General features: G+C 74.2%; 34 protein-coding genes and 1 pseudogene (1 of these 35 running past the window's edge). 18 read left to right on the top strand and 17 right to left on the bottom strand.

Features of this window, described 5'->3' with window-relative positions:
- From ACIRQ9_RS35025 to ACIRQ9_RS35015, 3 genes are all read left to right on the top strand, one after another.
- Window positions 1-1,210: the 3' portion of an ABC transporter ATP-binding protein gene (locus ACIRQ9_RS35025; protein WP_404182968.1), read on the top strand. 491 nt of this gene lie to the left of the window's left edge; the window shows 1,210 of its 1,701 coding nt (coding positions 492-1,701); the start codon falls outside the window, past its left edge; the stop codon is at window positions 1,208-1,210.
- On the top strand, window positions 1,207-3,015 hold the full coding sequence (locus tag ACIRQ9_RS35020) for an ABC transporter ATP-binding protein (RefSeq protein ID WP_404182965.1): 1,809 nt from the start codon (window positions 1,207-1,209) through the stop codon (window positions 3,013-3,015). Before ACIRQ9_RS35025 ends, ACIRQ9_RS35020 begins: the two co-directional genes overlap by 4 nt.
- A 61-nt stretch (window positions 3,016-3,076) precedes the next feature.
- Window positions 3,077-4,147, top strand: coding sequence for an iron-siderophore ABC transporter substrate-binding protein (locus ACIRQ9_RS35015; RefSeq protein WP_404182962.1), 1,071 nt, complete (start codon window positions 3,077-3,079; stop codon window positions 4,145-4,147).
- 67 nt (window positions 4,148-4,214) lie between these two features.
- On the opposite strand, the gene ACIRQ9_RS35010 is transcribed toward ACIRQ9_RS35015, so the two are convergent.
- Window positions 4,215-4,418, bottom strand: a complete 204-nt coding sequence (locus ACIRQ9_RS35010) for an MbtH family protein (RefSeq protein WP_351326950.1) — start codon at window positions 4,416-4,418, stop codon at window positions 4,215-4,217.
- A gap of 41 nt (window positions 4,419-4,459) precedes the next feature.
- A complete protein-coding gene (locus ACIRQ9_RS35005; RefSeq protein ID WP_404182958.1) occupies window positions 4,460-26,437 on the bottom strand; it encodes a non-ribosomal peptide synthase/polyketide synthase in 21,978 nt (7,325 codons plus the stop codon).
- A gap of 296 nt (window positions 26,438-26,733) precedes the next feature.
- Between ACIRQ9_RS35005 and ACIRQ9_RS35000 the strand changes: the two genes are divergently transcribed.
- From ACIRQ9_RS35000 to ACIRQ9_RS34990, 3 genes are read left to right on the top strand one after another with little or no spacing between them, the layout of a single operon-like run.
- Window positions 26,734-27,729 (top strand): FecCD family ABC transporter permease, encoded by a 996-nt coding sequence (locus tag ACIRQ9_RS35000; RefSeq protein WP_404183022.1) that lies wholly within the window; start codon window positions 26,734-26,736, stop codon window positions 27,727-27,729.
- A gap of 2 nt (window positions 27,730-27,731) precedes the next feature.
- Window positions 27,732-28,820 carry a FecCD family ABC transporter permease gene (locus ACIRQ9_RS34995; RefSeq protein WP_404182955.1) on the top strand — a complete coding sequence of 363 codons (1,089 nt, stop codon included), beginning with the start codon at window positions 27,732-27,734 and terminating at the stop codon, window positions 28,818-28,820.
- A 4-nt stretch (window positions 28,821-28,824) separates the two neighbouring features.
- Entirely contained in the window at window positions 28,825-29,712 is an 888-nt protein-coding gene (locus tag ACIRQ9_RS34990) for an ABC transporter ATP-binding protein (RefSeq protein WP_404182952.1), read from the top strand.
- Between the two features lie 133 nt (window positions 29,713-29,845).
- On the opposite strand, the gene ACIRQ9_RS34985 is transcribed toward ACIRQ9_RS34990, so the two are convergent.
- Complete coding sequence (locus tag ACIRQ9_RS34985) at window positions 29,846-30,799, bottom strand: methionyl-tRNA formyltransferase (RefSeq protein ID WP_404182949.1); 954 nt, start codon at window positions 30,797-30,799, stop codon at window positions 29,846-29,848.
- Between the two features lie 54 nt (window positions 30,800-30,853).
- On the opposite strand from ACIRQ9_RS34985, the gene ACIRQ9_RS34980 reads away from it, so the two are divergent.
- Complete coding sequence (locus ACIRQ9_RS34980; protein ID WP_404182945.1) at window positions 30,854-32,209, top strand: lysine N(6)-hydroxylase/L-ornithine N(5)-oxygenase family protein; 1,356 nt, start codon at window positions 30,854-30,856, stop codon at window positions 32,207-32,209.
- Window positions 32,210-32,291: 82 nt separating this feature from the next.
- Here the strand turns inward: ACIRQ9_RS34980 and ACIRQ9_RS34975 are convergent, their stop codons facing one another.
- On the bottom strand, window positions 32,292-33,833 hold the full coding sequence (locus ACIRQ9_RS34975; RefSeq protein ID WP_404182942.1) for an amidohydrolase: 1,542 nt from the start codon (window positions 33,831-33,833) through the stop codon (window positions 32,292-32,294).
- Window positions 33,834-34,090: 257 nt separating this feature from the next.
- Between ACIRQ9_RS34975 and ACIRQ9_RS34970 the strand changes: the two genes are divergently transcribed.
- Window positions 34,091-34,582 carry a Rieske (2Fe-2S) protein gene (locus ACIRQ9_RS34970; protein WP_404182940.1) on the top strand — a complete coding sequence of 164 codons (492 nt, stop codon included), beginning with the start codon at window positions 34,091-34,093 and terminating at the stop codon, window positions 34,580-34,582.
- An 8-nt stretch (window positions 34,583-34,590) separates the two neighbouring features.
- Here ACIRQ9_RS34970 and ACIRQ9_RS34965 read toward each other — a convergent pair whose 3' ends face one another.
- Window positions 34,591-35,235: a cysteine hydrolase gene (locus tag ACIRQ9_RS34965; RefSeq protein WP_404182938.1), complete on the bottom strand. Its 645-nt coding sequence runs from the start codon at window positions 35,233-35,235 to the stop codon at window positions 34,591-34,593.
- Window positions 35,236-35,313: 78 nt separating this feature from the next.
- Here ACIRQ9_RS34965 and ACIRQ9_RS34960 point away from each other — a divergent pair, with 78 nt between their 5' ends.
- Complete coding sequence (locus ACIRQ9_RS34960; protein ID WP_404182935.1) at window positions 35,314-35,778, top strand: pyridoxamine 5'-phosphate oxidase family protein; 465 nt, start codon at window positions 35,314-35,316, stop codon at window positions 35,776-35,778.
- A 142-nt stretch (window positions 35,779-35,920) separates the two neighbouring features.
- Here the strand turns inward: ACIRQ9_RS34960 and ACIRQ9_RS34955 are convergent, their stop codons facing one another.
- Window positions 35,921-36,823, bottom strand: coding sequence for a LysR family transcriptional regulator (locus ACIRQ9_RS34955; protein ID WP_404182932.1), 903 nt, complete (start codon window positions 36,821-36,823; stop codon window positions 35,921-35,923).
- 74 nt (window positions 36,824-36,897) lie between these two features.
- On the opposite strand from ACIRQ9_RS34955, the pseudogene ACIRQ9_RS34950 reads away from it, so the two are divergent.
- Window positions 36,898-37,068, top strand: a pseudogene (locus tag ACIRQ9_RS34950) (EamA/RhaT family transporter); the annotation flags it as partial.
- A gap of 133 nt (window positions 37,069-37,201) precedes the next feature.
- On the opposite strand, the gene ACIRQ9_RS34945 reads toward ACIRQ9_RS34950, so the two are convergent.
- Window positions 37,202-38,536 (bottom strand): aminotransferase class I/II-fold pyridoxal phosphate-dependent enzyme, encoded by a 1,335-nt coding sequence (locus ACIRQ9_RS34945; protein WP_404182929.1) that lies wholly within the window; start codon window positions 38,534-38,536, stop codon window positions 37,202-37,204.
- Between the two features lie 36 nt (window positions 38,537-38,572).
- On the opposite strand from ACIRQ9_RS34945, the gene ACIRQ9_RS34940 reads away from it, so the two are divergent.
- On the top strand, window positions 38,573-39,271 hold the full coding sequence (locus ACIRQ9_RS34940; protein WP_404182926.1) for a pyridoxamine 5'-phosphate oxidase family protein: 699 nt from the start codon (window positions 38,573-38,575) through the stop codon (window positions 39,269-39,271).
- A gap of 100 nt (window positions 39,272-39,371) precedes the next feature.
- Here the strand turns inward: ACIRQ9_RS34940 and ACIRQ9_RS34935 are convergent, their stop codons facing one another.
- Window positions 39,372-40,358, bottom strand: coding sequence for an EamA family transporter (locus ACIRQ9_RS34935; RefSeq protein WP_404182923.1), 987 nt, complete (start codon window positions 40,356-40,358; stop codon window positions 39,372-39,374).
- A 46-nt stretch (window positions 40,359-40,404) separates the two neighbouring features.
- On the bottom strand, window positions 40,405-40,974 hold the full coding sequence (locus ACIRQ9_RS34930; protein ID WP_404182920.1) for a Clp protease N-terminal domain-containing protein: 570 nt from the start codon (window positions 40,972-40,974) through the stop codon (window positions 40,405-40,407).
- A 199-nt stretch (window positions 40,975-41,173) separates the two neighbouring features.
- Between ACIRQ9_RS34930 and ACIRQ9_RS34925 the strand changes: the two genes are divergently transcribed.
- Together ACIRQ9_RS34925 and ACIRQ9_RS34920 are read left to right on the top strand one after the other, a co-directional pair.
- Complete coding sequence (locus ACIRQ9_RS34925) at window positions 41,174-41,392, top strand: hypothetical protein (protein ID WP_404182917.1); 219 nt, start codon at window positions 41,174-41,176, stop codon at window positions 41,390-41,392.
- Window positions 41,393-41,470: 78 nt separating this feature from the next.
- Window positions 41,471-41,899: an SRPBCC family protein gene (locus ACIRQ9_RS34920; protein ID WP_404182913.1), complete on the top strand. Its 429-nt coding sequence runs from the start codon at window positions 41,471-41,473 to the stop codon at window positions 41,897-41,899.
- 76 nt (window positions 41,900-41,975) lie between these two features.
- Here the strand turns inward: ACIRQ9_RS34920 and ACIRQ9_RS34915 are convergent, their stop codons facing one another.
- The gene (locus ACIRQ9_RS34915; RefSeq protein WP_404182910.1) at window positions 41,976-42,572 is read right to left on the bottom strand and encodes a PadR family transcriptional regulator; all 597 of its coding nucleotides are present in this window, start codon (window positions 42,570-42,572) and stop codon (window positions 41,976-41,978) included.
- Window positions 42,573-42,734: 162 nt separating this feature from the next.
- Here ACIRQ9_RS34915 and argG point away from each other — a divergent pair, with 162 nt between their 5' ends.
- On the top strand, window positions 42,735-44,183 hold the full coding sequence (argG, locus tag ACIRQ9_RS34910) for an argininosuccinate synthase (RefSeq protein WP_404182907.1): 1,449 nt from the start codon (window positions 42,735-42,737) through the stop codon (window positions 44,181-44,183).
- A gap of 426 nt (window positions 44,184-44,609) precedes the next feature.
- On the top strand, window positions 44,610-45,422 hold the full coding sequence (locus ACIRQ9_RS34905) for a PhzF family phenazine biosynthesis protein (RefSeq protein WP_404182904.1): 813 nt from the start codon (window positions 44,610-44,612) through the stop codon (window positions 45,420-45,422).
- Here ACIRQ9_RS34905 and ACIRQ9_RS34900 read toward each other — a convergent pair.
- A complete protein-coding gene (locus ACIRQ9_RS34900; RefSeq protein ID WP_404183019.1) occupies window positions 45,412-46,152 on the bottom strand; it encodes a CPBP family intramembrane glutamic endopeptidase in 741 nt (246 codons plus the stop codon). The two genes, ACIRQ9_RS34905 and ACIRQ9_RS34900, sit on opposite strands and share 11 nt — an antisense overlap.
- Before the next feature lie 158 nt (window positions 46,153-46,310).
- Entirely contained in the window at window positions 46,311-47,831 is a 1,521-nt protein-coding gene (locus ACIRQ9_RS34895; protein WP_404182901.1) for a glutamate--cysteine ligase, read from the bottom strand.
- 557 nt (window positions 47,832-48,388) lie between these two features.
- On the opposite strand from ACIRQ9_RS34895, the gene ACIRQ9_RS34890 reads away from it, so the two are divergent.
- A complete protein-coding gene (locus ACIRQ9_RS34890; protein WP_404182898.1) occupies window positions 48,389-48,973 on the top strand; it encodes a hypothetical protein in 585 nt (194 codons plus the stop codon).
- A 351-nt stretch (window positions 48,974-49,324) separates the two neighbouring features.
- On the top strand, window positions 49,325-49,531 hold the full coding sequence (locus ACIRQ9_RS34885) for a DUF5999 family protein (protein ID WP_363014973.1): 207 nt from the start codon (window positions 49,325-49,327) through the stop codon (window positions 49,529-49,531).
- Between the two features lie 165 nt (window positions 49,532-49,696).
- Here the strand turns inward: ACIRQ9_RS34885 and ACIRQ9_RS34880 are convergent, their stop codons facing one another.
- From ACIRQ9_RS34880 to ACIRQ9_RS34865, 4 genes are all read right to left on the bottom strand, one after another.
- Window positions 49,697-51,253, bottom strand: a complete 1,557-nt coding sequence (locus ACIRQ9_RS34880) for a glycoside hydrolase family 43 protein (protein ID WP_404182895.1) — start codon at window positions 51,251-51,253, stop codon at window positions 49,697-49,699.
- Window positions 51,254-51,302: 49 nt separating this feature from the next.
- Window positions 51,303-53,120 carry an APC family permease gene (locus ACIRQ9_RS34875; RefSeq protein WP_404182892.1) on the bottom strand — a complete coding sequence of 606 codons (1,818 nt, stop codon included), beginning with the start codon at window positions 53,118-53,120 and terminating at the stop codon, window positions 51,303-51,305.
- Between the two features lie 204 nt (window positions 53,121-53,324).
- Window positions 53,325-54,659, bottom strand: coding sequence for a diaminopimelate decarboxylase (lysA, locus tag ACIRQ9_RS34870; protein WP_404182889.1), 1,335 nt, complete (start codon window positions 54,657-54,659; stop codon window positions 53,325-53,327).
- Window positions 54,660-54,682: 23 nt separating this feature from the next.
- Window positions 54,683-55,030, bottom strand: a complete 348-nt coding sequence (locus ACIRQ9_RS34865; protein ID WP_404182886.1) for an SAV_915 family protein — start codon at window positions 55,028-55,030, stop codon at window positions 54,683-54,685.
- Window positions 55,031-55,328: 298 nt separating this feature from the next.
- Between ACIRQ9_RS34865 and ACIRQ9_RS34860 the strand changes: the two genes are divergently transcribed.
- On the top strand, window positions 55,329-55,868 hold the full coding sequence (locus tag ACIRQ9_RS34860) for a universal stress protein (protein ID WP_404182883.1): 540 nt from the start codon (window positions 55,329-55,331) through the stop codon (window positions 55,866-55,868).
- Window positions 55,869-56,000: 132 nt separating this feature from the next.
- Here ACIRQ9_RS34860 and ACIRQ9_RS34855 read toward each other — a convergent pair.
- The coding region (locus tag ACIRQ9_RS34855; protein WP_404182880.1) for an ATP-binding protein at window positions 56,001-57,671 on the bottom strand (1,671 nt) is incomplete at its 5' end.

The raw sequence follows: 57,671 nt of genomic DNA, 5'->3' as shown, positions 1-57,671 counted from the left end.
GATCGTGCTGCTGGGCACGCCCGTGCTGCTGTGGCTCGGCCATCTGCTCGGCAAGCCGCTGGAGCGGCGCAGCGAGGCCGAGCAGGACAAGGCGGCGGCCGCCGCCGGGGTCGCGGCCGACCTGGTGGCCGGGCTGCGGGTGCTCAAGGGGCTGGGCGCGCAGCGGGCGGCCGTCGAGCGCTACCGCCGCACCAGCAGGATCTCCCTCGCGGCCACCCTGCGCGCGGCCCGGGCCGAGGCGTGGCAGACCGGCCTGGTGCTGGCCCTCACCGGCGGGTTCATCGCGCTGATCGCCTGGGTGGGCGGCCGGCTGGCGCTCGACGGGTCCCTGACGCTCGGGCAGTTGGTGTCGGCGGTCGGTCTCGCGCTGTTCCTGCTGGGGCCGTTGGAGACGTTCGCCTGGGTCAACACCGAACTGGCGCAGGGCCGCGCCTCCGCCGCCCGGATCGCCGAGGTGCTGGCCGCGGGCCCCGCCGTCGTCGGCGGCGAGGAACCGGTACCGGACGTGGTGCACGGCCGGATACGGCTGCGCGGAGTCCGGTTCGGCGGCCTGGACGGCGTGGACCTCGACCTGCCCGCGGGACGGCTGACCGGGATCGCGGTGACCGACCCGGCCTGCGCCGAGGCCCTGTTGAGCTGTCTGGGCCGGGAGGCGGACCCGGAGTCCGGCTCGGTCGAATTGGACGGGGTGCCGCTGACCCGGCTGGATCCGGCGGGCCTGCGGGCCGCGGTGCTGGTCGCCGCGCACGACGCCGCGCTGTTCGAGGGGTCCCTGGCCGCGAACGTGACCCCGGACGGCGGCGACGGCACCGACCCGCGCACGGACCGGGCGATGGCCGCCGCCGACGCCGACGAGGTCGCCCGTTCGCTGCCGGACGGCGCGCGCACCGGCGTCGGGGAGGGCGGCCGGTCGCTCTCCGGCGGACAGCGGCAACGCGTCCTCCTCGCACGGGCCTTGCGCGCCGAACCGCCCGTCCTGGTGGTGCACGACCCGACGACCGCGGTGGACGCGGTCACCGAGGCCCGCATCGCCGAGGGCCTGCGGGAGATCAGACGGGGCCGGACGACCGTCGTGGTCACCAACAGCCCGGCGCTGCTCGCGGTCACCGACCGGGTGGTGTTCCTGGACGGCGGCCGGGTCGGCGCCGAGGGCACGCACGCGGAACTCGCCCTGACCCACGCGACCTACCGGACGGCGGTGCTCGCATGACCCGGCCCGACCAGGCAGCCGGTCCCGGGCGGACCCTGCTGCCCACCGCCACGGCCGCCCGCACCCGCGCGGCCGTGCGCGACCTGCTGCGCCCCAGCCGGGGCCTGGCGGTCGCCGGCCTCGGCGTGATGGTGCTCGCCACGGCCGTCGGACTGCTCACCCAGCCGCTGCTCGGCCACATCGTCGACCTGGTCACCCGGCACCGCTCCGCCGACGCCCTGACCCTTCCGGTGCTCGCGCTGGCGGGAGTGGCCGTGGTGCAGGGCGTGACGACCTCGCTGGGCATGTCGCTGGTGTCCCGGCTCGGTGAGACCGCGCTCGCCCGGCTGCGCGAACGGTTCGTGGAACGCGCCCTGGCGCTGCCGCTGGAGCGGCTGGAGCGGGCCGGATCCGGCGACCTGAACGCGCGGGTCACCCGGGACGTCTCGCGGGTGGCCGACGCGGTGCGCACGGCGCTGCCCGAACTCGCCCGGTCCGCGCTGTCGATCGTCCTGACACTCGGCGCCCTCGCCGTGCTGGACTGGCGGTTCCTGCCGGCCGCGCTGCTCGCCGTGCCGGTGCAGGCGCACACCGCCCGCTGGTACGTCCGCAACGCGGTCCCGCTGTACGCGCGGGAGCGGATCGCCACCGGGGAACAGCAGCAGCAGTTGCTGGACACCATCGGCGGGGCGCGCACGGTACGGGCCTACCGGCTGCAGGACGGGCACGGACGCCGGGTCGCCGAGCGCTCGCGGGCCGCGGTGGAACTGACCATGCGCGGGGTGCGGCTGGTGCTGCGCTTCTACAGCAGGCTGCACATCGCCGAGTACGTGGGCCTCGCCGCCGTCCTGGTGACCGGGTTCCTGCTGGTGCGGTCCGGGTCCGCCTCGGTCGGCACGGCCACGGCCGCCGCCCTCTACTTCCACAGCCTCTTCGGGCCGGTCAACACCGCGCTGGTGCTGCTCGACGACGCCCAGTCGGCGACGGCGGGCCTGGCGCGGCTGGTCGGTGTGATCGACGAGCCGGTGCCCGCGCCCGCCGACCGGCCCGGCTCCCCCGCGTCCGGCGGCCCGTCGGTGACCCTGGCCGGTGTCTCGCACGCCTACGTGCCCGGCCGTCCGGTGCTGCGCGGTGTCGACCTCCGGGTGCGGGCCGGGGAACGGATCGCGCTGGTCGGCACCACCGGCGCGGGCAAGACGACGCTGGCCAAGCTGGTGTCCGGGCTGCACCGCCCGGCGGCCGGCCGGGTCGACATCGGCGGCGCCGAACCCGACGAGTCCGGCCGGCTGGTGGGGCTCGTCACCCAGGAGGTGCACGTGTTCGCCGGGCCGCTCGCCGACGACCTGCGCCTGGCCCGCCCGGACGCGAGCGACGAGGAGTTGTGGGACGCGCTGGCCCGGGTCGGTGCCGTCGGCTGGGCCGAGGCCCTGCCGGAGGGTCTGGGCACGGTCGTCGGCGACGGCGGCCACCGGCTCACCGCCGACCGCGCCCAGCAACTCGCCCTGGCCCGCCTGCTGCTGGCCGATCCGCCGGTCGTCGTGCTCGACGAGGCGACCGCCGAGGCCGGCAGTTCGGGTGCCCGGGTGCTCGACGAGGCCGCCGAGGAGGCGCTGCGGGGCCGTACCGCGCTGGTGGTGGCCCACCGGCTGAGCCAGGCCGCCGCGGCCGACCGGGTCGTCGTGCTGGACGCCGGCCGGATCGTCGAGGAGGGCACCCACGACGAACTCCTCACCGCCCGGGGCCGGTACGCGGCCCTGTGGCGGGCCTGGACCGGCAGCCGCGCCGCCGAAGGACACCCCGCCGGCACCTCCCGAGCCCCCCACTGACCCAAGCCGCCACCCGCCGTCCCCCGCCGGACCCCGTCGCCCAGATCAGAAGGATCATCCGATGCCCCGCGCCACCAGAGTCTCCAGGCTCACCGGCCTGCTCGCCTCCGTACTCCTGCTCACGGCGACGGCGGTCGCCTGCGGCTCCTCCGACTCCGACTCCGGTTCGTCCTCGTCCGGTTCCACGGGGTCGTCCGCGCCCGCGGGCGCCTTTCCGGTGACGATCGCCCACAAGTTCGGCAGTACGACCGTCACGTCCGAGCCCGAGCGGATCGTCACGGTCGGCCTCACCGACCAGGACGCCGTCCTCGCCCTCGGCAAGGTCCCGGTCGGCACCACCGAGTGGGTGGGCGGCTACAAGGGCGCGATCGGCCCGTGGGCCCAGGACGAGCTGGGCGGCGCCGCCGCACCGACCGTGCTCAAGGACACCGGCACCGGCCCCCAGGTGGAGAAGATCGCCGCGCTCAGGCCGGACCTGATCCTCGCCGTGTACTCGGGGCTGACCAAGGCGCAGTACGAGAGCCTGTCGAAGTTCGCCCCGGTGGTGGCCCAGCCGAAGCAGTACAACGACTACGGCGTGCCGTGGCAGCAGCAGACCGAGGAGATCGGCCAGGCGCTCGGCAAGGCCGCCGAGGCCAGGACGCTGGTCTCGGGCGTCGAGGCCAGGTTCGCCGCCGCCAAGAAGGCCCACCCCGCGTTCGCCGAGGCCACGGCGGTCATGGCGACCCCCTACGAGGGCGTGTTCGTCTACGGCAGCGAGGACCCGCGCTCCCGGCTCCTGTCCGACCTCGGCTTCTCGCTGCCGAAGGACCTCGACCAGGCGATCGGCGACCAGTTCGGCGCCAACATCAGCAAGGAGCGCTACGACCTGCTCGACCAGGACGTGGCCGTGTGGATCGTGCCGGACACCACGGCGGCGGTCGCCAAGCTGCACGGTGACCCGATCTACGGCGATCTGAACGTGGTGAGGCAGGGCCGTGAGGTCTTCGTCAAGGAGTCCGGGGACTACGGCAACGCGGTGTCCCTGTCGACCGTGCTGAGCATCCCCTACGTCCTGGACCGGCTGGTGCCGCAGCTGGCGGCGGCGGTGGACGGCGAGCCCGCCACGAAGGTCGGGCAGCCCACGTCGTGACGGCGGACGGACGGGAAGGGGGGTGGGTCCGGGACCGGACCCACCCCCCTTCCCTTTCCCTCGCGGGTCAGGAGCCCTCGACGAGGCTCCTGGGGCGCAGGTCCGTCCAGTGGGTCTCGATGTGGTCCAGGCACTCCTGCCGGGCGGCGGGGCCGTGGACGACGGTCCAGCCCGCGGGGACGGCCACGAAGTCGGGCCACAGGCTGTGCTGGCCCTCGTCGTTGACGAGCACGGAGTAGACGCCGTCGGGGTTCTCGAACGGGTTGGTCATGTCAGCGGTTCCTTGTCTCTCGGTCTGTCCGGTGGGTGTGGTCAGGTCAGTTCGTCCGCGCGCGCGACCAAGGCCTCCAGCACGCGGAACCAGGTCTCGCCCAGCTCCCGTACCGCCTCCTCGGTGAGGAGTCCGGCCGCGTACGCCCAGTGCGCGCCGAGTTCGGGGCCTTCGGGGCGGTCCTCGGTGAGGGCGTTGAGGGTGAGGGCGTGCGACATCGGCATGCCCGGGTCGGCGTCGAGGTCGGCGGCGGACTCCTCGGCGGCGTAGGACCAGTCGGCGGCCGCGGGCCGGTCGAAGCGGCCCATGTAGTTGAACTCGATCTGTGGGTCGCCGAGTTCGGCGAGGAGGGGGCCGGTCACGGGGTTGAGGTGCCGCAGCAGGCCGTGCCCGATCCCGGCCGCCGGGAGGCCGGTGAGGTGCTCCCGGATCCGGGCCACCGCCGCGTCCAGCGCGGCCCCGCCCGCGAGGGCGTCCGGGCCGGCCGGGCCCGGGTCGAGCCGTACCGGGACCACGCTGGTGAACCAGCCGACCGTACGGGACAGGTCGGCGTCGCCTGCGACCTCCTCCTCGCGGCCGTGGCCCTCCAGGTCGACCAGGACCGGTCCGCCCGCGCTCGGCGCGCCCAGGGTCCGTGCCCGCCAGTCGCCGACGGCCAGGGCGAACGCGGTGAGCAGGACGTCGTTGACGCTCGCCCCGAAGGCGGCCGGGACCCGGCCGAGCAGCGGCCCGGTGACGGCGGCCGGCAGGGTCAGGGAGAGGTAGCGGGTGCTCGCGACGGTGTCCCGCTCGGGGTCGAGCGGGCGGGCCAGGGGCAGTCGGGCGCCGTCGGCGAGGGCGGACGTCCACCAGGGCATCTCGTCCTCGGCCGCCGGGTCGACGGCACGGGCGCCGAGCAGGCGCGACCAGCGGCCGAACGACAGCTCCACCGGGGCCGGTTCGGGGGTACGGCCGGAGCGGACGGCCGCCCAGGCGGCGGCCAGGTCGGGCAGCAGCACCCGCCAGGAGACACCGTCGACCACCAGGTGGTGGACGAGCAGGAGCAGCCGGCCGGGCCGGCCGGGGCCGGCGTCGAACCAGACCGCCCGCACCATCGCCCCGGCGTCGGGGTCCAGGCCCGCCAGGGCGGTGCGCGCGTGGCGGGCGATGGCCACCCGCAGCGCGGACTCGTCGGCCGCGGTGTCGTGCACGTCGGCCCGGGTGAGCCAGGTCCGCACGTCGGTGTCCTGCGCGGCGGGCACCCGCAGGGTCGGCTCCGGTGCGCGGACGAGCCGGGCGCGGAGCATGTCGTGCCGGGCGGCGAGCGCTCCGAGCACGGTGAGCAGGCCGGGTTCGGTGAGGTCGGCGGGGGTGCGGATCAGGGCCGCCTGGTGGTAGGCGGCCAGCGGGCCGCCGCGGTCGAGCAGGGCCCGCATGATCGGGGTGAGCGGGACGGCGCCGGTGCCGTCGTCGTGGACGGCGTTCCGCCCGGCGGGGTCCAGCGGGACGGCGACGGCGGCCAGGGCCGCGACCGTGCGGTGCCGGAAGACCTGGCGGGGCGTGATCCTGAGGCCGCCGGAGCGGGCCCGGGCGACGAGTTGCATGGCGACGATGCTGTCGCCGCCGAAGGCGAAGAAGTCGTCGTCGGCGCCGACGGCCTCGGCGGGCAGGCCGAGGGCGTCCGCGAACAGGTCACGCAGGGCGTGCTCGGTGTCGTTGGCCGGGGCCCGGCCGCTGCCCGCCGCCGCGAAGTCGGGGGCGGGCAGCGCGGCCCGGTCGAGCTTGCCGTTGGACAGCAGCGGCAGCCGCTCCAGCACGACCACGGCGGCCGGGACCATGTAGTCGGGCAGCCGGGCGGCGGCGTACGCGCGCAGTGCGGCGCCGTCCACGTCGCCGGACACCGCGTAGGCGATCAACTGACGTACGCCCGGCCGGTGTTCGCGGGTCACCACGACGCTGCGCGCGACCGCCGGGTGGGTGTCGAGCGCGGCTTCGATCTCGGCCAGTTCGACCCGGTGGCCGCGGATCTTCACCTGGTCGTCGGTGCGGCCCGCGAACTCCAGCAGCCCGTCCTCGGTCCAGCGGGCCAGGTCGCCGGTGCGGTACATCCGCTCCCCCGGCATGCCGAACAGGTCGGCGACGAAGCGTTCGGCGGTGAGTGCCGGCCGGCCGAGGTAGCCGCGGGCCAGGCCCGGCCCCGACAGGTACAGCTCGCCGGTGACGCCCGGCGGGACCGGGCGCAGGGCGGTGTCCAGGACGTAGGCGCGGGAGTGGTGGACCGGGCGGCCGACGACCGGGCGGGCGCTGTCGCGGACCCGGCCGACGAGGGCGTCCACGGTGGCCTCGGTGGGACCGTAGAGGTTGACGGCGTCGGTGTCCGAAAGCGCGGCCAGCCGCTTCCACAGCGCCTCGGACACGGCCTCGCCGCCGAATCCGGCCAGCGCGAGCGGGCAGTCGCCGTCCGGGCCGATCAGGCCGCTGTCCGCCATCCGGGCGAGCAGGGACGGGGTGACCTCGATGAAGTCGATGCCGTGATCGCGGACGAAGGTGGCGAGGAGTTCGGGGTCGCGGCGGGTCTCGTCGTCGGCGATGTGCAGGGCGTGCCCGTCGAGCAGCCACAGCTGCGGCTGCCAGGAGGCGTCGAAGGAGAACGACCAGGCGTGTCCGACCCTCAGGTGGCGGCGTCCGGTCCGCTCCTTGGCCGGGTCGTGCAGGTCGTGGCGGTGGCTGTGGAAGAGGTTGGCGATGCCGCGCTGGGTGACGACGACGCCCTTGGGGCGGCCGGTGGAGCCGGAGGTGTAGATGACGTAGGCGGGGTGGTCGGGGCCGGGCGGGATGGGCTCGGCCTGCGGCAGGCCGGCCGCCGGGGCGTCCAGGAGCAGGACGGGGGTCTCGGTGCCGGGCAGTTCCTCGACGGTCCGGGAGGTGGCGAGGAGCAGCGCCGGCCGGGCGTCGGCGAGCATCGCGGTCAGGCGTGCCGCGGGCAGGTCGGGGTCGAGGGGCAGGTAGGCGGCGCCCGCCTTCATCACCGCGAGGACGGCGGCGATGTGGCCGGCGGTGCGGGGCAGGGCGAGCGCCACGAGCCGCTCGGGTCCGGCGCCGTGCCCGGCGAGGATCCGTGCCAGCTCGGTGCTGCGGGCGTCGAGTTCGGCGAAGGTCCAGGTGGTGCGGCCGTCGGTGACGGCGACCGCGTCGGGGGTGGCGGCGGCCTGCGCGGCGAACAGCTCCGGTACGGTGCCGAGCCGTTCGGTGGCCGGGAGCGCGGTGGCGTTCCAGGTCTCCAGGACGGTGTACCGGTCGGTGGAGCCGAGCAGTTCGAGGCGTCCGACGGGGTCGTCCGGGTCGGCGGCCATGCCGGTGAGGAGTCCGGTCAGGGCGTCCGTGATCCGCCGTACGGTGGCCGCCTCGAACAGGTCGGGGCGGAACTCGGCGGTCAGCCGCAGCCGTTCGGCGGGCTCGACGGCCCAGGCCAGTGGATAGTGGGTGGAGTCCGCGTGGTCGTGGACGGTGACCCGTGGGGCGTCCCCGGTCCGTTCGCCGTTCTCCGCGACCGGGTAGGACTCGAACACCACCAGGGTGTCGAAGAGTTCACCGAGTCCGGCGGCGCGCTGGATGTCGGGCAGGCCCAGGTGCTGGTGGGCGATGAGCCGGGACTGCTCGTCCTGGAGCCGTTCCAGCAGGGCGGCCGTGCTCTCCTCGGGGCGGACGTGGACGCGTACCGGGACGGTGTTGATGAACAGGCCGATCATCGCCTCGGATCCGGCGAGTTCGGGCGAGCGGCCGGCGACGGTGGCGCCGAAGACGACGTCCTCGCGGCCGGTGAGCCGGCCGAGGAGCACGCCCCAGGCGGCCTGTACCAGGGTGTTGACGGTGATGCCGCGGTGCCTGGCGAACGCCTCCAGGTCGGCGGTGCGTGCGGCGTCCAGCTCCACCGTGTGGGTGTGCGGGAGGGCGGCGGCCCGGTCGGGGTCGGCGGGCGCGAGCCGGGTGGGCTCGGCCAGACCGGCGAGCGCCTCGGCCCAGGCGGCGGCACTGACGGCCGGGTCCTGGGCGGCCAGCCGCCGCAGGTGGGCGCGGTAGGGAGCGGCCGGTGCCGGGGTGCGGCCCTCGTAGCGCGCCCACAGTTCGCCGGCCAGCAGCGCCAGCGACCAGCCGTCGAGGAGCAGGTGCTGGTGCGAGAGGACGAGCCGGTGCCGGTCCGGCCCGACCCGGGCCAGCAGCATCCGCAGCAGCGGCGGGCGTCCGGGGTCGAAGCGGCGCCGTTCCTCTTCGAGCAGCCGGGTCCAGGGGCGCGGTTCCGCGGTGAGGTCGAGCTGCCGCCACGGCAGCACGGCGGTACGCGGGACGACGGCGACGGGGCGTCCGGAGGACAGGTGCCGGAAGCCGCTGCGCAGGTTCTCGTGCGCGTCGAGGACGCCCTGCGCGGCGGCCCGCAGCCGCTCCGCGTCGACGGGGCCTTCGAGGTCGTAGGAGACCTGGACGGTGTAGACGTCGGGTCCTTCGTCGCCGGAGTCCAGGGCGGTGTGGAAGAGCAGCCCGGCCTGGAGCGGAGAGACGGGCAGGACGTCGGATCCGGCGGGCAGGGCGGCGAGTTCGGCGCGCTCGCTCTCGTCGAGGTCGAGCAGGACGGTCTCGTCCCGGCGTTCGGCGGCGGCCGTGGTGGTCACGGTGGCGAGCCCGGCGGCCGACTTGTGCCGGAACACGTCCCGCGGGCTGAACGCCAGTCCGGCGGCGCGGGCGCGCGCGACCAGTTGCATCGCGACGATGCTGTCGCCGCCGAGGGAGAAGAAGTCGTCGTCGGCGCCGACCCGTTCGAGGCCGAGGACGTCGGCGACGAGCGCGCACAGGGTCTCCTCCAGCGGGGTGCGCGGCCGGGCGTCGCCGACCTCGGCGGCGAAGTCCGGCGCGGGCAGCGCCCGGCGGTCCAGCTTGCCGTTCGGGGTGAGCGGCAGGGCGTCGAGGGTGACGACGGCGGCGGGCACCATGTGGCCGGGCAGCGACCGGGCGGCGTGGGCGCGAAGTGCGGCGGGGCCGACGCCGGGCCGGGCGGGCACCACGTAGGCGACGAGCCGGTCGTCGCGGAGCACGACGGTGGCGTGCGCGACGTCGGGGTGGGCGGCGAGCACGGCCTCGATCTCGCCGGGTTCGATCCGGAAGCCGCGCAGCTTGACCTGGTCGTCGACGCGGCCGAGGTACTCCAGTGCGCCGTCGGTGTTCCAGCGGGCCAGGTCACCGGTGCGGTACATGCGCGCGCCGGGCTCGGTCGCGTACGGGTCGGCGACGAACCGTTCGGCGGTCAGGGCGGGACGCCCGAGGTAGCCGCGGGCCAGTTGGACGCCCGCCAGGTACAGCTCGCCGATGACGCCGGGCGGCACCGGGTTCAGGGCGGCGTCCAGGACGTGGGCGCGGGTGTTCCACACCGGGCGGCCGATGGGCACGGTGACCGGGTCGGCGGGCACCTCGTGGGCGGTGACGTCGACGGACGCCTCCGTGGGGCCGTACAGGTTGTGCAGGCGGGTGCCGGGCAGGACCTGGTGGAAGCGGGTGGCGAGCGGGACGGGAAGGGTCTCGCCGCTGCACATCACCTGGCGCAGCGCGGTGTGGCCGGCGGCGGCCGGTTCGTCCAGGAAGGCGCGCAGCATCGACGGCACGAAGTGGGCCGTCGTGATCCGCTCGCGCCGGATCAGGCCGGCCAGGTAGGCCGGGTCCTGGTGGCCCCCGGGCCGGGCCACGACCAGGGTGGCGCCGGTGATCAGGGGCCAGAAGAACTCCCAGACGGACACGTCGAAGCCGGCGGGGGTCTTCTGCAGCACCCGGTCGTCCGCGTCCAGCCGGTAGGTGTCCTGCATCCACAGCAGCCGGTTGGCGATGCCCCGGTGCGGCACGGTGACGCCCTTGGGGCGGCCGGTGGAGCCGGAGGTGTAGATGACGTAGGCGGGGTGGCGCGGGTCGTGGGCGGTGGGCAGCGGGGCGTCGGCCGGGTCGGCGGGGCGGCCGTCGGCGTCGACCTCGACGCGGGGCACGCCGGTGTCGGGGAGGGCGACGCCTTCGGTGGTGACCAGGCAGACCGGGCGGGCGTCGGCGAGGGTGTACGCCAGCCGCTCGGCCGGGTTGCCGGTGTCCAGGGGCAGGTAGGCGGCGCCCGCGCGGTGCGCGGCGAGCAGGGTCACCACGAGGGCGAGGGAGCGCGGCAGGGCGACGGCGACCGTGGCCTCGGCGGCGGCGCCGCGCGCGGCGAGGGTGCGGGCCAGCCGATCGACGCGCGCGTCGAGTTCGGCGTAGGTGAGCGCGGTGTCCTCGAAGACGACCGCGGTGGCCGCGGGGGTGCGTGCGGCCTGGGCGCGGAACAGGTCGGGGAGGGTGCCCTCGGGGACGCCGTGGCCGGTGTCGTTGAACTCGTTGAGGACCAGGGCGCGTTCGGTGGCGTTCAGTATGTCGAGGGTGCCGACGCGACGGCCGGGGTCGGCGGCGACCTGTTCGAGCAGCGACTCCAGCCGGGCGGCGAGGGCTTCGGCGGTGGCGAAGTCGAACAGGTCGGCGCTGTACTCGATCCAGCCCTGGATGCCGTTGCCGTCCCCCTGCTCGACGAAGTCGAAGCTGAGGTCGAACCTGGCGCTGTCCTGGCCGACGGTCTCACGGCGGGCCGTGAGGCCGGCCAGGTCGGGTGATCCGCCCCGGCCCGCGAGGTGGACGACCATCACCTGGAACAGCGGGTGCCGGGCCAGGGAGCGTTCCGGGTTGAGGGCCTCCACCAGCCGCTCGAAGGGCAGGTCCTGGTGCTCGTAGGCGGCCAGGTCGGTCTCGCGGACGCGGGCGAGCAGCTGGGCGAAGGTGGGGTCGCCGGACAGGTCGGTGCGCAGGACCAGGGAGTTGACGAAGAATCCGACGAGGTCTTCCAGCGTCTCGTCGCCGCGCCCGGAGACGGGGGCGCCGAGGGGGATGTCGTCGCCCGCGCCGAGCCGGTGCAGCAGCGCCGCCACGGCCGCCTGGGCGACCATGAACATGGTGACGCCGTGGTCGCGGGCGAGGGTGCGCAGCGCGCCTTCCAGGCGGGGCGGGACGGTGAAGCCGACGGTGCCGCCACGGCCGCTGGACTCGGCGGGACGCGGCCGGTCCGCGGGCAGGTTCAGCTCCGCGGGAAGGCCGGCGAGCGTGTCCGTCCAGTGGGCCAGCAGGTCGGCGCCGGTCGCCTCCAGCAGGTCGCGCTGCCACAGCGTGTAGTCGGCGTAGTCGGTCGGCAGCGGGGCCCAGTCGGGTGCGCGGCCCGCGGTGCGGGCGGCGTAGGCGGTGGCGAGGTCGGCGAGCAGCGGCCGGTCGGACCACTCGTCGGTGGCGATGTGGTGCAGCACCAGCATCAGCACCCGCTCGTGCGGTGTTCCCGTCTCGGACAGCACGGCCCGCAGGGGCAGTTCGCGGGCGAGGTCGAAGGGGCGGGCGGCTTCGGCGGCCAGTTCGCGGAGGGGTACGGAGCCGAGCCGGACGCGGGCCCGGGCCGGGTCCAGCACCTGCTGGTACGGCACGCCGTCCACGGCCGGGAAGACGGTCCGCAGCGGCGCGTGCCGGGCGACGACGTCGTTCAGGGCGGCTTCGAGGGCGACCCGGTCCAACGCACCGGTCAGGCGCCAGGCGGCGGGGAGGTTGTACGCCGGGTTGGGGCCCTCCACCTGGTCGAGCAGCCACAGCCGGTGCTGGGCGAAGGACAGCGGCAGCCGCTCGGGGCGCGGTCGCGCGGGGTCCGGCACGGGCCGGGCAGCGGCGCGGCCGGTGTCGAGGCGGGCGGCGAGCCGGGCGGGGGTGGGCGCGTCGAAGACCGTGCGCAGCGACACCTCTCCCCCGAGCACCGTACGGACGCGGCCGACCAGCCGCATCGCGATCAGCGAATGGCCGCCGAGGGCGAAGAAGTCGTCGTCGGGTCCGACCTGTGCGACGCCGAGGACGGCGGCGAACTCCGCGCACAGCAGTTCCTCGCGCGGGGTGCGCGGCGGCCGTCCGGCGGCGGTCGCGGCGGCCGTCGGGTCGGGTGCGGGCAGGGCGGCGGTGTCCAGCTTGCCGTTGACCGTGCGGGGCAGTCCGTCGAGGACGACGAAGGCGGCGGGCACCATCGGCGCCGGCAGCGCGGCCACGGCGTGGGCGCGCAGCCGTACCGGGTCGGGTGCCCGGCCGCTGGTCCGGTCCGGGACGACGTAGGCGACCAGGCGGGGTGAGCCGGGCCGGTCCTCGCGGACGACGACGGCCGCGGCGGCGACGTCGGGGTGGCCGGCCACGACGGCCTCGATCTCGCCGGGTTCGATCCGGAAGCCGCGCAGCTTGACCTGGTCGTCGACCCGGCCGAGGAAGACGAGGGTGCCGTCGGGACGGCGGCGCACCAGGTCGCCGGTGCGGTACATGCGCGCGCCGGGCTCGGTCGCGTACGGGTCGGCGACGAAGCGTTCGGCGGTGAGGGCGGGGTGGCCCAGGTAGCCGCGGGCCAGGCCCTCGCCCGCCAGATACAGCTCACCCGACACGCCGACGGGGCTCGGCCGCAGCCTCTCGTCCAGGACGTGGGCGCGGATGTTGTCGAGCGGGGCCGCCAGGTCGCCGGTGCGGTCCGTGCCGGGGGCGTGGTGCCAGCCGTAGGCGTCGACCGCGCACTCGGTGGGTCCGTACAGGTCGTGCACGGCGGTGTCCGGCAGGGCGGTCAGCCGCTCCCAGAGGGCGGCCGGGGTGGCCTCGCCGCCGACGGCGAGGACGGCCGGGACCGGGCCGGTGCCGTCGGCCGCGAGGAAGCCGTGGTGGAGCAGTTCACGCAGGTAGGTCGGGGTGAGGTCGACGAAGTCGATGCGCGCGTCGGCGAGCCGGCGCAGCAGGGCCGCGGGGTCGAGCACGGTCGGCTCGTCGACGACGTGCAGTTCGTGCCCGGCGAGCAGCCACAGCAGCGGTTCCCAGGAGCCGTCGAAGCTGAAGGAGGCCGCGTGGACCGCGCGCAGCACGTCCCGTCCGGTGGCGCGGACGGCGGGTTCGATCAGGTCGCGGAGGTGGGCGGCGTAGAGGTTGGCCAGGCCGCGGTGGGTTCCGACGACGCCCTTGGGCCGGCCGGTGGAGCCGGAGGTGTAGATGGTGTACGCGGCCTGGAGCGGGTGCGGTGCGGGGGCGGCGGGAGCGGGCGCGGCCACCGGCCACGGCTCGTCGAGCAGCAGCCGCGGTACGGCCGGGCTGTCCGGGAGCCGTGCGCCGAGCGCGGCGGTGCCGAGCACGCAGACCGGTGCCGCGTCGGCGAGCATGAACTCCAGGCGTTCCCGCGGGTGTTCTGGGTCGAGCGGGAGGTAGGCGGCGCCGGCGGCGAGGACGCCGAGGAGCGCGGGCACCATCTCCTGGCGGGGCAGGGCGAGTCCGACGACGGTGCCGGGGCCGGCGCCGTGGGCGCGCAGCCGGGCCGCCAGTGCCTGGACGTCGCCGTGGAGCGCGGCGAACGTGGTGCGGCGCGGGGCGTCGTGGGGGCCGGTGACCAGGGCCGTGCGGCCGGGGTGGCGGCGGGCGGTGTCGGCGAGGATCTCGGGGACGGAGCGGGTCTCCACCGGGCGGGCGGTGTCGTTCCAGGCGCCGGTGGCGCCGGCCAGTTCGCCCGGCGTCAGGATGTCGAGGTCCGCGAGCGGGGCGTCCGGGGTGCGGGCGGCCCGGCCGAGGAGCAGGACGAGCCGTTCGGCGAGCAGCGCGGCCGTCTCCGCGTCGGCGAGGTCGGTGGCGTACTCCAGCAGGAGGGTGATGCGGCCGGAGACGTCGGACTCGTCGACGAAGGTGAAGTCGAGGTCGAACTTGGCGGTGCCGGTGTCCATGTCGTACCACTCGGCGGGCAGTCCGAGCAGGGTGTCCGGGTCGCCGTCGGGGCGGTGGTGGTAGCCGAGCATGACCTGGAAGAGGGGGTTGCGTCCGGCGGCGCGGGGCGGGTTGACGGCCTCCACGACGCGGTCGAAGGGCACGTCCTGGTGCTCGAAGGCGGCCAGGGACGACTCCCTGACCCGTCGCAGCAGTTGACGGAAGGTCAGTGGTCCGTCGCCTGTGCCGGAGAGGTCGGTGCGCAGGACGAGGGTGTTGACGAAGAAGCCGACCAGGTCGTCCAGTGCGCTGTCGGTGCGGCCCGCGACGGGTGCGCCGAGCGGGATGTCGTCGCCCGCGCCGAGCCGGTGCAGCAGGGCCGCGGTGGCGGCCTGGAGCAGCATGAACATGCTGGTGCCGGTGGCGGTGGCGAGGCCGCGCAGGGCGCGGCCGGTGTCCGCGGGCACGGCACGGCGCACCGTGGCGCCGCGGCCGGAGGGCTCGGCAGGGCGGGGCCGGTCCAGGGGCAGGGCCAGTTCGGCGGGCGCTCCGCGCAGCGCTTCGGTCCAGTAGGCCAGTTGGCGCTCGCCGAGCCGGTCGAGGAGGCGGTCCTGCCACAGGGTGTAGTCGGCGTACTGCACGGGCAGTGGCGCCCGGTCCGCGGCCGTGCCGGTCCGGCGGGCCGCGTAGGCGGTGTCGAGGTCGGCGAGGAACGGCCGGTCGGACCACTCGTCGGTGGTGATGTGGTGCAGGACGACGGCCACCACGTGGTCGTCCGCAGCGAGCCGGAACACCTCGCAGCGCAGCGGGAGTTCGGTGCTGAGGTCGAAGGGGCGGCGCTGGGCGCCCTCGATCAGCGCGGGCAGCATCTCCTCGCAGGTGTCGGTGACGGTGAGGGGCGGGTGCGCCTCGTCGGCCGGCACGATCCGCTGGTACGGCTCGCCCTCGTGCACCGGGAACACCGTGCGCAGGGCCTCGTGGCGGCCCGCGACGTCCCCGAGCGCGGCGCGCAGGGCCTCGGTGTCGAGACCGCCGCGCACCCTGGCGACGAGCGGGAAGTTGTAGGCGACCGTGGCGCCGGTGATCTGCTCGACGAGCAGCAGGCGGCGCTGGGCCGGGGAGAGCGGGATCCGGCCGGGCCGGTCGGTGACCGGGGTGACGGGCGGCCGGGCCGGGCGCGCGGCGTCGACGCGGGATGCGAGCCGGGCCGGGGTCGGGGCCTCGAACAGGTCGCGGATGGCGAGTTCGGCGCCCAGTTCGGTGCGGGCGCGGCTGACCAGGCGGGTGGCGAGCAGGGAATGGCCGCCCAGCTCGAAGAAGTCGTCCTCGGCGCCGGCCTCGGGCAGTCCCAGCACCTCCGCGAACAGGCGGCACAGCGCCTCCTCCCGCGGGGTGCGCGGGCCGCGGCCGCCGCCGAGGGCGACGGCGGGTTCGGCCTCGGGCAGGGCCCGGACGTCGAGCTTGCCGTTGGCGTTCATGGGCAGGCCGTCGACGGTGACGAAGGCGGCCGGGACCATGTAGTCGGGCAGTTCGCGGCCGAGGTCCTCGCGCAGCCTGCGGATCAGCGCGCTGGTCTCGCGGGCCGAGGTGGGGTCGTTGGTGTGCGGGCCGGTGCCGCCGCCGGGCCGGAACAGGCCTTCGGTGAGGCGGTGTTCGCCCGCGTCGGCCGCGACGAAGACGGCGTCGTAGGTGCCGGTCCGTGCCGACCAGGTGGTCAGGACCCGGTGTCCGGCCTCCGCGCCGAGCGCGTGCAGCGTCTCCGGGTCGATGCCGTCCTCGCGGGTGCGGCCGTCGGGGATGCCGGTCACGCGCAGCGCGGTGGGCCGGCCGTCGCGCGAGCGGCTCCCGAGGTGGCCGGAGAGCCGCCCGGCGGCGCCGAGGAGCCGTCCGACGGCGTCGGAGGTCCAGCCGCCGCGCGCGAGTTCGCCCACGGTGTGGGCGGTGGCCCAGGCGACCGTCGGGGCGTCGGTCAGGCGCAGGTCCGGTTCGCCGGCGTACAGGACGACGTCGTAGCGGTGCCGGGTCAGTTCGTTGTGGTGCCGGCCGCGCTTGGTGCGCAGGTCGACGCCGTGGCCGAGGGCGGTGAAGAAGTCGGGGTCGACGAGGAGTTCCTTCTCCAGGCGCAGGCCGCGCTCCACGGCCCGCTCGCGTTCGGCCTCGGCCGTGCCCCGGGCCTGCTGGATCTCGGTGTGGAAGGTGCGGGCGAGCCGCAGGTTGCGGACGTCGCCGATGAAGAGGGCGCCGCCGGGTGCGAGCAGCGCCATGGCGCCGTCGATGACGGTGGTGAGGTAGTCGGCGCTCGGGAAGTACTGGATGACGGAGTTGATGACGATGGTGTCGAAGTAGCCGGTGGGCAGTCCGCCGAGGTCGTCGGCGGGACGGCAGCGCAGTTCGACCCTGGCCGCCAGTTCGGGGTCCCCGGCGCGCAGTTCGGCGCCGATCTTCCGGATGACGGGGGCGGCGAAGTCGGTCGCCCAGTAGGCCTCGGTCTGCGGGGCGAGCCGGGACAGCAGGAGGCCGGAGCCGACGCCGATCTCCAGGACGCGGCGCGGGTTCAGGGCGCGGATGCGGGCGAGGGTGGCCTCGCGCCACTCGTGCATCTCCTCGAAGGGGATGGGCCGTCCGTCGTAGGAGCTGTCCCAGCCGTCGTACCGCTCGGTGAAGACGGCGGTGCCGATCTCCTCGTACTCGTCGGAGTAGATCTCCTGCCATGCGCCGACCTGGGCGGCCTCGGCGGCGGTGCGTTCGGCGGTGCCCGCGCCGGAGGGCACGACGTAGCCGACGAGGCGTTCGTCGCGAACCACGACGGCGGCCTGGGAGACCAGCGGGTGGCGGCTGAGGGCGGCCTCGATCTCGCCGGGTTCGACGCGGTAGCCGCGGATCTTCACCTGGTCGTCGGTGCGGCCGAGGAAGTCGAGGTTGCCGTCGGGCCTGCGGCGCACCAGGTCGCCGGTGCGGTACATGCGCTCGCCGGGCGTGCCGAACGGGTCGGCGACGAACCGTTCGGCGGTCAGGCCGGGGCGGTCGAGGTAGCCGCGGGCGAGGCCGATGCCGGCGATGTAGAGCTCGCCCGGGACGCCGTCGGGCACCGGGCGCAGCCAGGGGTCGAGGAGGTGGGCCCGGGTGCCGCGGATGGGCTTGCCGACGGTGGGTGTGGCGCTGTCCGGGGTGCCGCCGCCGAGGGTGTTGATGGTGTACTCGGTGGGTCCGTACAGGTTGTAGCCGTAGGTGCCCTCGGTGTCGCGCAGGGCCGTCCAGACCGTCTCCGGGACCGCCTCGCCGCCGAGCAGCACGAGCGGCGGCACGTGGCCGGTCAGCAGGCCCTGTTCGATGAGGAGCCGGGCGTAGGTGGGGGTCACGTTGACGACGTCGATGCGGTGCCGGTCGCAGTAGGCGACCAGCGCTTCGGCGTCCCGGCGCAACTCCTCGTCGCACACGTGCACTTCGTGGCCCGCGACCAGCCAGAGCAGTTCCTCCCAGGACATGTCGAAGGCGAAGGACACGGTGTGCGCGATCCGCAGCCGTCGTCCGCCGGCCGCCGCGACGGCCGGTTCGAAGATCTCCTTCTGGTGGTTGAGCTGCATGTTCGTCAGGCCCCGGTAGGGGGTGACGACGCCCTTGGGCCGGCCGGTGGAACCGGAGGTGTAGATGACGTACGCGGGGTGTTCGAGGCTGAAGCGGCGGCGCACGGGCGTGTCCGGCAGGCCCGCCAGCTCCTCCCGTACGGCCGGGTCGTCGAGCAGGAGCCGGGTCGTCCCGCCGTCCAGGGTGGCCGATACGGCCGTGGTGGAGAGCAGCAGCAGCGGGCGGGCGTCGGCGAGGGTCAGGGAGAGCCGGTCGGCCGGGTGGTCGAGTTCCAGCGGCAGGTAGGCGGCGCCCGTGCGCAGGACGGCGAACAGGGCGACGACCATGTCCAGGGAGCGGGGCAGGGCGAGGGCGACGACGCGCTCGGGGCCCGCGCCGCGGGCGATCAGCAGCCGTGCCGTACGGTTCACGGCGGCGTCGAGTTCGGCGTAGGTGAGGGTGTGTTCGCCGAAGACCAGGGCGCGGGCGTCCGGGGTGCGGGCGGCTTGGGCGGCGAGCAGGTCGGCGACGGTGTCCTCGGGGTCCGCGACCCGGCCGGCGGCCCCCTCCTCGCGCAGCGCGGCGTGTTCGGCGGGCAGCAGCGGGTCCAGGGAACCCACGGGGGCGGTCAGGTCGGCGGTGAGGCGGTCCAGGAGCAGGGCGAAGCGGTCCAGGAGGGCCCGCGCGCGGTCCGCGGGGACGAGGTCGGGCCGGTGGGTGAGGGTGACGGCGATCCGGTGGCCGGGGGTGACGACGAGGTTGGCGGGGTAGTGGGTGGCGTCGACGTTGGCGACGGCGGTGGCGCCGTGCCGGGTGCGCAGCCGGGCCAGCCGGTCCTCGGTGTCGTTGTTGCGGAGCACGAAGAGGGTGTCGAAGAGCTTGCGGTGCCCGGTCTCGGCCTGGAGCACGCCGAGGCCGAGGTGTTCGTACGGCATCAGGTCGAGCCGCTCGCCCTGGATGCGGCGCAGGAGGCCGAGGACCGGTTCGGCGGGGTCGAACACGATCCGGGCCGGGACCGTGTTGAGGAAGAGCCCGATGATGTTCTCGACGTCGTGGACCTCGCTGGGCCGGCCGGCGACGGTCGTGCCGAACACCACGTCGGGGCGGCCGGTGGCGGAGGCGAGGGTGAGGCCCCAGGCCGCGTTGAGCATGGTGTTCAGGGTGAGGCCGTGGACGCGTCCGGTCTCCCGCAGCCGGTCGCCGAGTTCGGCGGGCAGGCGCAGGTCGAGCTGGTCGGGAACGACCGGTTCGAGACCGTCGGCGGCGGTCGGGGCCAGCAGGGTGGGCTCGTCGAGGCCGGCCAGCGCGGTGCGCCAGGCGGCGGTGGCGGTGGCGTCGTCCTGCTGGTCCAGCCAGGTCAGGTAGTCCCGGTACCTGCCGGGCGCGGCCAGGTCGGAGGCGTCGCCGCCGGTCTCGTACAGCGCGAACAGCTCGTCGAGGAAGAGCCAGGCCGACCAGCCGTCCCACAGGATCAGGTGCCGGCCGACGACGAGCCGGTCGCCGCGTTCGGCGCCGAGGCGGAGCAGGAGCAGCCGGAACAGCGGCGGGGCGGACAGGTCGAACCTGCGGTGGCGCTCCGCGCCGGTCAACTCCGCGACCCGGGCGTCCTGTTCGGCGGACGGCAGGTGTGCGAGGTCGACCTCCTCCAGCGGGATCCGCGGGTCCTCGACGATGAACTGCACCGGCTGGTCGAGGCCTTCGCTGGTGAATCCCGCGCGCAGGCCGGGGTTGCGGTCGAGGAGGGTGCGGACGGCGGCGCGCAGCCGGTCCGGGTCCAGGCGGGCGGCGAAGTCGAAGGTCTCGTGGACGGTGTAGACGTCGAGCGCGTGCCGGTCGTAGGCCGCGTGGAAGAACAGGCCTTCCTGGAGGGGGGCCAGCGGCCAGACGTCGGCGACGGCGGCCGGGGCGGCGAGGGCGCGGATCCGGGCGTGCTCGGCCTCGGTGAGGTCGAGGGCGGTCGCGGGGGCGGGGGCGGGGGCCGGCGCGGTGCCCGCGGCGGTGGCGAGGGCGGCGGGCGTGCGGTGGGTGAAGACGTCCCGCGGGCTGAGGTCCAGGCCGGCGGCGCGGGCGCGGCCGGCGACGCCGATGGAGCTGATGCTGTCGCCGCCGAGCCGGAAGAAGTCGTCGTCCGGGCCGACGTCGGCGATGCCGAGCACGCCCGCGAAGATCTCGGTGAGGCGCCGCTCCAGCGGGCCGGCGGGCTCCCGGCGGACGGCACGTTCGGCTTCGGGGGCGGGCAGCGCGGCCTGGTCGAGCTTGCCGCTGGGGGTCAGCGGCAGGTCGTCCAGGACGACGTACGCCTCCGGGACCAGCGGCGCGGGCAGGGCGGCGGCGAGCGCGGCACGCACGTCAGCGGGATCGGCGACGGCACCGGCGGCCGGCACCAGGTAGGCGACCAGCCGCTGGTCGCGGACGACGACGGCGCCCCGCGCCACCGCCGGGTGCCGGGTCAGGGCGGCCTCGATCTCGCCGGGTTCGATCCGGTTGCCGCGCAGCTTGACCTGCCGGTCGGTGCGGCCGAGGTAGTCGAGGGTTCCGTCGGGTCGGCGGCGCACCAGGTCGCCGGTGCGGTACATGCGCGCTCCGGGCACGTCCGCGTACGGGTCGGCGACGAAGCGGTCGGCGGTGAGCGCGGGCCGGCGGTGGTAGCCGCGCGCCAGTTGGACGCCGGTCAGGTACAGCTCGCCCGGCACCCCGTCGGGCACCGGGCGCAGGCAGGTGTCGAGGACGCGCAGGCCGGTGTTCCACACGGGCGTGCCGATGGGCACGGTGGTGCCGGGTGCGCCGTCGAAGGTGTGGTGGGTGACGTCGACGGCGGCCTCGGTGGGGCCGTACAGGTTGTGCAGCGGTACGCCGGTCAGCTCCCGCCAGCGGGCCGCGGTGCGCCCCGGCAGTGCCTCGCCGCTGCTGAGGACCCGGCGCAGGCTGTCCGCCCACGCGGGATCGGCGGTGACCTCCTCGGCGGCGAGGAAGGCCGCCAGCATCGACGGCACGAAGTGCGCCGTCGTCACGTTCTCGGCCCGGATCAGCCGGGCGAGGTAGGCCGGGTCGCGGTGGCCCTCGGGGGCGGCGAGGACGACGGCGGCGCCCTCGTGCAGTGCCCAGAAGAACTCCCAGACGCTGACGTCGAAACCGGCCGGTGTCTTCTGCAGCACCCGGTCGTCGGCGGTGAGCGGGTACGCGCCCTGCATCCAGGCGAGCCGGTTGCCGATGGCGCGGTGGGTGACGACGACGCCCTTGGGGCGGCCGGTGGAGCCGGAGGTGTAGATGAGGTAGGCGGGGTGGTCGGGGGTGAGCGGTTCGGCCAAGGGCGCGTCCGGGAGGTCGTCGGCGTCCTCGACGTGCAGGACGCGCAGGCCGCCGGTGTCCGGCAGCCGTTCGGCGTCCCGTGCGGTGGTCACCACGGTGCGGGTGCCGGAGTCGGCGAGCACGTACGCGACGCGGTCCGCCGGGTAGTCGAGGTCGACCGGCAGGTAGGCGGCGCCCGACTTGAGCACGCCGAGCAGGGCCACCATCAGCTCGGCCGAGCGCGGCACGGCGACGGCGACGAACTGCTCGGGTCCGGCTCCCGCCGCCCGCAGCCGCCGGGCCAGGGCCTCGGCGCGGGCGTCGAGTTCGGCGTAGGTGAGGGTGGTGTCCGCGAAGACGACGGCGGTGGCGTCGGGGGTGCGGGCGGTCTGTTCGGCGATGGCCGCGGGCAGGGTGCGGGCGGCGACGGCGTGCCGCTCGCCCTCGGGATGGATCCGCTCGGCGGGGGTCAGCAGGTCGAGGGCGGCTACCGGGCGGCCGGTGTCCTCGGCGAGCGCGTCCAGGACCAGGGTGAGCCGGTCGGCGAGGCTCTGCACGGCGTCGGCGGGCAGCCGGTCGGCGTGGTGCTTGAGGCGCAGGTCGAGCCGGCGGCCGGGCTTGACGACGAGGGCCAGCGGATAGTGCACGGCGTCGTGGAAGGCGTGCCCGGTCAGGCGGACGGTGCCGGTGGGATCGGACAGGTTCGCGTCGGCGGGGTAGTTCTCGAACACCACGAGGGTGTCGAAGAGTTCGCCGCCGCCCGCGTGTCCCGCCGCCCGCTGGATCTCGGCGAGTCCGAGGTGCTGGTGGTCCAGGAGCGCGCTCTGCTCGCGCTGGAGCCGTTCCAGGACGGCGCCGAGGGTGTCGGCGGGGGTCCAGCTCAGCCGGGTGGGAAGGGTGTTGATGAAGAGGCCGACCATCGACTCGATGCCGGGCACGGCGGCGTCCCGGCCGGAGACGGTGGTGCCGAACAGCACGTCCTGCCGGCCGGTGAGGCCGGTCAGCAACAGGCCCCAGGCGGCCTGTACGACGGTGCCGAGGGTGACGCCGTGCTCGCGGGCGCGGGCGGTGAGGCGGGCGGTGGTGCGCTCCGGCAGCTCGACTCGGATCTGGGCGGGTTCGATCGGGCCGGTCGCCGGGGTCTCGACCAGGCGGGTGGGCTCGTCGATCCCGGCCAGCGCGGCGCGCCAGGCGTCCCGTGCGGCCCGACGGTCGGCGCGTGCGACGCGGGCCAGGTGGGTGCGGTGCGGGGCGACGGCGGGGAGCGGGGCGGGCTCGGCGCCGTAGAGCGCGAGGAGTTCGCGGTGCAGGACGGGCAGGGACCAGCCGTCTGCGACGATGTGATGGAAGGTCAGGACGAGTCTGCTGCGGTCCGGGCCGAGGCGGACCAGGGCGCAGCGCAGCAGCGGCGGGCGGGCGAGGTCGAAGCGGCGGGCGCGTTCGTCGGCGGCGACGGCCTCGGCGAGGCCGGTGCGGACGGCGGTGTCCTGGGCGGCGAGGTCGACCTCGCGCCACGGCACGTCGAGGCCGATGGCGACGATCTGGGCGGGGCGGCCGTCCGGGAGGCGGCGGAAGCAGGCCCGCAGCGGGGCGTGCCGGTCCAGCAGCCGCTGGGCGGCCTGCCGGAGCAGACCGCCGTCGACGGGTCCGGCGAGTTCGATGACCTGCTGGACCACATAGGCGTCGTGTTCGGCGCCGTCCACCAGGGCGTGGAAGAAGAAGCCCTCCTGGAGGGGGCCGAGCGGCAGGACCTCGGCGACCGTGAGCGGGTCCCGGCCCTGGAGCGCGGTGAGTTCGTCGTCGGTCGGCTCGGCCCAGGGCAGCTCGGCGGTCGCGTCGGCGTCGGCGTCGGCGGTGCGGGCGACGGTGGCGAGCTGGGCGACCGTGCGGTGCCGGAACACGTCGCGGGGGGTCAGTTCCAGACCGCATCCGCGTGCCAGGACGAGCAGTTGGATGGCGACGACGCTGTCACCGCCGAACGCGAAGAAGTCGTCGTCGACGGTGACCGAGGGCACCCGCAGGACGCGCGCGTACAGGTCGCACAGCAGGCGCTCGCGCTCGGTGCGCGGTGCGCGTCCCGAGCTGAGCAGGCCGTAGTCCGGTTCGGGCAGGGCGGCCGAGTCGAGCTTGCCGCTGGGGGTGACGGGCAGCCGCTCCAGCGGGACAAGGGCGGCCGGGACCATGTACTCGGGCAGGAACGCGGCGGCGTGCGCGCGCAGTTGCGCCATCAGGGCGGTGACGTTGCGGAACGGCGCCGGGCGGTTGGCGTGCGGGTGGTGCTGGGCGGGGCGGTAGAGCGGGCCGGCCGGGGTGTCGTCGCCGCGCGCGAACACCGCGTCGAGGCTGCCGTCCTCCGCGTCCGCGGTCCAGGTCAGGGCCGCGCGGTAGCCGTGCCGGGCCGCGGTGTCGTGGAGGGCTTCGGGGTCGACGCCCGCCCCGCCGGTACGGCTGCTGTCGTCGAGGGTGCCGAGCGCGGCGAGGTCCGGGGCGAGGCGGGCGTTGGGGATGCCGGTGACCCGCAGCAGGGGCGGGCGGTCGGCGGCGGTGAACCGGGCGGCGAGGGCTTCCTGGGTGCCGAGGGCGGACCAGGGGACCTCGGTCGCGGGGGCGGCGGGGTCCTGGGCCGTCGCGGGGCGCAGGACGACGTCGTAGCGGTAGCGGGTCAGCTCGTTGTGGTGGCTGCCGCGCTTGATCCGCACCTCGGCGGTGAAGCCGTCCAGGGCGGCGAAGTAGTCGGGATCGAGGAGGAGTTCGCCCTCCCAGGCCACGGCCCGGTCGACGGCGGCGCGCAGCGCGTCCTTGTCGTCGGTGCGGGCCCGGCCGGTCTCGACGGCGGCGCTCAGGGTCCGCAGCAGCCGCAGGTTCCGTACGTCGCCGACGAACAGCGCGCCGCCGGGTGCGAGGAGGCGCGCCGCCGAGCGCAGCACGCCGGTGAGGTAGTCGGCGCCCGGGAAGTACTGGACGACGGAGTTGACGACGACCGTGTCGAAGGAGCCCTCCGGCAGGCCGGTCAGCTCGTGTGCGGGCCGGGCCAGCAGGGTGACCTTGCCGGCCAGCTCCGGTACGGCGTCGACCTGGGCGCGCAGGGCGCGTACGGCCTCCTCGGAGAGGTCGGTGCCGACGTACTCCTCGCAGTCCGGGGCGAGCCGGGACAGGAGCAGGCCGCTGCCGACGCCGATCTCCAGGACGCGGCGGGGCCGCAGTTCACGGATCCCGCGGACGGTCGCGTCCCGCCACTCGCGCAGGTCGGCGAGCGGGATGGGCAGCCCGTCGTACATGCTGTTCCAGCCCGCGAAGTTCTCCTCGAAGCCGTCCGAACCGGCGGCGGAGTAGAGGAGGTCGTGCAGGTCCTTCCAGTCGGACACGGCCGCGTCGGGCTCGGCGGCGGCGTCCAGGGACGGCACGACGTAGGCGGCGAGGCGGCGGTCGCCCGGGCGGTCCTCGCGGACCACCACGGCGGCCTGGTCGACGGCCGGGTGGGCGCGCAGCACCGATTCGATCTCGCCGGGCTCGATGCGGAAGCCGCGGATCTTGACCTGGCTGTCGGCGCGGCCGTGGAACTCCAGCCGCCCGTCGGCCTTCCAGCGGACCAGGTCGCCGGTGCGGTAGAGGCGTTCGCCGGGTGCGCCGAACGGGTCGGCGACGAACCGCTCGGCGGTCAGCGCGGGCCGGCCGAGGTAGCCGCGGGCGAGTCCGGCCCCGCCGAGGTACAACTCCCCCACCACTCCGGCCGGTACCGGCCGCAGCCGGTCGTCGAGCACGTAGGCGCGGGTGCCGGGGTCGGGGACGCCGATGGGCACGATGGTGCCGGCCGGCGTGTCCGGGTCGCACAGGCCGAGCGTGGAGTTGGTGGTGGCCTCGGTGGGCCCGTAGGCGTTGAACATCATCCGGCCGCGGGCGAACCGCCCGACCAGTTCCGGCGAGACCCGCTCGGTGCCCGCCAGCAGGGTCGCGGCGGGCGGCAGGCGGACGTCGTCCGGCAGGGCGGCGAGCAGCGCGGGCGGCAGGATCATGAAGGTGATGCCGTGGTCGTTCGCGTAGTCGGCGAGCGGCGCGCCGGGCACCCGGCGGTCCGCGGGCACGACGACCAGCCGACCGCCGGAGAGCAGGCCGAGGCACAGGTCCCAGAAGGCCACGTCGAAGCTGGGCGAGGCGAACTGCAGGACCCGGCTGTGCGGGCCGATCCCGAACCGTTCGCGCTGGGTGGCGACCAGCTTGGCGACGCCGCCGTGGGAGAGCACCACGCCCTTGGGCCGGCCGGTGGAACCGGAGGTGTAGATGACGTACGCCGCGTGCGCCACGGTCAACTCGGCGGCGGCCGGGGGGTCGTGGGCGGGGTGGCCGGCGAGTTCGGCGCGGGTCTCCGGGGCGTCGAGGACCAGCGGGTCCTGGCCCGGCGGCAGGTCGGGGAGCATCTCGGCGGTGGTGACGAGGCACACCGGCCGGGCGTCCTCCAGCATGTAGGCGATGCGGTCGGCCGGGTAGTCGGTGTCGACGGGCAGATAGGCGGCGCCCGCCTTCAGCACGGCGACCTCGGCGACGATCATGTCGGCGGAGCGCGGGACGGCGAGGGCCACCACCTGCTCGGGACCGGCGCCGCGGACCACCAGGGCGTGCGCCAGCCGGGCGGCGCGCGCGTCGAGTTCGGCGTAGGTGAGGCGGACGTCCTCGTGGATCAGGGCGATCTCGTCGGGACGGGCGGCGACCTGGTCGGCGAACATGCGCGGCCAGGTGAGCGCGGGCACGTCGTGCGCGGTGTCGTTCCAGTCGACGAGGATCCGGTGCCGTTCGTCCGCGCCGAGGAGTTCCAGGGCGCCGACCGGGGCCGCGGACCAGTCGAGGGCGGCGGTGAGCAGGGTCGCGTAGTGACCGAGGATCCGGTCGACGGTGGCGGCCTCGAAGAGGGAGGGGTCGTAGTCGGCGTGCACGTGCCCGTCGGACACGGACAGGGCCAGGTCCAGCGGGCCGCCCTCGTCCCAGGGCGCGGTGCCGAAGCCGGTGGCGCACAACAGGGCGCCGCCGCGGCCGGGTTCGGGGGCCAGCAGGCGCAGCAGGTCGGCGGTCGGCAGCCGGTGGGCGGCGGCCTCCGCGCGGACGGCCGTGACGCGTGCGCGCAGCTGGGCGAAGGAGAGTCCGCCGGTGACCGTCAGGCGCAGCGGGAGCCCGTCGTGGGCGACCGTCAGCTCGGTCGCCTCGGTGTCGCCGTAGCGGTGCAGGAGCGCGACGAAGGCGGCGAGCCGGGTCGCCTCGTCGGCGCCGGTGGCCGGTGCGGCCGTGCGCCGGACCGGCCGGGGCCGCTCCTGGGTACGGGGCCGGTGCGGGAAGTCGTACGGCAGCGCGGTCTCCGGTGCCGGTGCGGCGAACCTCTGCCGCCAGTAGTCCTCGGTGCTGGTCACGCTCGTCGCCGAGTCCGCCGAAGCCGGAATCGCCGAAGAGGGTCCGGAAGAACGCTTGGTGCCCGACACAGCTGCCCGTGCCTCCCCATAGGTGTGGAACGGCTCAGCGGAGCCGCGACCGCTCGCATAGTAAGGTAAGGATTGCCTAACTCAACAGGGTCGGCGTGATGTCAGCGGTCCACATCACACCGACTGAGGTTATGCTCACCTAACTCGCCCTCAGAAGTCCTCGGGGGCCCGCCGGAAGACGGTATGGAGACCGGAAAGTGGCTTCAGACAGCAGGCTTCGCACGACGGTGCTGGTGTCACTGATCGTCGCCCTCCTGGTCCTCCTGTCCCTTCTCTCCGTGGCGCTGGGCGCGTTGAACGTCCCGCTCGGCCAGGTGGTGCGCTCGGTCCTCGGGCATCCGCCCAGCCGGCTCGTGGACAACGTGATCTGGTCGGTGCGCGTCCCGCGCACCCTGCTGGGACTCGCGACCGGCGCGGCGCTCGGCATGTCCGGCGCGCTGATGCAGGCCCTGACCCGCAACCCGCTGGCCGACCCGGGGATCCTCGGGGTCAGCGCCGGCGCCTCCTTCGCGATCGTCGTCTCGGTCGCGGTGTTCGGGGTCGGATCGCTGTACGGCTACGTGTGGTTCGCGTTCGCCGGGGCGCTCGCCGCCAGCGTCCTGGTCTTCCTGCTCGGACGGCTCGGCCGGTCCGGCGCGACGCCGGTGAAGCTCGCGCTCGCCGGAGTCGCCGTCACCTCGCTGCTGTCCTCGCTCACCAGCGCCGTGGTCCTCACCGACCAGGACGCGCTGGACCGCTACCGCTTCTGGTCCGCGGGCACCCTGGCCGACCAGGACTCCGGCGACCTGCTGCGCATCCTGCCGTTCCTCGCGGTGGGCGCCGTCCTCGCGCTGTCCTGCGCCCCCGCCCTCAACAGCATGGCCCTCGGCGACGACGTGGCCGCCTCGCTGGGGCGACGGCTCGGCCTGGTACGGCTCCAGGGCGTGACCGCGGTGGTGCTGCTGACCGGCGCCTCGGTCTCCGTGATCGGCCCGGTGGTCTTCCTCGGCCTGGTCGTCCCGCACATCGCCCGGGTGCTCGCCCAGGCGGCCGGCATCGGCCCCGACCACCGCTGGCTGCTGCCGCTCTCGGCGGCGCTGGCTCCCGTACTGCTGCTGACCGCCGACATCGCCGGCCGGCTCGTGGCCAGGCCCACCGAGATCCAGGCCGGCGTGCTGGTCGCGTTCCTCGGCGGCCCGTTCTTCATCGCCCTGGTCCGCCGCCGCAAGCTCGCGGAGGTGTGACCATGGCCGCTCCCCCGACCGTCCGTCCCGGTGACCGGACCCGGACCGCGTTGCGCGACCGGACCTTCCGGCTGGCCGCGCCGCCCGTCTCCGGGACGTTCCGGCCGCGCCTGGTGCTGACCGGCGTGCTCCTCGCCCTCGGCGCGTTCGCGCTGTTCTGCTGGGGACTGGCCCTCGGCGACTACCCGGTGAGCCTGCCCGACGTCGTCAAGGCCCTGTACGGCGTGGGCGATGCCGGCACCCTCACCGTCGTACGGGACCTGCGGCTGCCGCGCGCCCTCACCGGGCTTCTCGTCGGCGTCGCCTTCGGGGTCTCGGGGGCCGTGTTCCAGACGATGACCCGCAACGCGCTGGCCAGCCCCGACATGATCGGGCTGACCGAGGGCGCCGGGACCGCCGTGGTGGCGGCCGTGGTCCTCGGCTGGACCGGCGGCCTCGGACTGTCCACGCTGGGACTGCTCGGCGCCCTCGCGACCGCGCTGCTCGTGTACGCGCTGGCCTGGAAGGGCGGCACCACCGGCTACCGCATCATCCTCGTCGGCATCGGCGTCTCCTGGATCTGCACCAGCGCCACCGACTTCCTGGTGGCGCGCGGCAACCGGTTCCAGGCCGAGGAGGCCCTCGGCTGGCTGGTGGGCAACCTCAACGGCCGCACCTGGGACCAGGTGGACGCGCTGGCCGCCGCCCTGGCCGTGCTGCTGCCGGTGACCCTGGGCATGGGCCGCTGGATGCGCACGCTCCAGCTCGGCGACGACGTGGCGGCGGGACTCGGCACGCCCGTCCAGCCGGTCCGGCTGGCGCTGCTGCTCACCGGGGTCGGCCTGATCGCCTTCGGCACGGCCGCGGCCGGCCCGGTGGCGTTCGTGGCCCTGGCCAGTCCGCAGATCGCGCTGCGGCTCGCCGGCACCGCGTCGCCGCCCCCGCTCGTCTCCGGCCTCACCGGCGCGTTCGTCGTCCTCGGCTCCGACCTCCTCGCACGCGAGGCGATTCCCGGGACGGAACTGCCGGTCGGGGTCGTCACCGGCGCCCTGGGCGCGCCGGTCCTGCTGTGGCTGCTCATCCGCGCCGACCGCGCGGGCTCTGGAGGCTGATCCCATGTCGACCACCGACTCGCGCACCCCCCGCTCACCCGAAGCGCCCGCATCCGGACCCGAGTTGCGTGCCGCGGGCCTTCATCTGGCCTACGACGGACGCACCGTCGTCGAGAACCTGGACCTCACCGTCCCCACCGGCCGGATCACGGCCATCGTCGGCGCCAACGCCTGCGGCAAGTCGACCCTGCTGCGGGCCCTGGCCCGGCTGCTCGCCCCGCGCCAGGGGGTGGTCGAGCTGGACGGCGCCGCGCTGCGCTCGATACCGACCCGCGAACTCGCCCGCACCCTCGGCATCCTGCCGCAGACGCCGGTGGCGCCGGAGGGGCTGACCGTCACCGACCTGGTGGGGCGCGGCCGTTCACCGCACCAGACCTGGTGGCGGCAGTGGTCGGCGGCGGACGAGGAGGCCGTGCGGGCGGCGCTGGCCGCGACCGAACTCACCGACCTCGCCGACCGGCCGGTGGACGAGCTGTCCGGGGGCCAGCGGCAGCGCGCGTGGATCGCGATGGCGGTCGCCCAGGGCACCCCGGTCCTGCTGCTGGACGAACCGACGACCTATCTCGACCTCGCGCACCAGATCGACGTGCTGGACCTGATCACCGACCTCAACCGGCGCGAGGGCCGCACGGTGGTGATGGTCCTGCATGACCTCAACCAGGCCTGCCGGTACGCCGATCACGTCATCGCCATGAAGGCCGGCCGGATCGTCGCCGTGGGTCCGCCGGCCGAGGTGGTCACCGAGGCCGTCGTCGAGGACGTCTTCGCGCTGCGCTGCCGGATCACACCCGACCCGGTCAGCGGGACGCCGATGGTCATCCCGCTCGGCCGCCACCACCACGACGACGACACCCGCGCCCCGCGGAAGGCGGTCCCGGCCACGGTCGACTGAGCCGGACGCGAGCGCGCCGGGGACACCCGGACCTTCGGGCGGCCGCCGGAGCCGACTCCGCCGCCGGTCGCGGTGGCCTCGGGCGGGCCCGGCCCCGGAGCCCGTCCGAGGACCGCCGGGCCCGGTTCCACCGTCAGGGACGGGACGTCAGATAGCCGCCCATGGTGCGGAAGTGGTCCGCCGCCGCGTGCTCGGTGCCGTCGTCGGTCCGTACCCGGCGGATCAGCAGGCCCCGGCCGCGGCCCGTGTGGGCCTCGGGACCCGCCACCACGACCACGCCGTCGCCCTCGCGGATGAAGATCCGGCCGGGAGTGCCGCCGTACCGCCCCTCGGAGACGGCCGCGGAGACGATCCTCAGCCGCTCGCCGCGGTGGAAGGCGTACGCGTTGGGGTACGGGTCCGACTGGGCCCGCACGAGGCGCTCCAGGCGCTCCGCGGGCCACGTCCAGTCGATCCGGCTGTCCTCCGGGGACCGCTTGTGGAAGAAGCTGGCACGGCCGCGGTCCTGCGGGATCCACTGGCCGGCGTCCCGCCCGGAGGCGATCAGGTCGAGCGACTCGCGGACGATGGGCGCGATGAGACCGACCGTGCGGTGGAACAGGTCGGTGGCCGTGTCGGCGGGCCCGACCGGCACCGAACGCTGCACGAGGACGTCCCCGGCGTCGAGTTCGGCGTTCATGCGGTGCGCGGTGACGCCGACCCGCTCCTCCCCGTTGAGCAGCGCCCAGATGATCGGCGAGAACCCGGCGTAGGCGGGCAGCAGCGAGTCGTGGACGTTCAGGGTGCCGTGCGGGGGGAGGTCGAAGAGCTCGGGCGGCAGCCAGGTGCGCCAGTTGTTGGCGACGATGATGTCGGGGCGCGAGTCCCGTACGGCGGTGAGGAGTTCGGCGTCGTCGGGCCGGTTGCGCAGCAGCACCGGCACGCCGTGCTTCTCGGCCAGTTCGGCGACGTTGTCGTCCCAGATCTTCTCGTAGGCGTGCTCGCTCTTCGGGTGGGTGACCACAAGGACGACCTCGTGGTCGGAGTCCAGCAACGCCTGCAGCGTCCGGTGACCCCACGTCTGGTAGCCGAGCATGACGACCCGCATGACGGTCCTTCCCTTCCAAGACTCCATTGCTAGGTAAGCCTTACCTTATCTAGCATGGACAGGCCTGAGGGAGGCGATGCCAAGGTGAAATCACCGATCAGTGGCCCCGACGTCGTGCACGACATCGTCGGGATCGGTTTCGGCCCGTCAAATCTCGCTCTGTCCATAGCGGTCGAGGAACACAACGCGGGTCTCGCGGCAGACCGCCGCATCGATGCCCTGTTCCTGGAACGCCAGCCGCGGTTCGGCTGGCACCGGGGCATGCTGATCGACGACGCCACGATGCAGGTCTCCTTCCTCAAGGACCTCGTCACGCTGCGCAACCCGACCAGCGACTACAGCTTCCTGTGCTTCCTGCGCGAACGCGGCAGACTGATCGACTTCCTGAACCAGAAGACGCTCTTCCCGCTGCGGATGGAGTTCCACGAGTACTTCGAGTGGGCGGCCGCCCGGGTCGCGCACCTGGTGGCGTACGACAGCGAGGTGGTCGGGGTCGACCCGGTGCGCGGGGAGGGCGGCCGGGTGGCGTACTTCGACGTCGTCCGCCGCGACCCGGAGCGCCCCGGCGCGACCGTGACCCACCGGGCCCGCAACATCAGCGTGGCGATGGGCCTCGAACCGCACGTGCCGCCCGGCCTCGAACTGGCCGAACGCATCTGGCACAACAGCGAGTTGATTCCGCGCGCCGGACGACTCGCGGACACCGGGACCCCGGTGCGGCGGGCGGTCGTGCTCGGTGCCGGACAGAGCGCCGCCGAGACGGTGGACTACCTCCACCGCACCTTCCCGGACGCGGAGGTGTGCTCGGTCTTCGCCAAGTACGGCTTCACCCCGGCCGACGACAGCCCGTTCGCCAACCGGATCTTCGATCCGGAGGCGGTCGACGTCTACTTCTCGTCGCCCTCCGAGGTCAAGCAGTCCCTGCTCGACTACCACCGCTCCACGAACTACTCGGTGGTCGACATGGACCTGATCGAGTCGCTGTACGCCACCACGTACCGGGAGAAGGTGGCGGGCCGGGAGCGGCTGCGCTTCCTCAACGTCTCACGGGTGCGCGGCGTCACCCCCGCGCACGGCGGCGGCCTGGAGGTCGCCGTCGAGTTCCTGCCCACCGGCGAGCGGCAGGTGCTGCCGGCCGACGTCCTGGTGCTGGCCACCGGCTACCGGCCCCGGGACCTGACGGCGCTCCTCGGCGACGCGGCCAAGCTGTGTCTCAAGGACGACGGGGACGCGATCCGGGTGGGCCGCGACCACCGCGTCGAGACGACGCCGGAGGTCACCGCGGGCATCTACCTCCAGGGCGGGACCGAGCACACCCATGGGCTCACCAGCACGCTGCTGTCGACCGTGGCGGTCCGGGCGGAGGAGATCCACCGGTCCGTGCTGAGCGACCGGCTGACGGCGGTCTGACCCGCCCCCGCACTCCCGTGGCCCGGACGGTACGGTCCCGTCCGGGCCACGGGGCGTTTCGGGCCGCCGTCACGGCGCGGGCTCAGTACGGCCCGTGGGTCCAGCGGCCGTCGGTCATCGTGGCGTGCACGGGCATCGCCCGCAGGGTGTCCGGGTCCGCGGTCAGCGGGTCCGTGTCCACGACGACCAGGTCGGCCGGGTCCCCGACCCGCACCAGGCGGCGGCCGCGGGCCGCGGCGGCCAGCGCGGCCGGTACCGGCAGGCGCTGTTCCGGGTGCCAGGCGGCGCGGCCGTCGTCGGTGCGGCTGACGGCGGAGGCGACGGCTAGCCAGGGGTCCAGCGGCGAGACGGGCGCGTCCGAGCCGAACTCCAGGCGCGCTCCCGCGGCCAGCAGGTCGGCGTAGGCGAAGGCGCGGGCGGTGCGGCCCGCCCAGTGCCGGTCCGCGACGTCCCGGTCGTCCGTGGCGTGCCGCGGCTGCACGCCGGCGACGACGTCCAGCTCCGCGAAGCGCGGCAGGTCCTCGGGGCTCAGCAGCTGGGCGTGTTCGATGCGGCCACGGCAGCGGACAGCCTCGAAGGCGTCCAGGGCCACGGTGTTGGCGCGGTCGCCGATGGCGTGCACCGCGGGTTCGATGCCGTGGGCGGCGGCCCGCCGCATCAGCCGTACCAGTTCGTCCGGCGCCGTCTGCTCGATGCCGTACGCCTCGCCGCTGTCCTCGAGGCCCGGATAGGGGTCGTGGCAGAGCGCGGTGCGGGTGTTGAGCGAGCCGTCCGTGAAGAGCTTGAGCGGGCCGACCCGCACCAGCTCTCCGTGCGGGCCGATCGGGGAGCCCGTGCGCAGGCCGCGCTCCAGCGCCGCGTCCAGGTGGCCGGGATAGACGGCCGCGGCCACCCGTACGGCCGGCGGCCGGTCCGCGGAGCGCCGCTCCCAGGCGCCCACGGTGTCGCCGAACTGGAAGTCGATGACGCCGGTGACCCCGCGGGCGGCGGCGGCCCGGCAGGCGTCCGCGACCCAGCCGTCCACCACCTCGTCCGGGGCCTCGGGCAGGGCGGAGAGGATGACGTGGGCCTCGTGCTCCCGGACCAGTCCGGTCGGATGGTCGCCCCGGCCCGTCAGGGCGAGGCAGGCGGAGTTCAGCCAGATCGCGTGCAGGTCGGCGCTGACCAGGGCGACCGGACGGTCCGGCAGGACCGCGTCGAGCAGGTCCTTGTGCGGGGCGTCGCTCCACAGCCCGTCCCGGAAGCCGTATCCGAACAGCACCGGACCGGCCGGGGCCGTCCGGCCGTGCTCGCGCACCCGGTCCGCCACCTCCCGCGCGGAGGAGGTGCCGGACAGATCGAGCCGGCGGCGCGCGCCGGCCCACTCGGCGAGGTGGACGTGGGCGTCCCACAGTCCGGGCAGCAGGACCCGCCCGTCCAGGTCGAGGACCCGGTCCCCCGCGACGAGGCCCGCGGCCGCCGGGTCCTCGCGCTCGGCGACGACGTGGGTGACCGCGCCGTCCGCCACCCGCACGCGCGCGAGCGGTCCGCCGGGCCCGAGTCGCACCCGGGCCAGCGTGGACGGCGTCCCCCGGGGCGGCGCCTGCGCCGTCCGGTCGCGCGATGTGCCTGCGAACTCCGTCATCGAGCCTCCCCTGGCGGGACAACCGGCAAGTCATGAAAGAAAATTAGGGTTACCTTACCTTCTTGATCGGCTCCGGTCCCCGGCCGGTTCCGCGGGCGGCCGGGGTCCCGGCCGCGGCCGACAGGCAACCGACAGCGCTCTTTCACCGGGGGCTCATGTCCGGGTGGTCACTATCGGATGCCGTCTGAACAGGTGCGGCCCGACGGCCGTACCCCTGGACGGATCAACGAGAAGCTCCGCGGAAGGGAACCCCTCACATGACCGGCGCATCGTTCAACCCCTCGGCCGAACCGGCCCGCCGTACGATCATGGCGGCGGCCGGAGCGGCGGGGCTCGCCGCCGCGCTGACCGCCTGCGGGTCGTCCGACGACTCGTCGGGTTCGGCCACGGGCAACGGGGGCGCAGGCTCCACCACCCAGGACAGCAACGGTTCCGGCGGCAACTCCGCCGCGGGCGGCGGTGGTTCGGCGCTCGCCAAGACCTCGGACATCCCCCAGGGCGGCGGCACGATCTACAAGGACAAGGCCGTGGTCGTCACCCAGCCGGCGGCCGGGACCTACAAGGCGTTCTCGACGAAGTGCCCGCACGCGGGCTGCGCGGTGTCGAGCATCGCCAACGGGGCGATCGTCTGCCCGTGCCACGGCAGCGAGTTCGCCATCGCCGACGGCAGCGTGAAGAAGGGCCCGGCGACGACGGGTCTGACGGCCGCGGACATCACCGTCTCCGGTGACCAGATCACACTGGCCTGACCCGCGCCTCAGGGCCGGCGGCGCGGGTTCTTGAGGCAGCCGAGCACCTCGTCGGTGGTCGCGACCGTGGCGACCAGCGCGAGGGTGTTGCGGACCATCGCGGGGGTGTACTCGGAAGGCACTCCCGCGATGGCGTCGGCCGGGACGACGGCCGTGTAGCCCCGGTTCACCGCGTCGAACACGGCGTTGGGGACGGCCACGTTGGCCGAGACCCCGGTGACGATCAGGGTGCGGCAGCCGAGGTTGCGCAGCAGCGGGTCGACGTCGGTCCCCTGGATCGGCGACAGGCCGTGCAGCCGCCGGACCAGCAGGTCCTCCTCGAAGACCTCGATGGGGGGCGCGACGCGGACCGCCGCGGTGCCGGACAGCTGCTGGACGGGCATGCGCTCGGCGGCCCGGAACAGGCGGGCGTTGCGGTTCGCGCCGCGGCCGTCGGGACGGCGTTCGGCGAGCGCGTGGATCACCTGGACGCCGGTGTCGTGGGCGGCGGCGACCAGCCGGGCGATGTTGGCCAGGGCGCCCGACGCCCGTGCCTCGTGGGCGAGTTCGGGCAGCGCGCTCTGCGGACCGACCACGCCCTGCTGGCACTCCACGGTGAGCAGGACGGTGCTCACGGGGTCGATGAGCTCCGCGAGCCGTTCGTACGACGGCATGTGACGCCCCCTTCCGCCTTGGTGCGGGGCGGGCGAGACTAACCAGCATTGCGCGGGAACGGAAGAAGAGGGGGCCGCATGACCGAGACTCAGCGCCGGGGCCGGAAGATCATGATGACGCCCGGCGAGCTGGACGAGTTCCTCACCGCACAGCGCACCTGCCGGGTGGCGACCGTGTCGGCGTCCGGCGCCCCGCACGTGAGCGCCCTGTGGTTCGCCTGGGACGGCAGGTCCCTGTGGCTGTACTCGGTGGTGCGCAGCCAGCGCTGGACGGACCTGAGCCGCGATCCGCGCGTGGCGGTCGTGGTCGACTCCGGTGAGGAGTACGACCAGTTGCGCGGCGTGGAGCTGAGAGGGACCGTCGAGTTCGTGGGCGAGGTACCGCGCACCGGTGAGCTGGTGGCCGAACTCGACTACGTGGAGACGCTGTTCGCCCGCAAGAACTTCGGCCTGGACGAGATGCCGCACGACGGCCGGCACGCCTGGGCGCGGCTGACCCCGACGAAGATCGCCTCCTGGGACTTCCGCAAGCTGGGAGGCTGAGGAGCCGCGCGCCCGCCGACGACCGCCGTGCCGGACGGCCGGGCGGTGGCCTGGCGGTGCGGCACGGCCGTCGCGCGAGCCACTCGCTCCGTCCGCCGTGCCGGACGGCTCCTGGCGCCGACCGGCACGTGACGCCGCACGGTCAGGAGACGGCCTCGGCCGCGCCGCGCAGGGCCTCGACGGCGGCCCGGATCGAGGGGCGGCGGTCGGCGTCGGCCCGCCAGACGACGTACACATGGCGGCGCACCCGCTGCTTCAACGGCACCGTGACGATGCCCTCCGGCACCGGGTGGCGGCCGAGCAGCGGTGCGATGCACACCCCCAGTCCCGCCGCCACCAGGTTGAGCTGGGTGTGGGTCTCGGCGGCCCGGTGGCCGATGATCGGTTCGACGCCGCGGGAGCGCAGCGTGAACATCAGCCACTCGTGGCAGAACTCGCCCTCGCCCCAGGTGATCCACTCGTCGTCGGCGAACTCCCCGAGGTCCACCTCGTCCCGTCCGGCCAGCCGGTGTCCGGCCGGCAGGGCCACCTCGGCCGGGTCGTCCAGCAGCGGGGCCTTGACCAGGCCGTCGGGCAGCGGCATCGGCTTGTTGTACCAGTCCAGGACGACGGCGAGGTCGAGGTCGCCGCGGACCACCCCGGCGACACCGTTCTCCGGTTCGAGTTCGCCGGAGCGCACGCGCAGCGCCGGGTGCCGGGCGCGCAGGGCGGCGAGCGCGGCCGGGAACAGGCCGCGGGCGGCCGTCGGGAAGGCCGCCACCCTGAGCTCGCCGACGACCTGCCCGCGGTGCGCCTCCAGGTCGGACTGGGCCAGTTCCACCTGGGAGAGGATCCGGGAGGCGTGCTCGGCGAGCAGCCGGCCGGCGTCGGTGAGCCGCACCCCCCGTCCGTTCCTGGCCAGGAGCTGCTGGTCCACCTCGCGTTCCAGCTTGCCCATCTGCTGCGACACCGCGGACGTGGTGACGTGCAGGGCCTCGGCTGCCCCGCTCACCGAGCCGTGCCGGGCGAGGGCGTCGAGAGTGCGCAGGCGCTCCAGGTTCAACATGTAAGCGATTCTAAGAGGTGTCGGGCGGTAAATAGCGATTGTGCTACGACGTCGCCTCCCGCGTGGTGGACGCCATGAGCACCGTCACCAGCACCAGGACCGGCGCGCCGACGCCCGCCGCCACCCTGCCCCGCCCGCGTTTCGACTGGCGTCTCCGGTTCGCCGCCCTGTCGTTGATCCGGGGGTTCTGCTTCCTGCTGATCAAGGTCGGGACGGACGGCTGCGCACCGTTCCAGGTCGTCCTGGCCGGAGCGGCGCCGACCCAGGTCCGGCCCAGGGCCCGCGCCGCCTGAACGAAGGCCCGCGCGGGGCCCGTCCGAGGCAGGGCGAGCACGCGTGCACGGCGTCGCACGGGCGGACGGGAATCGCCGGACAGACCTAGGCCTGGACGCGGCCCCGTGCCGGGGCGACCGCGGCCGCGACCGCCGCCGCCAGCGGACCGGCCTCCTCGGGGGTCAGCGTCGAGACGGTGACGCGGATGCCGGGCGGTGAGGCCAGCCGGTAGCGCGCCCCCGGGGACACCGCCCAGCCTTCGTGCAGCAGTCGGGACACCGCGCCGGTCTCGTCCGGGACCGGGATCCAGAGGTTCATGCCGCTGCGGCCGTGGGCCTCGATGCCGTGGTCCGCGAGCGCGTCGACGAGCAGTTCACGGCGGGCCCGGTAGGCGGCCGCCACCTCCGGGCCGCGCACCGCCTCCCGCGTCCACAGGCGGACCACCGCGCGCTGCAGCAGGCGGCTCACCCAGCCCGGTCCGAGCCGCTGCCGGCCGCGCACCCGGTCGACGGTGACCTCGTCTCCGGTCATGGCGGCCAGCCGCAGGTCCGGGCCGTAGGCCTTGGCGACGGAGCGGACGAAGGCCCAGTGCCGGGTGGTGCCCGCCAGGGGATGCAGGGGCAGGTCGACGATGCCGTGGCCGTGGTCGTCCTCGATCAGCAGGGTGTGCGGGTGGTCGCGCAGCACGGCGCGCAGCGCACGGGCGCGTGCGGCGCTCACCGCGGCTCCGGTGGGATTCTGCGCCCGGGCGGTGACGATCACCGCGCGTGCCCCGGACTCCAGCGCCGTGCGCAGGCTGTCGGCGCACGGTCCGTCGTCGTCGACGGCCACCGGGACGGTGCGCAGGCCCAGCGCGGGGACGAGATCGAGGGTGCGGCCCCATCCGGGGTCCTCGACGGCTACCTGGTCACCCGGCTTGAGGTGCGCCAGCAGGACCCGCTCGACGGCGTCGAGGGAGCCGGAGGTGACGGTGAACGGGCCGTCGGGCACGCCGTCGGCGGTGAGTTCGGCGCGCGAGAACCGTTCCAGTTCCGGTTCGACGGGGTCGGCGCCGTACAGGACCGGGGCGCGCTTGTCCTCGTCGTCGGCGAGCGCCGCGAGGACCGGACCGAGGGCGGGGAGCAGCGCGGGGTCGGGGTTGCCGGAGGACAGGTCGCGCACGCCGGCCGGGACGTCGGCGCCGATCCCGTCCCGGCCGGTGGTGGCCGGCCTGGACCGGACACGGCTGCCGCGCCGGCCGGCCGTCTCGATGACCCCGCGCTCCCGCAGGGTGCGGTAGGCGGCCGCGACCGTATTGGGATTGACGCCGAGCCGGGCCGCCAACTCACGCATGGGAGGGAGCACTTGACCGGGTTCCAGCTGGCCCGCACCCACCGCGCGCTCGACGTCGGCGGCGATCTCCGCTGCGCCACGGCCTTCGATCAGATATTCTCCTAGCACAAAAGAAATTATGCACTAGTGCAATGGAGAGACGCAATGGAGACCGCCGAGCCCGACGTGCGGGGCACCGTTCCGGCACAGCCCGCCGCCTACGCCCCGACCGACCGCACCGTCCCGACCCGCTCCGCGGAACGGGCGTCGTACGACCGGGAAGTGGTGCACTCGATCCTCGACGAGGCGTACCTCTGCCACCTCGGCTTCGTGCGCGACGGCGCGCCGGTGGTGCTGCCGACGCTGTTCGCCCGGGTGGGCGGGGTGCTGTACCTGCACGGCTCGACGGGCTCGCGTCCGCTGCGGATGACCGGCCAGGCCGACCCGGGGCTCCCCGTGTGCGTGACGGTCACCCACGTCGACGGTCTGGTGCTGGCCCGCTCCGCCTTCCACCACTCGATCAACTACCGCTCGGTCGTGGTGCACGGCGTCGCCCACCAGGTCACCGACCCCGAGGAGAAGAGCCGCGCGCTGGACGCCCTGGTCGACCACGTGGTGCGAGGCCGCTCCGCCGACTCCCGCCCGGCCAACCGCAAGGAGCTGGCCGCGACCGCGGTGATCCGCCTGGACCTGGCCGAGGTCTCGGCCAAGACCCGCACGGGCGGCGTCAACGACGAGCCGGAGGACCTGGAGCTGCCGTACTGGGCGGGCGTGGTGCCGCTGCGGAAGGGCTACGAGACGCCGATCGCCGACGGCGACCTGGCGGCGCAGACACCGGTTCCGCCGTATCTGCGGAGTCTGTGACACCGGCCGCCGCGAGGGGAGCGCGCCCCTTCGGGGGCGCCGGGGCGTCCCAGGTCGCGGACGCCGCCGCGCGGTCGGCCCGGCCGCGCGGCCGTCCCGGTCACATCCCGGTCGGTGAGGCCACCCGCTCGGCCACCGCGCCCCCGTCCGTCACCGACTCCTTCGCCGGAGCCGACGACTGCGCGATGAAGGCTCCGACCAGCACCAGCACCCCGCCGCCGACCTGCGGCGCCGAGAGGCGCTCCCCGAGCAGCACCCACGCGAGCACGGTCGCCACCACCGCCTCCAGACAGGCCACCACTCCGGCGACCTGCGGTGACAGCCGTCGCACCGAGACCACGCCCGTGACGTAGGCGAGCACGGTCGCGACCAGCACGATCCACGCGAGCAGCACGAACGCGGGCACCGGCGTGCCGTTCACGGGCGCGGAGCCGGCCAGCACCGACCAGTCCAGCTGCCACGGCCGGGCCACCACGGTCAGCAGACCCGCGCCGACCAGCAGCCCGTACGCGATGACACCGAGCGGATCCACTCCCTTGCCCCCGCCGTGATCGGACAGCACGAAGTACCCGACCTGACAGCAGGCCGCCCCCAGCGCCAGTGCCAGCCCCAGCGCGTCGAAGCCGAGCCCCGCCCACACCTGAACGACACACGCGAGGCCGCCGGCCGCGAGGACGACGCCGAGCGCGGCGGCCCTCGTGACCGGCCGGTGCTGGACGAACCGGACCCAGCCGAGCACCAGCGCGGGCGCGAGGTACTCCACCAGCAGGGCGACCCCGACGGGTATGCGGGAGATCGCGGCGAAGTAGCAGGCCTGGACGCCCGCGACGGCGAGCAGGCCGAATCCGGCGAGCAACGCGGGGCGGCGGCGCGGCAGGTCGCGATGGCGCACGGCGAGCGGCAGCATCACCAGCGCGGCGCCCGCCACCCGCAGCCACACCACGTGCAGCGGGTCGAGCCCGGCCTCGATCAGCGGTTTGGCCGCGACGCCGGAACCGCCGAAGGCCAGCGCGGATCCGAGGGCGAGGCCGAGCCCGAGGCCCTTGCCGTGGTTGCCGTGGTTGCCGTCAGTGATACGCACCGGCACATGATGCCAGCGGGCGACATGAGCGTCATCCCCTTTGACCCCTGTCTCACCGGCTGGACGTGCGGTTTTCCGTCCCGGTGTCCCACGCTCCGCCGCCCCGGTCGATCCGCAGGGCCAGATCGCGGGCGGCCACACCGGCCCGCTCCAGGACCTCCACGGCACGGGACCCGGGGTCCACGACGAGGCCGGCCAGCAGATCGGTGCCGCCGGCGCGGCCCGCGGTGCGGCGCCGGGCGCGGCTGCGGGCGTAATCCAGCGCGGCGGTGGCCACCGGCGACCAGGCCCCGTCTCCCGCGGCGCGCGGGACGGCGGGCAGTGCGCCGGAGTCCTCGACCCCGTCCTGCCAGCGCAGGCCGTAGCCGATGCTGCGCTGCACGAGATAGCCGAGCAGCCGGGCGAGTTGCGGGGCGTCGCCGATGGCGGCGCGGACCTCGGGGTCGTACTCGATCAGCGAGTGCAGCAGATGGGCGGTGTCGACCTGCCGGTCCCCGTCCCGCAGGGCCCGGCGGCGGGCACCGGCGACCACCGCTGCCAGCTCGGCGTCGAGCCCGGCATCGCCGTCCGCGGGGATGCCGCCCTGGTCCTGGACGAGCCGGCGGGGAATACGGGGTTGCACATCCCCCACCTCATCAACCGCAAGCGCTTGAGTCATCACCGAAGGGAAGCATCTTCGCGTCCCACGCAGAGTGGACGGCGGCGCCCGGAATCTCCTCCCTACGGATGAGATCAGGCGGAGTCCCGCACAACGGCGCACGTCGCGTGGCCACGCGCCTGCCACGCAACCGTCGTACCCCGGGCGCACGTCTCTGGTCGTCATGGAGAAGCGCTGCGGTTGCTGGCTGGTCGCGCTGCCCGCGATCGACGGCAGGCAGTACGTGTACCGCGTCTACGCGCCGCAGGACGCGCTGCCCGCGGACCTGTTCTGGGACGCCTGGCACTGCCACGACGAAAGCGCGTTCCCGCGGGCCTGCGACCTGTTCGACGCGGCGGAGATACGGCGGGTGGCGCCCGGTACGGACCCGCACGCTTCCTGACGGTTCATCAGTATTGAATGTTCGCGCCGCTGCGGCTACGTTCCGCGACACCGTAGCCCGATCCGAAGGGGTGGTCGCATGGCAGAAGTCAGCGCGGAGACACGCATCCAGGCACCGGCCGAGAAGGTGTGGGCGCAGCTCACCGACTGGCCGGCGTACGGGCAGTGGAACGCCACCCACACGAGCTTCCCGAAGGGCGGTCCGGAGAGCCTGGCGGTGGGCGGCACCTTCCAGGAGAACATGAAGCTGATGGGCTTCCCGGCCGAGGTCGAGTGGACCATCGAGGAACTGGAACCGGCGCGGGTGCTGGCGATCCGCGGCAAGGGCCCGATGGCGGTGACGGTGGCGACCCGCTACACCCTGACCCCGGACGGGGACGCCACCGGCGTGCGGATCGACGGCGAGTTCACCGGCGCCGCCGTGTCGCTGATGGCCGGCAAGCTGAAGGACTCGGCGACCGCGGCGCTGAACGAGTCGCTGCGCAAGCTGGACCACCTGGTGGCCTGACCTGCCGCGACGGGCACGCGGAAGGGCGCCCCGCGGACCACTCCGCGGGGCGCCGTGCTCGCCGTACCCATGAGGGTCAGTCCTCGTCGGCGAGGATGAGGTACAGCTTCTTGCGGGTCTCGTTGATGACCGCCAGCGCCTTCTCGCGCTGCTCCTTGGTGCCGGTCTTCCAGACCTGCCCGAACGCCTCCATCAGACCGAAGCCGGCCTGCCGGATCTCGCCGAGGGCCTCGAAGTCGACCCCGCGGGAGGCCTCTTCCCAAGGGGCGTCCGGACCTTCGTCGGCCGCCGTACGACCGCTGTCGGTGAGGGAGAACAGCTTCTTGCCGCCCTCGCTCGCGCTGGCGATCAGCCCCTCGTCCTCCAGCAGCTGGAGGGTGGGGTAGACCGAGCCGGGGCTCGGCTTCCACGCGCCGCCGCTGCGCTCGGCGATCTCCTGGATCATCTCGTAACCGTGCATCGGGCGGTCCTTCAGCAGGGCCAGGATCGAGGCCCGCACGTCACCGCGCCGCGCCCTGCCCCTGGGGCCTCCGCGCCCGCGCGGCCCCCAGTGACCGGGGCCGAAACCGGGCCCGCCCGGGCCGAAGCCGGGGCCGCCGGGACCGAAGGGTCCGAACGCCGCCCGGCGTCCCTGTCGCGGTCCGTGTCCACGCTCGTGTCCGTGGGAACGCATGACCATCACTCCATTCCATCGTTGACCTGTCGCATATCGTTCGCGATGCCTCAACGATATATCGGGAGCCTTTCGCTTGACAACCCTCGTCGGCGGATTCGTTCTCGGGTCGCCACCACCAGGGGCTTTGCATGGTCATGCGTTCTCATGCATACTCTTCCTATGTCCAAGGTCCTCACCTCCCTTCCCGCCGGCGAGCGCGTCGGCATCGCCTTCTCCGGCGGGCTCGACACCTCGGTCGCGGTCGCGTGGATGCGCGACAAGGGCGCCGTCCCGTGCACCTACACCGCCGACATCGGCCAGTACGACGAGCCCGACATCGCCTCGGTGCCCGGCCGCGCGCACACCTACGGTGCCGAGATCGCGCGCCTGGTGGACTGCCGCGCCGCGCTGGTCGAGGAGGGGCTGGCCGCGCTGACCTGCGGCGCGTTCCACATCCGCTCGGGCGGACGGGCGTACTTCAACACCACCCCGCTGGGCCGCGCGGTCACCGGCACGCTGCTGGTGCGGGCCATGCTGGAGGACGACGTCCAGATCTGGGGCGACGGCTCGACCTTCAAGGGCAACGACATCGAGCGGTTCTACCGGTACGGCCTGCTCGCCAACCCGCACCTGCGGATCTACAAGCCCTGGCTGGACGCGGACTTCGTCACCGAGCTCGGCGGCCGCAAGGAGATGTCCGAGTGGCTGCTCGCGCACGGGCTGCCGTACCGGGACAGCACCGAGAAGGCGTACTCCACCGACGCCAACATCTGGGGCGCCACGCACGAGGCGAAGACCCTGGAGCACCTGGACAACGGCATCGAGACCGTCGACCCGATCATGGGCGTGCGGTTCTGGGACCCCGAGGTCGAGATCCTCACCGAGGACGTGACGATCGGCTTCGACCAGGGGCGGCCGGTGACCGTCAACGGCAAGGAGTTCGGGACCGCCGTCGAACTGGTCATGGAGGCCAACGCGATCGGCGGCCGGCACGGGCTCGGCATGTCGGACCAGATCGAGAACCGGATCATCGAGGCCAAGAGCCGCGGGATCTACGAGGCGCCGGGCATGGCGCTGCTGCACGCCGCCTACGAGCGGCTGGTCAACGCGATCCACAACGAGGACACGCTCGCCCAGTACCACAACGAGGGCCGTCGGCTGGGCCGCCTCATGTACGAGGGCCGGTGGCTGGACCCGCAGGCGCTGATGATCCGCGAGTCGCTGCAGCGGTGGGTCGGCGCGGCCGTCACCGGTGAGGTGACGCTGCGGCTGCGGCGCGGCGAGGACTACTCGATCCTCGACACGACCGGTCCCGCGTTCAGCTACCACCCCGACAAGCTGTCGATGGAGCGTACCGAGGACGCGGCGTTCGGTCCGGTGGACCGGATCGGTCAGTTGACCATGCGCAACCTCGACATCGCCGACTCCCGCGCGAAGCTGGAGCAGTACGCGGGTCTCGGGCTGATCGGCACCGCGAACCCGGCGATCGGTGCGGCGCAGGCCGCGGCGACGGGGCTGATCGGCAGCATGCCGGAGGGTGGGGCCGAGGCGATCGCGTCCCGCGGGGAGGCTGCGGCGGACGCGGACGAGTTGCTGGACCGGGCGGCGATGGAGCTGGGTACGGACTGAGCGGGCGGATGTTCGGGGGGCCGGCTCGGTGACGGGTCGGCCCTTTCCGTTCGGGGGCCCGCGCCGGGTGGGGGCGGATGTACGGTGCGGGCCGTCGTGGGTTTTTGCGCAGTTCCCCGCGCCCCTGAGGGGCGTACCGCCGTGGTCCGGCAGGAGTCGATGCCCGGTGCCGGGCCGTCGTGGGTATTCGCGCAGTTCCCCGCGCCCCTGAGGGGCGTACCGCCGTGGTCCGGCAGGAGTCGATGCCCGGTGCCGGACCGTCGTGGGTATTCGCGCAGTTCCCCGCGCCCCTGAGGGGCGTACCGCCGTGGTCCGGGAGAAGTCGATGCCGGGTGCTGCGGGTCGTGGGTTTTGCGCAGTTCCTCGCGACCCTTTCGGGGCGGTCAGGTGGGGGGGAACGGGGCCGGAGGGGTTAGCGTCCGGGGCATGCGGATTCGAATTGTCGATGCCTTCGCCGAGCGGCCGTTCACCGGAAACCCCGCCGGGGTCGTACTGCTCGACGCCTTTCCCGATGACCCGTGGCTGCGGAACGTCGCCATGGAGGTCAACCACGCCGAGACCGCCTTCGCCCACCCCCTGCCCGAAGGCGGCGACGCCGACTGGGCGTTGCGGTGGTTCACGCCGGTCACCGAGGTGGCGATGTGCGGACACGCCACGCTGGCCACGGCCCATGTGCTGCACACCACCGGGACGCACACCGGCCCCGTGCGGTTCGCCACCCGCAGCGGTGTGCTGACCGCCGCACCCGCCGCGGACGGGGCGATCACGCTCGACTTCCCCACCGCCCCGCTCACCCGCGTCGACACCCCCGCGGGCATCGCCGACGCGCTCGGCGCCGAACCCGTGGCCGCCTTCGACACCGGACCGGACGTCGGTGACCTGCTCCTCGAACTCGCCGACGAGAAGGCCGTGCTGGGCCTCTCCCCCGACCTCAGGGCCCTCGGCGCCCACTCCGTCCGCGGGATCATCGCCACCGCACGGGCCGGGGACCCGGCGTCGGACTACGACTACGTCTCCCGCTGCTTCTTCCCCAACGTCGGCATCGCCGAGGACCCGGTGACCGGCAGCGCCCACACCGCGCTCGCCCCGCACTGGTCGGCCCGGCTCGGCAGGTCCGACCTGACCGGGCTCCAGGCCTCCCGCCGCACCGGCTTCGTGCGTACCGGGCTGCGCGGCGACCGCACCCTGCTCACCGGGCGGGCGGTGACCGTGATCGACGGAGACCTGCTCACGCCGTAGGCAGCCAGCCCACCTTGCCCGCCAGCAGCGCGTAGCCCACGAACGCGCCGATGTCGAGCAGGGAGTGCGCCACCACCAGGGGACCGACCCGGCCCCAGCGCCGGTACAGGTAGACGAAGACGACGCCCATCACCATGTTGCCGACGAAGCCGCCGATCCCCTGGTAGAGGTGGTACGACCCGCGCAGTACCGAACTGGCCACCAGGGCCGTGCCCGCGCTCCAGCCCAACTGGTCCAGCCGGCGCAACAGATAGCCGACGACGATGACCTCTTCGAGGATCGCGTTCTGCATCGCGGAGAGGATCAGCACGGGGTACTTCCACCACACGTCCGGCAGTGCCTCCGGCACCACCGTCAGGTTGAAGCCGAGACCGCGCGCGGCCAGGTAGAAGGCGATCCCGGTGCTGCCGATCACCGCGGCGACGCCCGCCCCGCGGCCGAGGTCGGGCCAGGGACGGGTGCGGTCGAAGCCGAGCGTGCGCAGGCTCGCGCCCTCGCGGAGCAGGAGGTGGGCGACCAGCAGGACGGGGACGAGCGCGCTCGCGATGCCGAACAGCTGCCAGGCGAGGTCGAGCCAGGGACGGCCCGGCGCGGCGGACGCGTTGAGGGTGGCCGCCTGGTCCTTGAGGCCGCCCGGCCTGGTGACCGATCCGACAAAGCTGATCAGCGCGGAGACCCCGCTCGCGCCGAGCGAGAGCCCGAGCACGAGCAGCGTCTCGTCCCTGAACATGCGCTGCGAGGGCCGCTCTGGTGGGTAAGCACCGGCCACCTGGTCCGCCACCTGCACTCCTGCCTCCAACGGTCATCGGACGTCACAGCTTGCCCGATCGACCTGTGACAGGCGCGGCCGACCCCCGTCGGCCCACCGAGGCGCCCCGAACGGAGGCCTCAGCCCGTCAGCGCCGGTTCCAATAACCCGACCGGCCAGGTGTGCACCGGCTCGCCCTGGTTCATCAGCTCCGCATAGCGGCGCGTCATGGCGGCCAGCGCCTCGTCCCGCGGCATCCCCCGCTCCACCGCCCGGTGGAACGTCGCCGCCTGCCAGGACGCGCCGTTGACCCGCCGCCGGCACCGCTCCTCGATCACGCCGAGGTAGAAGTCCCGGTCGGCGCCCTCCACGCCCCACGCGTCCAGTCCTGACGCGGCCAGCGGCAGCAGCTCGTCGCGGACCAGGGTGACCGCGTCCACCTCCGTCGTACCGCCGCCGTAACGGCCCCGACGCGGCCACACCAGCCGGGCGTCGATGCCGTACCGGCACGCCGCGTCGAAGTTCGCCTCGGCCGCGGCGAACGGCAGCCGGGTCCACACCGGGCGCGACTCCTCGGCGAGGGCGCGCACGAGGCCGTAGTAGAACGCCGCGTTGGCGATGACGTCGGTGATGGTCGGCCCGGCGGGCAGCACCCGGTTCTCGACGCGCAGGTGCGGGACGCCGTCGGCGATGCCGTAGACCGGCCGGTTCCAGCGGTACACCGTGCCGTTGTGCAGGACGAGTTCGGCGAGCTTGGGCACGCCGCCCGCGTCGAGCACGGCCAGCGGGTCCTCCTCGTCGCAGATCGGCAGCAGCGGCGGGAAGAACCGCAGGTTCTCCTCGAAGAGTTCGTAGGCGGAGTCGATCCAGCGCTCGCCGAACCAGATGCGCGGCCGTACGCCCTGTGCCTGCAGCTCGGGCGGCCGGGTGTCGGTGGCCTGGAGGAACAGCGGGGGCCTGGACTCGCGCCACAGTTCGTGGCCGAAGAGGAAGGGAGCGTTCGCGCCGACGGCGATCTGCACGGCGGACGCCGCCTGCGCCGCGTTCCACACGTCGGCGAAGCGGGCCGGGGTGACCTGGAGGTGCAGCTGCACGGAGGTGCAGGCGGCCTCCGGCACGATCGACTTCGACGTGCACCGCAGATGTTCGACGCCTTCGATGTCGAGCACGAAGTCCTCGCCCCGCGCGGCCACGATCTGGTCGTTGAGCAGGGTGTACCGGTCGACCTCCGAGAGGTTCGCGGAGACCAGGTCGTCGCGCTCCAGCGTCGGCAGGATGCCGATCATCACGATCCCGGCGGACACCTCGCCCGCCTTGCGGTCGGCGTACGCCAGCGAGGTCCGGAGTTCCTCGTCCAGCCGGTCGAATACCCGGCCGCCGATCCGATGTGGGGCAATGTTCACTTCCAGGTTGAACATCGCTAGCTCTGTCTGGAAATCGCGGCTGGCGATACGTTCGAGGACCTGGCCGTTCAGCATTCTCGGCATGCCGTCCGCACCGGCGAGATTCAATTCGATCTCGACGCCCATGAGGTTCTTGGGCCCGTCGAACCGCTTCTCCACCAGCAGTCGCTCCAGCCCCGCGAGACAGTCGCGGAGCTTTTCGCGGTAGCGCTGGCGATCGGACAGGTCGAACCGGCCCGCCACGACCTTCTCCCCCATCGAAGCGTCCCTCCTCGAATGGGCGGACCGGGGTTCCGGCCGCCGGGTGTCCCGGGTCCAGGTGGGATGATGCCCACCGGAAGCGATCGATAACGTCGCGCGCGGCACGGGTAGCCGCTAGTCTGTTGGAATGTGTCCTGCGGCACATTCACGGGGCATGGGGCATCATGCAACTTCGGGTTCCCCGATGTCCTCGTGAAAAACGCCGACGACATTCGGCCGACCGCGAGAACCTCGTATGACGAGGTCAGTACGGTCGCGGTGGGCCGGAAATCGGGAGGATTCCGCACGTATCAACGGCCGAATTGCGCCTTGTTCTCTGCTGCGAGACAACCCGGTGAAACGCCGCCTGAACAGGCGTCGTATAAACTCCGCGAACAAGGCAGAAGGCTGGCGCCCACGGTCTGGTTCCTGCCCTCTGAATGACGTGCGGCACCGACGCCCGCACCTCTCTTCACCGAGCCGGGCCCCCGCCTCTCTGACCCCCCTGTGAGCTGACAGCGCCGTCCGCCCCTGCCCTCGCGCCGCCGCGCCTGTCGAACGAGAGGCGACCCACCATGCCGCTGCACTTCCCTGCTGCCCCCGCGCCTGCCCTGCGTTCCGTCCTCACCGCCCTGGGTTCGCCCACCGCGGTCCAGGAGGCCCGCACCCCGTCCCTGCGCAGCGCCCAGGGACCCGCGACTCCCGAACTCCCCCTGCCCGTGCACGTCCTGGACCGCATCACCCCCGAGGGCATGTCCGGCACCCGGCTGGCCGGCTGGCGCTTCCTGATCCGCTGCGGCGACCGGGCGGTGGCCGCGGCCGACACCATGCTCACCCCGGACGGCTGGGCCTTCTCGCACTTCTTCGAGGGGCCCTACATCTCCTCCACCGAGCGTGCCCTGCAGCAGGCCGAGGCCCTCCAACAGGCCTACCAGCCGCGCCTGCTGTCGCTGCCCGGCCTCTACATGCTCACCCTGTGGCTGCACGGCGACCGCAGCGCGGACGGCACCGAGGGCCATCCGCAGGACAGTGACCTGCTCGTCCCGCTGGCTCCGGCCCCGCCCGGCATCGCGGCCCACCGGCCGCACCCGGTGGCCGAACTCCTCCCCGTGCTGACCCATCGGATCACCGCGGCGCCCCTGCTGATCACCCCCGCCTGACGAGGTCCGCGGCCGTACCCCGTCGCTCCGGGACGAGCGACGGGGTACGGCCGTACGTCCACACGTCGATCCGTGGGACGTCGCAGGCCGCTCGTCCGGGCCGTCGGCCGCTCCCAGGAGCCGTCAACGCACCTCGTCGGCGACCTGACTAGCTCCATCCGGCCATGCGGAACCATCCGAACGGGCGGTCGGGCCGAGATGAACCGTCCGCGCGAGTGACGCGTCTCCAATCTGTGAGAGGCGGTGCGGCCAAATCCCTGCGGAACACCGCCCGGAGGGCAACACTGGTTGCCGACCGACTCATCATCACGGGGGACCGAGATGACCACCACAGAGCGAGAGACCCCATCCATGTGCCAGCACCAGCCACCGTGCCCCACAGCAGAGTCCGCCGACCGGGAGTCCGCCCGTCTGACGGCGCACCACCCGGAGCAGGGGTGGAGCCTGCTGTGCAACGGCGTCCTGCTCTTCGAGGACACCGGTGAGCTTCTGCCCGACGGCCAGATCATCGCGCCGCACCGCCCGGTCGGCGCCGGCAGCGTGATGACCGCCGCCTGACGGACGCCATCCCGCACCACCCCCGGGCGGCCCCACCGCTCCGCCCGGTGACCAGCAGGGGCCGGACGCACACGCATGGTGCGCACCGGCCCCGACGTGCGTCCAGGGGCGGTCACCGCCCGTAGCCGCCCTTTCGGCGCAGCGCGAACGCCGGGGCGGCGCGGGTCAGCTCAGGGGCCGGTACTCGAACCAGTCGTAGGCGGCCCGGCCCTCGGTGACGTACATGCCGATGACGCGGCCCGTGAACCCGCCGGCGACCTGGGTGGAGAGGTACCGGCCGTCCAGTTCGGCCAGCCGGACGACCCCGGCGGACGTCTCCGCCGAAAGGATCACGGCATCGGGCCCCGCGGCCCGGACCCCGGTCGTCTCCGAGCGCCCCGGCACGGTGCCGGAGGGCGGCGGCACCCGGTCCGTGCGGATCTCGACCACGAGGGTCGACCGGCCCGGCGGCAACGGATGCGCGGAGATCGTCTGGCGCAGCGGACCGATCCGGGCGACCGCGCTCACCGTTCCGCCGTGCACCTCAAGGTCGTAGTGGTGGGCCTCGTCGACGCGGACCGACAGGCCCGCGCGTGCCGTGCCCGGGTCGAGCAGCGCGGCGGCACGGCAGTCCGGGTGCTGCTGGCGGCGGCCGACGAAGGTGTGCCCGGCCCGGTCCAGGCTGTCCCCGGTGGCCGTGAGCGTCAGCCACCCGGGCCGCTCGGCCAGCGACCAGGAGCCGTCGGGCCGGCCGCGCGGGGAGATCCACTGCGGAGCGAGGGCGTCGGCCGTGAAGTCGTCGCGGGCGGGCGGCTGTTCGACCGGGTGCCAGCGGGCCGGCGCCCGTTCCCGCTCCCGTACCGGGCCCATTCGCGGCCACCCGTCGACCCACTCCACGGGCGCCAGGAAGGTCTCCCGGCCGAGGACGTGGAACTCCGGGAACCAGCCGCGCGGGCGGGTGCCCAGCAGGACGGCCCACCAGCCGCCGTCGGCGGCCCGCACCAGGTCGGCGTGGCCGGTGCACTGGACCGGCTCCCCGGTGCCCCGGTGCGAGACCAGCGGATTGCCCGGCGCCGGTTCCCAGGGCCCGCGCGGCGAACGGGCGCGTGCCACCGACACCCCGTGCCCGAGCGCGGTGCCGCCCTCGGCGACCAGCAGGTACCACCAGGCGCCGACCCGGTACAGGTGCGGAGCCTCGGGATCGCGCAGACCGGTCCCGGACCACATCGGCAGCGGCCCCTCCAGGACTTTCCCGGTCCGGGTGTCGATCCGGGCCACCTCCACACCGGCCACCGCGCACCAGCAGTCGCCGTTCTCGTCCCAGGCGAGGTCGGGGTCGATGCCGGGGACGTCGATCCACACCGGGTCGGACCAGGGCCCCTCGGGCCGTTCGGCGGTGACCAGGAGGTTGCCGCCCGCGCCGACGACGGTGGTCACGACGTGGAAGAGGCCGTCGTGGTGCCGGATCGTCGGGGCGTACACCCCGCCCGAGGCCGGTGTGCCCTCCGGCAGCGTCAACTGGCCCGGCCGGTCGAGGACGTTGCCCAACTGCCGCCAGTGCACCAGGTCCCGGCTGTGGAAGAGCGGGACGCCGGGGAAGTACTCGAAGCTGGAGCAGACGAGGTAGTAGTCCTCGCCCACCCGGCACACGCTCGGGTCGGGGTGGAATCCGGGGACGACGGGGTTGTCGTACGTCCGCCCTCCCCCAGCCCCGCCGAAAGTTTCGGCGCATCCGGCGAACATGTCGAAGCGCACTGTAGGTCGGGCGTCCGGGGTCCGGCAAGACGGGCGGCTACAGCTTCAGGCGGTACGGGAGCAGGCAGACCACGACGTCGGTGCGGGCCCGCAGGACGGTGGCCAGGAGCAGGCCGCGCTGGTTCTGCAGGATCTCGTAGCGGCGGTGGACGGGCTCCACCTCGGGGATGAGGACGGCGACCTGGCGGCCGTCCTCCGCCGCGCGCCGCACGTAGTCGACGACCGGCTGCACCAGCGAGCGGTGCGGGCTGTTGACGATGTCGAGGCGCACCCCGGGATTCCACTGTTCCCAGGCCTCCTGCAACGCCCGGACCCTGACCGGGTCGGCGTGCACGGCGACCGCGACCACCTCGTCGCCGAGGGCGAGGGCGGCGCCGAGGGCGTGCCGGGCGAGCTTGCTGACCTCGCCGATCGGCACGATCACCAGGCTGCCGACGTGCCGGGGCGGTGGGTCCGGAATGCGGCCGAGACCCAGTTCCCGGCCCACGGCGGTGTAGTAGCGCTGGATGCGGGCGAACAGCAGCATCAGCAGCGGTACGGCGAGCACCACCACCCAGGCGCCGCCGAGGAACTTGGTGAGCAGCAGGATGACCCCGGCGAGGGTGGTGAGCACCGCGCCGGTGCCGTTGATCAGAGCCCGCCGCTTCCAGCCGGGCGGGCGCCCGGTCGCCCAGTGCCTGACCAGACCGGCCTGGCTGAGCGTGAAGCCGATGAAGACACCGATGGCGAAGAGCGGCAGCAGCCGGTGGGTGTCGGCGTCGGTGGCGACCAGCAGCAGCGCGGCCAGCAACGCGAGGGCGATCACGCCGTAGCGGTAGACCGGGCGTTCGGCGCGCAGGCCGAACAGGTGGGGCAGCCGGTGGTCGCGGGCGAGCAGGCTCATCAGCACCGGCAGCCCGCCGAAGCTGGTGTTGGCGGCCAGTCCCAGGACGAGGGTGACGACGAGGTTGGTGGCGTAGTAGGGCCAGCCGGTGCCGTAGGCGCCCGCGGTGAGCTGGGCGAGGACGGTCACTCCGCCGCGCGGGGCCACGTGGTCGCGGCGGATGAGGACCGCCAGGCCGATGAGCATGACGCCGAGCAGCGCGCCCAGCATCAGCTCGGTGCGCTGGGCGCGCCGGACGCTCGGTTTCCGGAAGGTCGGCACGGCGTTGGCGATGGCTTCGACGCCGGTCAGGGCCGAGCAGCCGGACGAGAACGCCTTGAGGACCACCAGCGCGCCCAGTGCCTCGGTCGCGTGCACGGGCTGGTCGGTGCCGACGGTGGCGACCGGGTGCGAGCGCAGCAGGCCGAGCAGGATCACGCCGAGGACCGAGACGATGAACAGCAGGGTCGGCAGCATCAGCACCCGGGCGCTCTCGGCGATGCCCCGCAGGTTCACCGCGGTCAGCAGGGCCAGCCCGATCAGGCAGACGAGCAGCTTGTCATGGCCCAGGGACGGGAAGGCCGAGGCGAGCGCGTCGGCGCCGGCCGCGAGGCTGACGGCGACGGTGAGGACGTAGTCGACGACCAGGCTGGCGGCGGCGAGCAGGCTGGCGGTGCCGCCGAGATCCGTCTTGGCGACGGCGTAGGCGCCGCCGCCGTCCGGGTGCACGGCGATGACCTGGCCGTAGGAGACCACGAGTACGGCAAGAAGGAAGGTGATCGCGAGGGTGATGGGCAGGGTCGCGGTGAGCGCGCCGGTGCCGGCGACCACCAGGGCCAGCACGATCGCCTCGGGGCCGTACGCCACCGAACTGAGCGCGTCCAGGGACAGGGCGGCCAGTCCCTGCACACTGGTCAGGCCGTGCCTGTCGCCCTCGCCCGGGCGCAGCGGAACCCTGGGTCGCAGTTCACGACGTGCCAGGCCATACGCCATCGGAACCTCATCACGGCCGGTGGGACGGTCGGCAACAGTGTCCTGCGGACCGGAGTCGTGCGCCCGTGGGGAATGCCCGGACGGGCGGCGGCCGCGACCACGGTCCCGGGCGGAGCGGACGGGGACGCGGGTGCGGACGTGGCACACCTCCGGGCGAGGGCCGGGCCGCCGCCCGCCCGGAGGTGGGTATCGGGGGCGGTCCGGCTACAGGCCGACGTCCCGGCGGCGGATGTCCTCCAGGGACTCGCGGCGGACCAGCAGCCGGGCGTGGCCGGCCCGGACGGCGGTGACCGGCGGGCGGCCCACCAGGTTGTAGCCGGAGGCCATGGACAGGTGGTAGGCGCCGGCCACCGGGACCGCCAGCAGGTCACCGGGGCGCAGGTCGGCGGGGAGTTCGGTGTCGGCGGCCAGGATGTCACCGGCCTCGCAGTGCCGTCCCACGACGGTCATCGGGGCCGTCGGCGCGGCGCTCGCGCGGCCGACGAGCCGGGGCGCGTACCGGACGCCGTAGAGCGCGGGACGCGGGTTGTCGCTCATCCCGCCGTCGACGGCGGCGAAGATGCGCCCGCCGGTCTTCTTGACGGCGAGGACCCGGTAGACGGCGATCCCCGCCGGGCCCACGACGGCCCGGCCCGGCTCGATGATCAGGCGGGGCACCGGCAGTCCGGCGGCCGTGCACGCCTGCGTCAGCTCGCCGCGCACCCTGCGGGCCAGCGCGGTCAGGTCGAGGGCCGCCTCGCCGGGCCGGTAGGCGATTCCGTGGCCGCCGCCGAGGTCCAGTTCGGGCAGGATCAGGCCGTGCTGCTCGTGCAGCCGGGCCATCAGGCCGACCAGCCGGCGCACCGCGGCCAGGTAGGGCTTGACGCTGGTGATCTGCGAGCCCAGGTGGCAGTGCAGTCCGGTGAGTTCGAGCTGCGGCTGGTCCAGTATCCGGGCGATGGCGTGCTGGGCGTAGCCGTCAGCGATGGACAGGCCGAACTTCTGGTCGTCGGTGCCGGTGCGGATCTTCTCGTGGCCGCCCGCGCTGATCCCGGGCACCACCCGGACCATCACCTTCTGGTGGCCGCCGGGTCCGACGGCGGCGGCGAGCCGGGCGATCTCCGAGGGGCTGTCGATCACGATCCGTCCGACGCCGAGCCGCAGCGCGGTCTCCAGGTCGCGCGGGGACTTGGCGTTGCCGTGCAGCACGATCCGCTCCGGCGGGAACCCGGTGGTGACCGCGAGTTCGAGCTCTCCGGCCGAGCAGACGTCCAGGCCGAGGCCCTCCTCCGCGGTCCAGTGGACCATGGCCCGGCACAGGAACGCCTTGGCCGCGTACAGGACTTCGGCGTCCGGGAAGGCGTCCCGGTAGGTACGGCAGCGTTCGCGGACCTCGTCCTCGTCCAGGACGTAGACGGGTGTGCCGAACCGGTCGGCGACCTCGGCGAGCGGGACACCGCCCACGGCCAGGTCGCCGGGCCGGTGTTCGGTGGTGGAGGCGGGCCACACCGACAGATCGGCGGGTGTGGTGGTGAGGACGGGCTCGTGCAGGGTGGTCATCGACCGCTCCCCTCTCGGACGGTTCAGGCGGTGCGGGCGATCCGCAGGGACACGGCGACCGGCGCGAGCGGTGTCACCGGGGTGGGGGCCGGCGCGGACAGCTGGGGGTCGACGGTGACGGTGGTGACGCCGAGCGGTGCGGTCAGGGCGCGCAGCGCGGGTTCGGCGAGCCGGACCCAGGCCTGGCCGGGGCCGAGGGTGGCGGCGAGGGCGCGGGCCGAGGTGAAGCCGACGGCCGTGCGCTCGCCGAGGGGGGTGCGGAAGAGCCGGGCCGCGCACCCCGCGGGTCCCGGCCGGACCGGTACGAACAGGGGTCCGGCCGGGAAGCGATCGGAGGGTTCCGGATCGTCACCGCACAAGAGTTCTGGCATGGGATGCCTCCTGGGACAGGAAGGAACGGGTGCCCCGGACGCGGGGAGGCGGACCGGGGCTCGCTCATGACGCTATGCCCGGTCCCGGCCCTTCTCCGACGCTTCATGACGGGACGCTGACGGTGATCGCGGCGACGTTGACGGGGCGCTGACGGCAGGCCCCGCGGTGCTGCTAGCGGGCGTCAGAGGCGTGCCAAGAAGAGGCCGTGGAGCTGGCCCGCGCCCGGTTCCGGGAGTGTCATGGGGCGGTCAGGCCCCGGGACCCGCCCGGGGTCCGCTGCGGAAGTGCGGTGAGGACATGTCCGGATACGACGCCTGTGCGTCCCGTCGGGTCGTCGTCGGTGTGAGCGGTTCGCCCGGCAGCGTGACGGCCCTGTACCGGGCCGCGGCGGAGGCCAGACGCCGGGAGGCCGAACTGTGGCCGGTGCTGGCCTGGGAGCCGCCGGGCGGCGAGTGGGGGGCCCTCCGCTCCCCCGTCCCGCCGACGCTGACCGGGGAGTGGCAGCGGCTGGCCCGCGAACGGCTGCTCGTCGTGCTCGGCGAGGTCTTCGGCGAGGCGACACCGGCCGGTGTCCGGCTGAAGGGGCTGGTCGTCCGCGCCACGGCGGGACCGGCCCTGGTGGGGACGGCCGACCGGGATGACGACATCCTGGTGCTCGGCGCGGGCCGTCGCGGCTGGCAGCGGGCCTTCTCGGGCCGGGTCACCCGCTACTGCCTGACCCACGCGCACTGCCCGGTCCTCGCGATACCGCCGTCTCCGCTGGAGGAGACGCTGGCGGCAGCCCGCCGCCGCAATGCCTGGCATCTGCCGCTGAGCACACGGCAGTTGTCGTCCTGATCCACGACAGCGCCGGAGCCGTGACGACATCGGAGCGATCGAGAGCCGTCACGGCGTCGGACCGGGCAGGGAGCCGTCACGGCGTCGGACCGGGCAGGGAGCCGTCACGGCGTCGGACCGGGCAGGGAGCCGTCACGTCGTCAGGGCCGTGGGCAGAGTCGGCCGCTCGGGTCCGCGACCCGGCGCCGACGGCAGGGTGAGGACCATGGTGAGCCCGCCGCCCGGCGTGTCCTCGGCCGTGAGCGTGCCGCCCATCGCCTCGGTGAAGCCCCGGGCCACGGCGAGGCCCAGGCCGACCCCGGCACCGCGCGGCGAGTCGCCGTACCGCTGGAACGGTTCGAAGATGCGCTGCTTGGCCTCGTCCGGGACGCCTGACCCGCGGTCCACCACCCGGACCTCCACCCGGTCGGCGAGGGAACTGGCCTTCACCAGCACGGGGGTGTCCGGCGGGCTGTACTTGACCGCGTTCTCGACGACGTTGGCCACCACCCGCTCCAGGAGGCCCTTGTCGACGTGGACCATCGGCAGCGTCTCCGGTATGTCCAGCTCGACGCCCTCCTCGGGGACCCCGCCCAGCGCCATCGGCACCACCTCGTCCAGGTCGGCCTCGCGGACGATGGGGGTGACGGTGCCGGTCTGCAGCCGGGTGATGTCGAGCAGGTTGCCCACGAGGTTGTCGAGCCGGTCGGCACCCGCCTCTATGGCCTCCAGCAGCTCGGCCCTGTCCTCCTCGGACCACTCGACGTCGTCCGAGCGCAGCGAGGACACCGCCGCCTTGATCCCGGCGAGCGGGGTGCGCAGGTCGTGGCTGACGGCGGCCAGCAGGGCGGTGCGGATCCGGTTGCCCTCCGCCAACTCCCCGGCCCGGTCGGCCTCGTGCTGGAGCCGCTGGCGGTCGAGCACGACGACGGCCTGCGCGGCGAACGCGGCGAGCACCCGACGGTCGGAAGCGGGCAGCACCCGGCCGGACAGGGCGAGCGTCATGTGGTCGCCGACCGGCATGTCGACGTCGGCGTCCTCCGGCCGTCCGCAGGGCTGCGGCCCGACGCTGCCGGCGCAGGTCCACGGCGCCACGTCGGCGGCCCGTTCGAGCAACGCGACCGACTCCATGCCGAAGGTCTCGCGGACCCGTTCCAGGAGCGCTTCCAGGCTGGTCTCGCCGCGCAGCACACTGCCCGCGAGGAAGGACAGGATCTCCGACTCGGCGCGCAGCCTGGCCGCCTGCTGGGTGCGCCGGGCGGCCAGGTCCACGACGGACGCCACCGACACCGCGACCCCGACGAAGATCGCCATCGCGACGATGTTCTTGGGGTCGGCGATGGTGAGCGTGTGGACGGGCGGTGTGAAGTACCAGTTCAGCAGCAGGGAGCCGACCAGCGCGGAGGTCAGCGCCGGGAGCAGTCCGCCGAGCAGCGCCGCGGCGACCGTCAGAGTGAGGTAGAGCAGCATGTCGTTGGCCAGGCCCACCTCGAGGGCCAGGCCGGTCAGCAGCCAGGTGAGCAGGACCGGTCCGAGGACGCCGGCGAGCCAGCCCCAGATGATCCGGGACCGGCCGAGCCGTGCCGGGCGTCCCAGCGGGAGCCGCCCCTTCCCGGCCTCGGCGTGCGTGATGAGGTGGACGTCCAGGTCGGGGCCCGACTCGCGGGCGACGGTGGCGCCGACGCCGGGGCCCAGGACGTACTGCCAGCTCCTGCGGCGGGAGACTCCCAGCACGATCTGGGTGGCGTTGACGCCGCGTGCGAAGTCGAGCAGGGCCGCCGGGACGTCCTCGCCGACGACCTGGTGGAAGGTGCCGCCGAGGTC

Origin of the sequence: Streptomyces sp. NPDC101237 (assembly GCF_044767465.1) — a bacterium.
Classification (GTDB): domain Bacteria; phylum Actinomycetota; class Actinomycetes; order Streptomycetales; family Streptomycetaceae; genus Streptomyces; species Streptomyces gramineus.
Note: the sequence above shows the minus strand (reverse complement) of the source record. Positions and strands in the feature narration are given on the sequence as shown.

What these genes read in the sequence shown, in the direction of transcription:
- ACIRQ9_RS34905 (WP_404182904.1), top strand. Translation starts at nt 44,610, where the DNA reads ATGCGGATTCGAATTGTCGATGCCTTCGCCGAGCGGCCGTTCACCGGA.
- ACIRQ9_RS34990 (WP_404182952.1), top strand. Translation starts at nt 28,825, where the DNA reads ATGTCGACCACCGACTCGCGCACCCCCCGCTCACCCGAAGCGCCCGCA.
- lysA (WP_404182889.1), bottom strand. Translation starts at nt 54,659, where the DNA reads ATGACCACCCTGCACGAGCCCGTCCTCACCACCACACCCGCCGATCTG.
- ACIRQ9_RS34920 (WP_404182913.1), top strand. Translation starts at nt 41,471, where the DNA reads ATGGCAGAAGTCAGCGCGGAGACACGCATCCAGGCACCGGCCGAGAAG.
- ACIRQ9_RS34895 (WP_404182901.1), bottom strand. Translation starts at nt 47,831, where the DNA reads ATGGGGGAGAAGGTCGTGGCGGGCCGGTTCGACCTGTCCGATCGCCAG.
- ACIRQ9_RS34980 (WP_404182945.1), top strand. Translation starts at nt 30,854, where the DNA reads ATGGACAGGCCTGAGGGAGGCGATGCCAAGGTGAAATCACCGATCAGT.
- ACIRQ9_RS34985 (WP_404182949.1), bottom strand. Translation starts at nt 30,799, where the DNA reads ATGCGGGTCGTCATGCTCGGCTACCAGACGTGGGGTCACCGGACGCTG.
- argG (WP_404182907.1), top strand. Translation starts at nt 42,735, where the DNA reads ATGTCCAAGGTCCTCACCTCCCTTCCCGCCGGCGAGCGCGTCGGCATC.
- ACIRQ9_RS35010 (WP_351326950.1), bottom strand. Translation starts at nt 4,418, where the DNA reads ATGACCAACCCGTTCGAGAACCCCGACGGCGTCTACTCCGTGCTCGTC.
- ACIRQ9_RS34970 (WP_404182940.1), top strand. Translation starts at nt 34,091, where the DNA reads ATGACCGGCGCATCGTTCAACCCCTCGGCCGAACCGGCCCGCCGTACG.
- ACIRQ9_RS34900 (WP_404183019.1), bottom strand. Translation starts at nt 46,152, where the DNA reads ATGTTCAGGGACGAGACGCTGCTCGTGCTCGGGCTCTCGCTCGGCGCG.
- ACIRQ9_RS34960 (WP_404182935.1), top strand. Translation starts at nt 35,314, where the DNA reads ATGACCGAGACTCAGCGCCGGGGCCGGAAGATCATGATGACGCCCGGC.
- ACIRQ9_RS35020 (WP_404182965.1), top strand. Translation starts at nt 1,207, where the DNA reads ATGACCCGGCCCGACCAGGCAGCCGGTCCCGGGCGGACCCTGCTGCCC.
- ACIRQ9_RS34975 (WP_404182942.1), bottom strand. Translation starts at nt 33,833, where the DNA reads ATGACGGAGTTCGCAGGCACATCGCGCGACCGGACGGCGCAGGCGCCG.
- ACIRQ9_RS34940 (WP_404182926.1), top strand. Translation starts at nt 38,573, where the DNA reads ATGGAGACCGCCGAGCCCGACGTGCGGGGCACCGTTCCGGCACAGCCC.
- ACIRQ9_RS34885 (WP_363014973.1), top strand. Translation starts at nt 49,325, where the DNA reads ATGTGCCAGCACCAGCCACCGTGCCCCACAGCAGAGTCCGCCGACCGG.
- ACIRQ9_RS34915 (WP_404182910.1), bottom strand. Translation starts at nt 42,572, where the DNA reads ATGCGTTCCCACGGACACGAGCGTGGACACGGACCGCGACAGGGACGC.
- ACIRQ9_RS34890 (WP_404182898.1), top strand. Translation starts at nt 48,389, where the DNA reads ATGCCGCTGCACTTCCCTGCTGCCCCCGCGCCTGCCCTGCGTTCCGTC.
- ACIRQ9_RS34880 (WP_404182895.1), bottom strand. Translation starts at nt 51,253, where the DNA reads ATGTTCGCCGGATGCGCCGAAACTTTCGGCGGGGCTGGGGGAGGGCGG.
- ACIRQ9_RS34965 (WP_404182938.1), bottom strand. Translation starts at nt 35,235, where the DNA reads ATGCCGTCGTACGAACGGCTCGCGGAGCTCATCGACCCCGTGAGCACC.
- ACIRQ9_RS34995 (WP_404182955.1), top strand. Translation starts at nt 27,732, where the DNA reads ATGGCCGCTCCCCCGACCGTCCGTCCCGGTGACCGGACCCGGACCGCG.
- ACIRQ9_RS34875 (WP_404182892.1), bottom strand. Translation starts at nt 53,120, where the DNA reads ATGGCGTATGGCCTGGCACGTCGTGAACTGCGACCCAGGGTTCCGCTG.
- ACIRQ9_RS34925 (WP_404182917.1), top strand. Translation starts at nt 41,174, where the DNA reads ATGGAGAAGCGCTGCGGTTGCTGGCTGGTCGCGCTGCCCGCGATCGAC.
- ACIRQ9_RS34860 (WP_404182883.1), top strand. Translation starts at nt 55,329, where the DNA reads ATGTCCGGATACGACGCCTGTGCGTCCCGTCGGGTCGTCGTCGGTGTG.
- ACIRQ9_RS35015 (WP_404182962.1), top strand. Translation starts at nt 3,077, where the DNA reads ATGCCCCGCGCCACCAGAGTCTCCAGGCTCACCGGCCTGCTCGCCTCC.
- ACIRQ9_RS34955 (WP_404182932.1), bottom strand. Translation starts at nt 36,823, where the DNA reads ATGTTGAACCTGGAGCGCCTGCGCACTCTCGACGCCCTCGCCCGGCAC.
- ACIRQ9_RS34865 (WP_404182886.1), bottom strand. Translation starts at nt 55,030, where the DNA reads ATGCCAGAACTCTTGTGCGGTGACGATCCGGAACCCTCCGATCGCTTC.